Annotated in this window: 49 protein-coding genes, 1 tRNA gene and 3 pseudogenes (2 of these 53 cut by a window edge); 29 read left to right on the forward strand and 24 right to left on the reverse strand. The window is 62.0% G+C overall.

Going from position 1 to position 57671, the window contains the following annotated elements:
- Positions 1-585: the 3' portion of an acetamidase/formamidase family protein gene (locus AC0L16_RS19000; RefSeq protein WP_473622515.1), read on the forward strand. 867 nt of this gene lie to the left of the window's left edge; the window shows 585 of its 1452 coding nt (coding positions 868-1452); the start codon falls outside the window, past its left edge; the stop codon is at positions 583-585.
- Between the two features lie 291 nt (positions 586-876).
- On the opposite strand, the gene AC0L16_RS19005 is transcribed toward AC0L16_RS19000, so the two are convergent.
- Together AC0L16_RS19005 and AC0L16_RS19010 are read right to left on the reverse strand one after the other, a co-directional pair.
- Positions 877-953 (reverse strand) — tRNA-His (locus AC0L16_RS19005).
- A 442-nt stretch (positions 954-1395) separates the two neighbouring features.
- Positions 1396-1845 carry a phasin gene (locus AC0L16_RS19010; RefSeq protein ID WP_077379766.1) on the reverse strand — a complete coding sequence of 150 codons (450 nt, stop codon included), beginning with the start codon at positions 1843-1845 and terminating at the stop codon, positions 1396-1398.
- 249 nt (positions 1846-2094) lie between these two features.
- Between AC0L16_RS19010 and AC0L16_RS19015 the strand changes: the two genes are divergently transcribed.
- Positions 2095-5778 carry a PAS domain S-box protein gene (locus tag AC0L16_RS19015; protein WP_473622516.1) on the forward strand — a complete coding sequence of 1228 codons (3684 nt, stop codon included), beginning with the start codon at positions 2095-2097 and terminating at the stop codon, positions 5776-5778.
- 343 nt (positions 5779-6121) lie between these two features.
- Here AC0L16_RS19015 and AC0L16_RS19020 read toward each other — a convergent pair whose 3' ends face one another.
- Positions 6122-8116, reverse strand: coding sequence for an acetoacetate--CoA ligase (locus AC0L16_RS19020; RefSeq protein WP_473622517.1), 1995 nt, complete (start codon positions 8114-8116; stop codon positions 6122-6124).
- Between the two features lie 291 nt (positions 8117-8407).
- Here AC0L16_RS19020 and AC0L16_RS19025 point away from each other — a divergent pair, with 291 nt between their 5' ends.
- Positions 8408-10258 carry an AsmA family protein gene (locus tag AC0L16_RS19025; RefSeq protein ID WP_473622518.1) on the forward strand — a complete coding sequence of 617 codons (1851 nt, stop codon included), beginning with the start codon at positions 8408-8410 and terminating at the stop codon, positions 10256-10258.
- Between the two features lie 66 nt (positions 10259-10324).
- On the opposite strand, the gene AC0L16_RS19030 is transcribed toward AC0L16_RS19025, so the two are convergent.
- The 6 genes from AC0L16_RS19030 to AC0L16_RS19055 form a co-directional block, all read right to left on the reverse strand.
- A complete protein-coding gene (locus AC0L16_RS19030) occupies positions 10325-11143 on the reverse strand; it encodes an ABC transporter permease (protein ID WP_473622520.1) in 819 nt (272 codons plus the stop codon).
- 4 nt (positions 11144-11147) lie between these two features.
- A complete protein-coding gene (locus tag AC0L16_RS19035) occupies positions 11148-12122 on the reverse strand; it encodes an ABC transporter permease subunit (RefSeq protein ID WP_473622522.1) in 975 nt (324 codons plus the stop codon).
- A 9-nt stretch (positions 12123-12131) separates the two neighbouring features.
- Complete coding sequence (locus AC0L16_RS19040; RefSeq protein ID WP_473622523.1) at positions 12132-13271, reverse strand: ABC transporter ATP-binding protein; 1140 nt, start codon at positions 13269-13271, stop codon at positions 12132-12134.
- A 74-nt stretch (positions 13272-13345) separates the two neighbouring features.
- Complete coding sequence (locus tag AC0L16_RS19045) at positions 13346-14443, reverse strand: polyamine ABC transporter substrate-binding protein (protein WP_473622524.1); 1098 nt, start codon at positions 14441-14443, stop codon at positions 13346-13348.
- Positions 14444-14791: 348 nt separating this feature from the next.
- Positions 14792-15745 carry a DMT family transporter gene (locus AC0L16_RS19050; RefSeq protein WP_473622525.1) on the reverse strand — a complete coding sequence of 318 codons (954 nt, stop codon included), beginning with the start codon at positions 15743-15745 and terminating at the stop codon, positions 14792-14794.
- Positions 15746-15884: 139 nt separating this feature from the next.
- Entirely contained in the window at positions 15885-17339 is a 1455-nt protein-coding gene (locus AC0L16_RS19055) for a helix-turn-helix domain-containing protein (protein WP_473622526.1), read from the reverse strand.
- 246 nt (positions 17340-17585) lie between these two features.
- On the opposite strand from AC0L16_RS19055, the gene aceA reads away from it, so the two are divergent.
- The 4 genes from aceA to AC0L16_RS19075 all read left to right on the forward strand — a co-directional run bounded on the left by aceA (position 17586) and on the right by AC0L16_RS19075 (position 20508).
- Positions 17586-18875, forward strand: coding sequence for an isocitrate lyase (aceA, locus tag AC0L16_RS19060; RefSeq protein WP_473622528.1), 1290 nt, complete (start codon positions 17586-17588; stop codon positions 18873-18875).
- Between the two features lie 55 nt (positions 18876-18930).
- Positions 18931-19173 (forward strand): SMc00767 family acetate metabolism repressor, encoded by a 243-nt coding sequence (locus AC0L16_RS19065; protein WP_473622529.1) that lies wholly within the window; start codon positions 18931-18933, stop codon positions 19171-19173.
- Positions 19174-19453: 280 nt separating this feature from the next.
- Entirely contained in the window at positions 19454-19867 is a 414-nt protein-coding gene (locus AC0L16_RS19070) for a response regulator (protein ID WP_473622531.1), read from the forward strand.
- A gap of 197 nt (positions 19868-20064) precedes the next feature.
- Entirely contained in the window at positions 20065-20508 is a 444-nt protein-coding gene (locus AC0L16_RS19075; protein ID WP_202364333.1) for a Fur family transcriptional regulator, read from the forward strand.
- A 68-nt stretch (positions 20509-20576) separates the two neighbouring features.
- Here the strand turns inward: AC0L16_RS19075 and AC0L16_RS19080 are convergent, their stop codons facing one another.
- From AC0L16_RS19080 to AC0L16_RS19100, 5 genes are all read right to left on the reverse strand, one after another.
- Entirely contained in the window at positions 20577-21422 is an 846-nt protein-coding gene (locus tag AC0L16_RS19080) for a metal ABC transporter permease (protein ID WP_473622532.1), read from the reverse strand.
- Positions 21419-22276 carry an iron/manganese ABC transporter permease subunit SitC gene (gene sitC / locus AC0L16_RS19085; RefSeq protein WP_473622533.1) on the reverse strand — a complete coding sequence of 286 codons (858 nt, stop codon included), beginning with the start codon at positions 22274-22276 and terminating at the stop codon, positions 21419-21421. Before sitC ends, AC0L16_RS19080 begins: the two co-directional genes overlap by 4 nt.
- A complete protein-coding gene (locus AC0L16_RS19090; RefSeq protein WP_473622535.1) occupies positions 22273-23178 on the reverse strand; it encodes a manganese/iron ABC transporter ATP-binding protein in 906 nt (301 codons plus the stop codon). Before AC0L16_RS19090 ends, sitC begins: the two co-directional genes overlap by 4 nt.
- Positions 23175-24095, reverse strand: coding sequence for a metal ABC transporter substrate-binding protein (locus AC0L16_RS19095; RefSeq protein WP_473622536.1), 921 nt, complete (start codon positions 24093-24095; stop codon positions 23175-23177). Before AC0L16_RS19095 ends, AC0L16_RS19090 begins: the two co-directional genes overlap by 4 nt.
- Before the next feature lie 240 nt (positions 24096-24335).
- A complete protein-coding gene (locus AC0L16_RS19100; RefSeq protein WP_473622537.1) occupies positions 24336-25052 on the reverse strand; it encodes an HAD family hydrolase in 717 nt (238 codons plus the stop codon).
- A gap of 148 nt (positions 25053-25200) precedes the next feature.
- On the opposite strand from AC0L16_RS19100, the gene AC0L16_RS19105 reads away from it, so the two are divergent.
- From AC0L16_RS19105 to AC0L16_RS19120, 4 genes are all read left to right on the forward strand, one after another.
- Positions 25201-26637 (forward strand): glutamine synthetase family protein, encoded by a 1437-nt coding sequence (locus tag AC0L16_RS19105; protein ID WP_473622538.1) that lies wholly within the window; start codon positions 25201-25203, stop codon positions 26635-26637.
- A 45-nt stretch (positions 26638-26682) separates the two neighbouring features.
- Positions 26683-27051, forward strand: coding sequence for a four helix bundle protein (locus AC0L16_RS19110; protein WP_473622539.1), 369 nt, complete (start codon positions 26683-26685; stop codon positions 27049-27051).
- A 58-nt stretch (positions 27052-27109) separates the two neighbouring features.
- Positions 27110-28393, forward strand: a complete 1284-nt coding sequence (locus AC0L16_RS19115; RefSeq protein ID WP_473622540.1) for an NAD(P)/FAD-dependent oxidoreductase — start codon at positions 27110-27112, stop codon at positions 28391-28393.
- Between the two features lie 227 nt (positions 28394-28620).
- On the forward strand, positions 28621-29478 hold the full coding sequence (locus tag AC0L16_RS19120; protein ID WP_473622542.1) for an SH3 domain-containing protein: 858 nt from the start codon (positions 28621-28623) through the stop codon (positions 29476-29478).
- A gap of 117 nt (positions 29479-29595) precedes the next feature.
- Here AC0L16_RS19120 and AC0L16_RS19125 read toward each other — a convergent pair whose 3' ends face one another.
- On the reverse strand, positions 29596-30342 hold the full coding sequence (locus AC0L16_RS19125; protein ID WP_473622586.1) for an SDR family oxidoreductase: 747 nt from the start codon (positions 30340-30342) through the stop codon (positions 29596-29598).
- A gap of 302 nt (positions 30343-30644) precedes the next feature.
- On the opposite strand from AC0L16_RS19125, the gene zwf reads away from it, so the two are divergent.
- The 6 genes from zwf to AC0L16_RS19155 all read left to right on the forward strand — a co-directional run bounded on the left by zwf (position 30645) and on the right by AC0L16_RS19155 (position 38323).
- Positions 30645-32114 (forward strand): glucose-6-phosphate dehydrogenase, encoded by a 1470-nt coding sequence (zwf, locus tag AC0L16_RS19130; RefSeq protein ID WP_473622543.1) that lies wholly within the window; start codon positions 30645-30647, stop codon positions 32112-32114.
- Positions 32096-32812, forward strand: a complete 717-nt coding sequence (gene pgl, locus AC0L16_RS19135; RefSeq protein ID WP_473622545.1) for a 6-phosphogluconolactonase — start codon at positions 32096-32098, stop codon at positions 32810-32812. Before zwf ends, pgl begins: the two co-directional genes overlap by 19 nt.
- A 70-nt stretch (positions 32813-32882) precedes the next feature.
- Positions 32883-34727, forward strand: a complete 1845-nt coding sequence (gene edd, locus AC0L16_RS19140) for a phosphogluconate dehydratase (protein WP_473622546.1) — start codon at positions 32883-32885, stop codon at positions 34725-34727.
- A gap of 359 nt (positions 34728-35086) precedes the next feature.
- Complete coding sequence (locus AC0L16_RS19145; protein WP_473622547.1) at positions 35087-35470, forward strand: S-adenosylmethionine decarboxylase; 384 nt, start codon at positions 35087-35089, stop codon at positions 35468-35470.
- Between the two features lie 65 nt (positions 35471-35535).
- Positions 35536-36366 carry a TorF family putative porin gene (locus AC0L16_RS19150; protein ID WP_473622549.1) on the forward strand — a complete coding sequence of 277 codons (831 nt, stop codon included), beginning with the start codon at positions 35536-35538 and terminating at the stop codon, positions 36364-36366.
- A gap of 85 nt (positions 36367-36451) precedes the next feature.
- The gene (locus AC0L16_RS19155) at positions 36452-38323 is read left to right on the forward strand and encodes an adenylate/guanylate cyclase domain-containing protein (RefSeq protein WP_473622550.1); all 1872 of its coding nucleotides are present in this window, start codon (positions 36452-36454) and stop codon (positions 38321-38323) included.
- 9 nt (positions 38324-38332) lie between these two features.
- On the opposite strand, the gene AC0L16_RS19160 is transcribed toward AC0L16_RS19155, so the two are convergent.
- A complete protein-coding gene (locus tag AC0L16_RS19160) occupies positions 38333-38854 on the reverse strand; it encodes a hypothetical protein (protein ID WP_473622552.1) in 522 nt (173 codons plus the stop codon).
- Positions 38855-39070: 216 nt separating this feature from the next.
- Here AC0L16_RS19160 and AC0L16_RS19165 point away from each other — a divergent pair, with 216 nt between their 5' ends.
- Entirely contained in the window at positions 39071-40120 is a 1050-nt protein-coding gene (locus AC0L16_RS19165; protein ID WP_473622553.1) for a dimethylarginine dimethylaminohydrolase family protein, read from the forward strand.
- Positions 40121-40134: 14 nt separating this feature from the next.
- On the opposite strand, the gene AC0L16_RS19170 is transcribed toward AC0L16_RS19165, so the two are convergent.
- Positions 40135-40476 (reverse strand): hypothetical protein, encoded by a 342-nt coding sequence (locus AC0L16_RS19170; protein ID WP_473622554.1) that lies wholly within the window; start codon positions 40474-40476, stop codon positions 40135-40137.
- A gap of 505 nt (positions 40477-40981) precedes the next feature.
- Between AC0L16_RS19170 and AC0L16_RS19175 the strand changes: the two are divergent.
- Positions 40982-41158 (forward strand): annotated as a pseudogene (locus AC0L16_RS19175) (integrase core domain-containing protein); the annotation flags it as partial.
- Here AC0L16_RS19175 and AC0L16_RS19180 read toward each other — a convergent pair.
- Positions 41155-41349 (reverse strand): annotated as a pseudogene (locus AC0L16_RS19180) (transposase); the annotation flags it as partial. The pseudogenes AC0L16_RS19175 and AC0L16_RS19180 sit on opposite strands and share 4 nt — an antisense overlap.
- 67 nt (positions 41350-41416) lie before the next feature.
- Here AC0L16_RS19180 and AC0L16_RS19185 point away from each other — a divergent pair.
- Positions 41417-41758 carry a carboxymuconolactone decarboxylase family protein gene (locus AC0L16_RS19185; protein WP_473622555.1) on the forward strand — a complete coding sequence of 114 codons (342 nt, stop codon included), beginning with the start codon at positions 41417-41419 and terminating at the stop codon, positions 41756-41758.
- 390 nt (positions 41759-42148) lie between these two features.
- On the opposite strand, the gene AC0L16_RS19190 is transcribed toward AC0L16_RS19185, so the two are convergent.
- The 4 genes from AC0L16_RS19190 to AC0L16_RS19205 form a co-directional block, all read right to left on the reverse strand.
- The gene (locus AC0L16_RS19190) at positions 42149-43810 is read right to left on the reverse strand and encodes a vWA domain-containing protein (protein WP_473622556.1); all 1662 of its coding nucleotides are present in this window, start codon (positions 43808-43810) and stop codon (positions 42149-42151) included.
- A 142-nt stretch (positions 43811-43952) separates the two neighbouring features.
- Positions 43953-44951 carry a GlxA family transcriptional regulator gene (locus AC0L16_RS19195; RefSeq protein WP_473622558.1) on the reverse strand — a complete coding sequence of 333 codons (999 nt, stop codon included), beginning with the start codon at positions 44949-44951 and terminating at the stop codon, positions 43953-43955.
- A gap of 19 nt (positions 44952-44970) precedes the next feature.
- Positions 44971-45870, reverse strand: coding sequence for a bifunctional methylenetetrahydrofolate dehydrogenase/methenyltetrahydrofolate cyclohydrolase FolD (gene folD / locus AC0L16_RS19200; RefSeq protein ID WP_473622559.1), 900 nt, complete (start codon positions 45868-45870; stop codon positions 44971-44973).
- A 123-nt stretch (positions 45871-45993) separates the two neighbouring features.
- Positions 45994-48171 carry a GumC family protein gene (locus AC0L16_RS19205; protein WP_473622588.1) on the reverse strand — a complete coding sequence of 726 codons (2178 nt, stop codon included), beginning with the start codon at positions 48169-48171 and terminating at the stop codon, positions 45994-45996.
- Between the two features lie 435 nt (positions 48172-48606).
- Between AC0L16_RS19205 and AC0L16_RS19210 the strand changes: the two are divergent.
- Positions 48607-49155, forward strand: a pseudogene (locus AC0L16_RS19210) (O-antigen ligase family protein); the annotation flags it as partial.
- A gap of 114 nt (positions 49156-49269) precedes the next feature.
- Complete coding sequence (gene proC, locus AC0L16_RS19215; protein ID WP_473622560.1) at positions 49270-50085, forward strand: pyrroline-5-carboxylate reductase; 816 nt, start codon at positions 49270-49272, stop codon at positions 50083-50085.
- Between the two features lie 215 nt (positions 50086-50300).
- Here the strand turns inward: proC and AC0L16_RS19220 are convergent, their stop codons facing one another.
- On the reverse strand, positions 50301-51617 hold the full coding sequence (locus AC0L16_RS19220; protein ID WP_473622562.1) for an NAD(P)H-dependent oxidoreductase: 1317 nt from the start codon (positions 51615-51617) through the stop codon (positions 50301-50303).
- A 198-nt stretch (positions 51618-51815) separates the two neighbouring features.
- On the opposite strand from AC0L16_RS19220, the gene AC0L16_RS19225 reads away from it, so the two are divergent.
- The 7 genes from AC0L16_RS19225 (at position 51816) to AC0L16_RS19255 (ending at position 57580) form a co-directional block, all read left to right on the forward strand.
- A complete protein-coding gene (locus tag AC0L16_RS19225) occupies positions 51816-52589 on the forward strand; it encodes an SDR family NAD(P)-dependent oxidoreductase (RefSeq protein WP_473622563.1) in 774 nt (257 codons plus the stop codon).
- 235 nt (positions 52590-52824) lie between these two features.
- Positions 52825-53175, forward strand: coding sequence for a DUF2314 domain-containing protein (locus AC0L16_RS19230; RefSeq protein WP_473622564.1), 351 nt, complete (start codon positions 52825-52827; stop codon positions 53173-53175).
- A 187-nt stretch (positions 53176-53362) separates the two neighbouring features.
- Positions 53363-54598, forward strand: a complete 1236-nt coding sequence (locus tag AC0L16_RS19235; protein WP_473622565.1) for a TadE/TadG family type IV pilus assembly protein — start codon at positions 53363-53365, stop codon at positions 54596-54598.
- A 5-nt stretch (positions 54599-54603) separates the two neighbouring features.
- Positions 54604-55047 (forward strand): TadE/TadG family type IV pilus assembly protein, encoded by a 444-nt coding sequence (locus tag AC0L16_RS19240; protein ID WP_473622567.1) that lies wholly within the window; start codon positions 54604-54606, stop codon positions 55045-55047.
- A complete protein-coding gene (locus tag AC0L16_RS19245) occupies positions 55037-55447 on the forward strand; it encodes a TadE/TadG family type IV pilus assembly protein (protein ID WP_473622568.1) in 411 nt (136 codons plus the stop codon). Before AC0L16_RS19240 ends, AC0L16_RS19245 begins: the two co-directional genes overlap by 11 nt.
- A 307-nt stretch (positions 55448-55754) precedes the next feature.
- Positions 55755-56486 carry a hypothetical protein gene (locus AC0L16_RS19250; protein ID WP_473622570.1) on the forward strand — a complete coding sequence of 244 codons (732 nt, stop codon included), beginning with the start codon at positions 55755-55757 and terminating at the stop codon, positions 56484-56486.
- A gap of 173 nt (positions 56487-56659) precedes the next feature.
- Positions 56660-57580: a YihY/virulence factor BrkB family protein gene (locus AC0L16_RS19255; RefSeq protein ID WP_473622571.1), complete on the forward strand. Its 921-nt coding sequence runs from the start codon at positions 56660-56662 to the stop codon at positions 57578-57580.
- A 33-nt stretch (positions 57581-57613) separates the two neighbouring features.
- Here the strand turns inward: AC0L16_RS19255 and AC0L16_RS19260 are convergent, their stop codons facing one another.
- On the reverse strand, positions 57614-57671 hold the 3' portion of the coding sequence (locus tag AC0L16_RS19260) for a DUF3606 domain-containing protein (RefSeq protein ID WP_473622572.1). 227 nt of this gene lie beyond the right edge of the window; only the last 58 of its 285 coding nucleotides appear in the window; its start codon lies beyond the right edge, outside the window; the stop codon is at positions 57614-57616.

Raw genomic sequence — 57671 nt, forward strand, 5'->3', positions numbered from 1 at the left:
TTCGGTACGATCGGACTGGCACCGAAAGAGGCGGACGTCGTAGACACCATCCCGCCGAGCTACACCGGCGGCAACATCGATAACTGGCGCATCGGCAAGGGCGCCACGATGTATTATCCGGTCTCCGTCGACGGCGCGCTGCTCTCGGTCGGTGATCCCCATGCCAGCCAGGGCGATAGCGAATTATGCGGCACGGCGATTGAGTGCTCGCTCACCGGCACGTTCCAGCTCATCTTGCACAAGAATGCGGACCTTGCCGGCACACCACTCGAGGAGCTCAACTACCCCATGCTCGAGACGCAAACCGACTGGCTGGTGCATGGGTTTTCCTACGCCAACTATCTTGAGGAACTGGGACCGGGCGCTCAGAGCGACATCTATTCCAAGTCGTCTGTCGACAGAGCGCTGCGCGATGCGTTCCGCAAGATGCGCCACTTCCTCATGACAACCAAAGGACTAACAGAGGACGAGGCGATTTCCCTGATGTCGATCGGCGTGGACTTCGGCATCACCCAGGTCGTCGATGGCAACTGGGGGGTACATGCGGTGGTGAAGAAGGACATCTTCGCCGCACGTGTCGCGTGAGATGGTTGGTAACCAAATCTCGCATCACATTGCCGTTACTCAGAAGCTTGACTAAGGCTAAAGCGCGTCGCGTTTGAAGGATTCATCCGACGCGCTTTTTTGTTTATGCATGTCACTATCGCAAAACCGCTTTCGCACCCTCGGGTCAGGCCCGAGGCCAAGCTTTTGCGCGACATGCATCATGAGTCCGAACCAAGCGAGGCACCGACCGAGGTGCCTCCGAAAGAACGGAACCGTAGCCAAGAGAAGCGGCCGAAACCGAAGAAGGCAGCCCGCACCAGAAACCGCCAATGGTACCGTTGGCTGGGATCGAACCAGCGACCTCCGGATCCACAATCCGGCGCTCTAACCATCTGAGCTACAACGGCACGCTCGCCTGAGCGGGGTGGGAACGTTCATTCTCCGCGACCCGCTCTGTCGTTCGGCGATGCGTCCATACGGGCTATCGGAGTTTAATTCAAGGCTTTTGGCCGCGCATGACCGCGAAAATCAGAATCGATTTCGCTGGGAATCATGCGCAAAATCCCAGGCTCCACCGGGTCCTTTGCGCGCCAAGAAGGCGCGCGGCGCTGTAGGCAAAGAGCGCTCCGGCATCGACATTATATTTCGCCGGGCAAAGAAAAAGGCCGGCGGGAGGAGGTGCCGGCCTTTTCCTGTTCCGAGCCAGCGGGAGGAGGTGCTGGCTGGTCATCCCGGAGAGCAGAGGGAGGAGGTTCCACTCGCCGGGTATTCGCTTGGACCACTATATCTCACATAATCCTGTTCCAAGAAATGCGACCTTTTGTTGCATCTTCAAATTATGCGCAAATATTAGGCGGCCTTAACTTCCTTCATGGCCTTCTCGAAGGCGGTCTTGATCGGCTTGGAGACGTCCTCGGCCGCCTTGGAGGCGACGGTCTGGAAATCCTTTGCCTGCTCGACAGTCATCTCGACCTGCTTGCGCAGGAATGCGGTCTGCAGTTCGACGACTTCCGACAGCGACTTGGCGCCGATCAGAGCTTCGAAATGCGACAAGCCGGCTTCGGTGTTGGCGCGCAGAGCGGCAATGGTCTTGAGCGACAGGTCGCTGGAAACGGTCTTGGCGGTCTCAAACGTCGACTCAAGAGCCTTCTGGGTCTCTTCGGCGCCGGTCTTCAGCTTGGCATAGGCCTCTTTCGACTGCTCGACGCCCTTTTCGGCGAAAGCACGGATCTGGTCGGTGGCCTTGGAAGCGTCGAAGCTCGGGAATTCAATGGTATCAGCGGTCTTGGTCCTGGACAATTTTCCATCCTTTGCAGTGGCAGCGGCTTCGACAGGAAAGCCGTCTCGTTCATGTATGGTGGCAATATAAAGGCAAATCTTGTGCATTGCAATATCTTTGTTGCAGCGCACCATAAATTTCCCAGCGTTAACCACGAGCCCAGAGATTCCGGCGGTTGCACGCTATGGCTTGTGGACCTTCGCGCCGTCGGCTTTTATTAACAAAGTGTTAACTGCAAACTGCCCGCTTCGTAAGGGTTCCCAAAGCGCATGCCGTCTGAAAACTACTCCTTCCTCGACGTCGCCGTGCTCGACACGGTCCGCCAGCGCTTTGCCGCCGGCGACGCGATGGCCCTTCTGTCGGCAGACCTCGAACAGGTGATCTGGGCCAACGGACCAGGGGCAGCGGTGTTCGGCTATCCCGACATCGAGGCGATCATCGGCGCCTCTGCCGGCTTGCCGCTGATCGCCAGGCGCCAGATCATGGCGACAAGCGGTTTTCCACAGATCGGCCGCGACCGCGCCATCACGGTGCGGCTGGCAACCGGCCTGACCAGCCGCGCGGTTGGCTTTCTGGCCAGCGCGGTGACCATGCCTGATGGCGACAACGCCATCATGCTGGCGGTGCCGGCGACGCAGACCGACTCGCGCAGCGCCGCCGAGATCGCCGCTCGGGCCATCAGCGGCTTTACCGAAGACGGTCATTTCATCGCCTTCGTCGATGCCAACGGCAACATCGAGGCCGCTTCCGATGGTTTTTCGGCACTCGGCATCTTGCCCGAAACGCTGGCAGCGCTTGTCGCCGATGTTGCCAACGAAAGCGGTCGCATCGTCAAACGCCTTGTTCCAGGCGGCACCGCTTCCTACCCGGCCGGCCTCGCCCGGCTGACGGATGAGCGGCACCTGCTGGTGGTGATCGACGAGAACCAGCTGGACTCCGAAGCAGCCCCTGCTGGCGAGCCCAGCGCGGGGGCGGTGGCCGATGCCGCAGTCCAGCCAAAAGCAGAACAGGACAACGCGCCGGCAACAATCGCGAAAACGGATGCGGCAGCGCAGACAGTTGCGGCAGCCGACGAAGACACTTCGCTGTCGGCGGAGCATGACGTTCCCGATTCCACCGGGCCCGATTCCAATGGGCTCGATTCCACTGGGCTCGATTCGACCGGATCTGACTCAACTGCGCCTGATTCAACCGAGCAGGGTCCGAAAGCGGCCGGCGGAATACAGCATGACCAGTGGTATTTCAGTGCCAGCGAGGACGAGGCGCAAAAGCCGGGTCCGGAAGCGGCCGGTCCTGTCGAGGCTGATGCTTCGGCGGAAAGCTCCGCACAAGATGCCGTCAGGGCCGCCTCCCCGGTCACAAATGCCACCCCCTCGATCGATCGCGCGGCGGCGCCCCTGCGTTTCGTCTGGCGCACCGACGCCGAGGGCAGGTTCAGTGCGCTGTCGCCGGAATTCGCGGAACTCGTCGGCGAGCCTGCGGCCGATGTGATCGGCCGGCGCTTCAGGGACGTCGCGGCCACCTTCGACCTCGATGCGACCGGCGAGATCGCCGGCCTGCTCGAGCGACGCGATACCTGGTCCGGCCGCTCGGTGCTGTGGCCGGTTGCCGGCACCGATTTCAAGATACCCGTCGACCTGGCGGCGCTGCCCGTCTACGGCCGCAGCCGTGCCTTCGAAGGCTTTCGCGGTTTCGGCGTTGCCCGCACCGGCGATGCGGTGGTCGATCCGGAAGCGATCGGTATGGCGCTTGTCGCCAATGCCGACGTCCCCGTGGTCGTCGAGCCGGAAGTCGCCAAAACGCCTGACGAACCCGACCCGTTCCAGGGCGAGGTGCCGGCGCTGACCATCGTGCCGAAGCCGGAGCGGCGCTTTGCCGACAAGGTGATCCGGTTGGCGGAACACAGACAGCCGGCCAACGACAAAGGCCTGTCGACGCTGGAACGCAGTGCATTCCGTGAGATCGGCGAGCGGCTCAAGAAGGACAATCCCCCGACCGAACAGCCCGATGCCGCAATTGCGGCAGAGCCGGCTGCAGCGGAACCGACCGAAACCGATGTCGACGACGAGAAGGATGTCGCAAGGCTCGACGGTGAGCAGCCGCAAGCAACTGTGTCCGACATCTCAGGCTCGCTGCTCGACTACGCCGACCGGGACTACGTCGCCGACGATAGCGACGGTGCGCGGGTCTCCGAGCCGGACAAAACGGCGCAGGAGATCGCTGAGCCGACCGACGCCGCCAGTCGATCGATCGCCGAAGACTCCGACAGCATGACGGCCGCCGATTTCCGCGATGCAGAAGACAGCGAGGACTGGGCGCGGCCTGATGTCGACGAAACCCGTTCGTCAACCGATGACAACGGCGATCCCGGCGACGTCGAGCCGGCGACGGTCGAGCGGCCGCGCCTGCCGGTGCCGCCGCTCAAGCTCGAAGGGTTCGTGCCGTCGGCTTTCTCGACTGCAGACGACAACAAGGCTCCGGACATTTCGATCCTCGGCAAGCTGCCGGTGCCGCTGCTCATCCATTCCGGCGACGATCTTCACTATGCGAACGAGGAATTCCTCAGCCTGACCGGCTATGACACGCTCGACAAGCTGGAGGATGCCGGTGGCCTCGACGCGCTGTTTGCCGATCCTTACGACGGCAGCGCCTCGGATGGAACCGATCATGCGCTGCGGTTGAAGACGCGTGACGGTCAGGAGTTCCCGATCGAGGCCATTTTGCGCTCGGTTCCCTGGCGTGGCGGCAAGGCGCTGATGCTGGTCGTGCGCCGTTCCGGCGACGACGAGGCAGCAGGTGCCGCCGACGATCAGACGCAGCCGGACACTTCCGAGCTCAAGGTGCGCATCGCCGAGATGCGCACCATCATCGACACCGCGACCGACGGCGTCGTGCTGATCGGCCGAGACGGAACGATCCGCTCGATCAGCCGACCGGCGGAAGCGCTGTTCGGTTTCGACAGCGACGAGGTGACCGGCAAGCCCTTCGTCTCGCTGTTCGCGATCGAAAGCCAGCGCGCCGCGCGAGACTATCTCGACGGATTGTCCGAGCCCGGCGTGGCGAGCGTGCTCAACGACGGCCGCGAGGTGATCGGACGCGAGGCGCAGGGGCGCTTCATTCCGCTGTTCATGACCATCGGCAGGCTGCCCAACGACAGCGGCTTCTGTGCGGTGGTGCGCGATATCACCCAGTGGAAGCGGGCCGAAGAGGATCTGACCCAGGCGCGCGCCGTCGCCGAGCGCGCTTCCTCGCAGAAGACCGACTTCCTCGCCCGCATCAGCCACGAAATCCGCACGCCGCTCAACGCCATAATTGGCTTCTCCGAGTTGATGGTCGACGAGAAATTCGGACCGGTCGCCAATGACCGCTACCGCGACTATCTGCGCGACATCAACCGGTCGGGCAACCATGTGCTCGACCTGGTCAACGATCTGCTCGATATTTCGAAAATCGAGGCCGGCCAGCAGGAGATGGCCTATGAGGCAGTGTCACTCAACGACACGCTGGCCGAGACGGTGGCGATGATGCAGCCGCAAGCCAACCGCGAACGTGTCATCATCCGCTCCAGCTTCGCCTCCCGGCTGCCGGAAGTGGTGGCGGATCTGCGCAGCGTGCGCCAGATCGCGCTGAACATCCTGTCGAATGCCATACGCTACACGCAGGCCGGCGGCCAGGTGATCGTATCGACAGCCTACGAGAACTCCGGCGACGTCGTCATGCGCGTGCGCGACACCGGCATCGGCATGAGCCAGTCCGAGATCGAGCAGGCGCTCAAGCCGTTCAAGCAGCTCAACGCGCTGAAGCGCGGGCGCGGCGACGGCACCGGTCTCGGGCTGCCGCTGACCAAGGCCATGGTTGAGGCGAACCGGGCCCGGTTCACCATCAACTCGACGCCCGGCGAGGGCACTCTGGTCGAAGTCGCCTTCCCGTCGACCCGCGTGCTGGCGGATTAGGGCGGCTGACCGTCCGTATCGCCGCTCTATCTCGTTGTTTGAGCATCGGATTTTCCGATGCTCCAAAAAGAAAGGCGCCCAACAGGACGCCTTGAATGTGATTGCTGTACATCGGGGGCTTGAGCGAATTCAGATCCTCTGGGGATTTAGAGGAACGGGATTTCTCCCTCAAGTTACGCACGACTATCGATGTCGGCCCTTAACAAAACCTTACCGGCACCGCAAAAAATTTACCAATGTGTACCACTCATGAAATCTAGGTAAATTCGAGCGAGACATTTCGTTAACCATGCTCGGCTCCGTTTGAACGCGTGACGGCTCTCATGTCTTGGACCTCGAGAAACTAATCGGCCAGCTGCGGCAGGTCGCGGAACAGCTCGAGCGCTTCGGGGTTGGCCAGCGCCTCCTTGTTCTTGACGGCGCGGCCATGCACCACGTCGCGCACCGCAAGCTCGGTGATCTTGCCCGATTTGGTGCGTGGGATGTCGGCGACAGCGACGATTTTAGCCGGCACGTGGCGCGGGCTGGCGCCGCTGCGGATTTTCGCCCGGATGCGTTTTTCCAGCTCGGCGTCGAGTTCAACGCCGGCAGCCAGCCGCACGAACAGAACGACGCGCACGTCGTTGTCGAAATCCTGGCCGATGCACAGCGCTTCCAGGATTTCCGGCAACTGCTCGACCTGATTGTAGATCTCCGCCGTGCCGATCCGCACACCGCCCGGGTTGAGCGTCGCGTCGGAGCGGCCGTGGATGATCAAGCCGCCATGGGCGGTCCATTCGGCGAAGTCGCCGTGGCACCAGACATTGTCGAAGCGCTCGAAATAGGCGGCGTGGTATTTCTTGCCTTCGGGATCGTTCCAGAAGCCGATCGGCATCGCCGGAAACGCCTTGGTGCAGACGAGCTCACCCTTCCCCTGCCTGAGCGGCTGGCCGTCGTCGTCCCAGACATCGACGGCGAGGCCGAGGCCAGGTCCCTGGATCTCTCCGATCCATACCGGTTCGATCGGCACGCCGAGCACGAAGCAGGAGACGATGTCGGTGCCGCCCGAGATCGAGGCGAGATGCACGTCTTTCTTGATGCCATCATAGACGAAGCGGAAATCTTCAGGCGACAGTGGCGAGCCGGTGGAGGAGATCGTGCGCACGCTGGAAAGATCGTGCGTGTTGATCGGTCTGAGGCGGGCCTTGCGCACGGAATCGATGAATTTGGCCGAGGTGCCGAAATAGGTCATCTTCTCGGCGTCGGCGAAGTCGAACAGCACGTTGCCGTCGGGGTAGAAGGGCGAACCGTCATAAAGCAGAAGGGTTGCGCCCGACGCCAGGCCTGAGACCAGCCAATTCCACATCATCCAGCCGCAGGTGGTGAAATAAAAGAAGCGGTCGCCGTCGAGCAGTCCGGCGTGGAGCCGTTCTTCCTTGACATGCTGGATCAGCGTTCCGCCGCCCGAATGGACAATGCATTTGGGAATGCCGGTCGTTCCGGAAGAAAACAGGATGTAGAGCGGATGCGCGAACGGCAACCGTTCGAAGGTGACCGACTTGGCAGCGAAGGATGAGAGCGCCTCGTCCAGCGCAGTCGCTTTCTCGATGGTCGCCGCCACATCGGCCGACGTGCCGAGATAGTCGATGATCAGGATCTTGCGGACGGTGACGAGCTTTGCCGCAACGGCCGCGATCTTGTCGGCAACCTCGATCGCCTTGCCATTGTACCAGTAACCGTCGGGCGCGATGAAGACGACAGGCTCGATCTGCCCGAACCGGTCCAGAACGCCCTGCTCGCCGAAATCGGGAGAGCAGGACGACCAGACGGCGCCGATCGAGGCTGTCGCCAGCATTGCCGCGACCGTCTCCGGCATGTTGGGCATCATGGCGGCGATGCGGTCGCCCTTTTTCACCCCGAGCGACAGGAAAAGCTGCTGCAGCCGCGAGGTCAGCGCATGCAACTCGTTCCAGGAGAGACGGCGCTCGACCTTGTCCTCGCCGCGAAAGACGATGGCGTCACCGAGCCCGGTTTTCTTCAACAGGTTCTCGGCGAAGTTAAGCTTGGCGTCGGGAAAGAAGGCGGCGCCGGGCATCTTCTCGCCATCGACGAGCACGCGCTCGCCGCCACTGACCCCGCCACCGGCGCCCCCATTGGCGCCCTTGTCGCCGACTATGCCGCAAAAGTCCCAGACCAGGCTCCAGAACGCCTCGCGATCGTCGATCGACCAACGATGAAGATCGGCGTAGGAGGAAAAACCCTTGCCGGTTGCGGCCGCCGCGGCCTGCATGAAGGCGGTCATCGGCGCCGCGTCGATCTGGTCTTTGGTCGGTGTCCAGAGCGGTGCGTCGCCGGCCATGATCGTTCCTCCTTAAAGCACGTTACGTCTGAAGAGATTCACGCGACGCGCTTTAGTCTTTTGTTTTTATGTATGCGTTATCCCAAAACGACTTTGGCGACATGCATTGGCATCGCTTATGCATATCGCGGCGCAGCAGAGCAAGATTTTGTTCGGCCGGGCGACGCGGATGTGCGCAAATGCCATCGCTGGGCTATAAAGACTTGAAATGCGTCAGCCCGAAGTCGTAGTGACGACTGGGGTTACACCCGTCGGGCGATTTTTTGTCGGAACGGAAGCATACGGGGCGACATGCCATCACCTTTGATCCGGCGCGGAATATGGGCGATCGGCGTTGCCGTGCTCGTCATCGCGCTAGCCGTTGCCGCCCTGCCGCTCGTCGCCTCGACCCGTATCGTGCGCGACCGCATCGCCTGGGAAATGAGTGCGTGGAGCGGCTTCAGGGTCACCATCGACGGCGCGCCACGGATCGAGGTGTGGCCGAATTTCCGTGCCATCCTGAGCGACGTGACACTTTCGCAATGGACAGAGACCGACGCGCCGCCGGTGGTCGAGGCGGAACGGGTCGAGGTCAATCTCTCCGCCATGGCGGCGTTGCGTGGCAATGTGGTGTTCTCGACGGCGCGGCTGATCCGGCCGACGATCAGGGTTCAACGCGCAGCACATGGATTTTTCCTGCCCGCCCTGCCTTCAGGCGGGCGCATCACCCGGTCCATCGACATCGCTCGCGCCGTTGTCAGCGCCAATCCAGCCAAGCCGGACCTGAGCAAACTTCCGGCTGATTCGTTCGGCACCGTGGAGTTCCGGAACGGCCGCGTGGTGACCTCCGTCGATGGCAAGGACGCTGAGATGCTGAGCAGCCTGAGCGGCCAGGCGAACTGGGCCGCAATGAACAGCAATGCGACGCTGTCGGCGACCGGGATCTGGCGCGGCGAAAGCGTCGCCGTGGATGCCGCATCGTCAAACCCGCTAGTGCTGTTTGGCGGAGGTGCGGCGCCGATGACGCTTTCCTTCAAGGCGGCCCCTGCCAGTTTTTCGTTCGACGGCGTGGCCAGCATGTCCGAGAATGCCTATTTCGACGGCCAGGCAAAATTTGCCGCACCCTCGCTCAGGCGAGCGCTCGAATGGTCGCGGGCCGGCATCGCGCCGGGCGCAGCAATTGGCTCGGTTTCTGTTTCCAGCAAGCTCACGACGAGCTCCGGCCGCATTAAATTCGAAAACACCGAGATCGCCCTGGACGACAATCCGGGAATGGGTGCGCTGGACTTCTCCTTTGGCGAGGCGCGGCCGGTGATCGCCGGTACGCTCGCCTTCGAGACGCTCGACCTGCGGTCGTTTCTCTCGGCCTTCGCACCCCTGGCGCCTACGAGCGGCGCTGGCCCCGGCGAAATCGACATAAGCGTCGCCGACCGGATCGATCTCGATCTCAGACTGTCGGCAGCGCAGGCGACCGCAGGCGCCATCCAGCTTGCCGACGTCGCCGCCACCGCCCAGGTCAAGAACGGTCTTGCCGTCTTCGATATTTCCGATGCGTCGGCCTTTGGCGGCAACATCCAGAGCAGTCTTCGTTTCGACCGCAAGCCGGAGGGCACGCAGGTCGAGATCAGGCTGCTCGCCTCCGACATCGATGGCGGGGCTTTTGGCACCGCAGCCGGAATGACGCGACTGGTGCCGATCGGCACGGGAACCGTTTCGGTCATCCTCAAGGGGCCGGGCAGAACCTGGGATTCCATTTTCGAAAACGCCGACGGCTCGGTTTCGGCGAAATTCGGCCAGGGCGCATTGAGCCGGTTCAACCTGCCGGCGTTTCTCAAACACAATGAACAGGGCGGGTTCTTCGCGCTCGACGATGTCTCCGACGGAACGCTGCCGATCGACGGGGCCGAACTCAAGGCGAGCATTTCGAACGGTGTGGCGAAGATCGACAAGGCCGAAGCGAATTCGGCGAAGTACAAGATCTGGCTTTCCGGCATCGCCTCCTATGCCGGGCGCGGGCTGGCGCTGTCCGGCGGCATCATTCAGGCGGACCAGCCAGCCACGCAGACAAATAGCCAAGGTCCCAACCAGTCTTCGTTCTTCATCGGCGGAACGTGGAGCACGCCGTTCATTTCGCCAATAAGCCGCGGGGTATCCGGCGAGTAGGCAGACGAGGCTGCTGCGGTCGTCGTCGAGAGTGCTTCCTGCGGGCTTTTGCTGCTGCCGCTCTCGTCACCCCCGCTGCGCGGCCTGCTCATCTCGCTGGCGTTGTACCTCGCGCCGCTTGTTGGCGAGCGACGCGATGATGACCCCGACCGCCACAACCGCGATCAGGATGGTGCAGGCGGCGTTGATCTCCGGCGTCACACCGAGACGAACCTGGCTGTAGATCTTCATCGGCAGCGTGGTGGCGCCAGGCCCTGAAGTGAAGCTGGCGATGACCAGATCGTCGAGCGACAATGTGAACGCCAGCATCCAGCCGGATACGATCGCCGGCATGATGACCGGCAGCGTGATCTGGAAGAAGGTCTTCACCGGCGGCGCGCCAAGGTCCATCGCGGCTTCTTCCAGCGAGCGGTCGAACGTGATCAGGCGCGACTGCACGACGACGGCGACGAAGCACATGGTCAGGGTGATATGGGCAAGCGTGACGGTGAGGAAGCCGCGGTCGAGACCGACGGCGACGAAGAGCAGCAGCAGCGACAGGCCGGTAATGACTTCCGGCATGACCAGCGGCGCAAAGACCATGCCGGAAAACAGCGTCCGGCCCTTGAAGCGCGTGTAGCGCGTCAAGGTGAGAGCCGCCAGCGTGCCGAGCACGGTCGCCACGGTGGCCGAGATGACGGCGACGCGGGCCGTCACCCAGGTGGCGTCCATCAGGCCCTGGTTGTGGAACAGCGAGACGTACCATTTGATCGAGAAGCCGCCCCAGACGGTGACCAGTTTCGATTCGTTGAAAGAGAAGACGACGAGCAGGACGATCGGCAGGTAAAGAAAGGCAAAGCCGAGCACGATCGACGTGATGTTGAAGCGGCTCCAGGTGGTGTTCATGCGTCTACCGATCCTGTTCCTGGGCGCGGGCCTGGGCCCGCTGGAAGAGCATGATCGGCACGATCAGCAGCAACAGCAGGATGACGGCGACGGCCGAAGACACCGGCCAGTCGCGATTGGCGAAGAACTCGTTCCACAGCGTCTTGCCGATCATCAGCGTCTGTGAGCCGCCTAGCAGGTCGGGAATGACGAACTCGCCGACGGCGGGGATGAACACCAGCAGGCAACCGGCGATGACGCCGGGCAGCGACAGCGGAAAGGTGATCTTCCAGAAGGCGCTGGTCGGTGGGCAGCCAAGATCCTTGGCCGCCTCGATCAGCGAATAATCCATCTTTTCCAGCGACGAATAGAGCGGCAGCACCATGAACGGCAGGTAGGAATAGACGATGCCGATGAAGATCGCCGTATAGGTGTTGAGGATGATCAGCGGCTGGCTGATGATTCCGGTGGCGAGCAGCAGCTGGTTGAGCAGCCCCTCAGGCTTGAGGATGCCGATCCAGGCGTAGACCCGGATCAGGAACGAGGTCCAGAACGGCAGGATCACCAGCATCAGCAAAGTCGGGCGCAGCATCGCCGGGGCGCGGGCCATGCCGTAGGCGATCGGGTAGCCGACAAGCAATGTCAGCACCGTCGAGATGGCGGCGACGATGACGCTGGTCACATAGGCGTTGACGTAGAGCGCGTCCTGCGTCAGCCAGGTGTAGTTGTCGATGCTGAGCTCATTCAGCTGGGCGAAGAAACCGGCAAGGCCGTCGCCGAAGCCGAGCACCGGCGTGTAGGGCGGTATGGCGATCGCCGTCTGCGACAGCGAGATCTTGAAGACGATGACAAACGGAACAAGGAAGAAGAAGACCAGCCAGAGATAAGGGATGAGGATGACAAGACGGCCAACGAAGGCCTCTCCCAGTCTGGCCAGGGCGGATTTGCCGGCAGCGGTGGCTCGAGAGCTTGTTGCAGCGGTGACAGCGGCATTCGACATGGCCGCCCCCTATCGCGTCAGCACGACGCCGGCATCCGGCCGGAACGACACCCAGGCACGGTCGTTCCAACTCAGTGGATCCTCGATGATGCGGGCCGAGTTCATCGTGCTCGCCCGCACCACCTGGCCGTCATCCAGCCTGACGTGATAGACGGTCATGTCGCCGAGATAGGCGATATCGTAGACCTCGCCCTCGATTGCGTTGACAGCGCCGGCCGGCCTCGTCGACGATATTCTGATCTTCTCCGGCCTGATGGCGAAGGCGACGGCCGCGCCAGTTGCGGCATCGCCGGCATTCTCGGTGCGGATGCTGATGCCGTTGCCGGCATCTATGCTTGCCGCACCCGCCTCGCCATGCGCCATCTTGCCTTCGAACATGTTGACGTTGCCGACAAAGCCGGCGACAAAGCGGGAACCCGGCGCCTCGTAGACTTCGGCTGGCGTTGCCACCTGCATCACCTCGCCCTTGTCGATGATGGCGATGCGGTCGGCCATGGTCATCGCCTCTTCCTGGTCGTGGGTGACGACGACGAAGGTGAGGCCGAGTGACTGCTGCAGATCCATCAGCTCGAACTGCGTTTCCTCGCGGAGCTTCTTGTCCAGCGCGCCCAACGGCTCGTCGAGCAGCAGCACCTTCGGCCTTTTAGCGACCGAGCGGGCAAGCGCGACACGCTGGCGCTGGCCGCCGGACAATTGGTGCGGCTTGCGCTTGGCGAACTGCTCGAGCTTGACCAGCTTCAGCATCTCTCCAACGCGCGCCGCGATCTCGGGCTTCGGCATGCCGTCCTGCTTGAGGCCGAAGGCGATGTTGTTTTCGACCGTCATATGCGGGAACAGCGCATAGGACTGGAACATCATGTTGACCGGCCGCCGGTATGGCGGGATGCCGCGCAGATCCTGGCCGTCGAGCAGGATGCGGCCGGCGGTCGGCTCCTCGAAGCCGGCGAGCATCCGCAAAAGCGTCGATTTTCCGCAGCCCGACGCCCCGAGCAGGGCAAAGAACTCGCGCTCGAAAATCGTCAGCGACAAATTGTTGACGGCGGTGAAGTCACCGAACTTCTTGGTGACCTTGTCGAACTGTATGTACGGCTTGGCGTTCGGATCGTTCCATGGCGCGAAATCCCTGCGGATGCTGCCAAGCGATTTCATGTCCCACTCCGTCCTGCGTTCTATCCCCAGAAGACCTGACCCCGGCAGCACCTGCCGGGGTCGTTGATTGTCGCTTACTGTCCGGTGACGATCTTGGTCCAGGCGCGGGTGACGACACGCTGGGTCTTGGAATCGTAGGGGGCGATGGTGAACAGTTTCGCCAGCGTCGCCTCGTCCGGGTAGATCGCCGGATCCTCGAGTATCTCCTTGTCGATGAACTGCTGCGACGCCTTGTTGCCATTGGCGTAGAAGACGTAGTTGCTCGACTTGGCGATCACTTCCGGCTTCATCATGTAATTCAGGAATTCATGCGCCTCGGCGACATGCGGCGCGTCGGCCGGGATCGCCATCTGGTCGAACCACATTTCGGCACCTTCCTTCGGCACGGAATAGCTGATCTCGACGCCACGGTTGGCCTCCGTCGCACGGTCGCGCGCCTGGAACACGTCGCCCGACCAGCCGACGGCCAGGCAGATGTCGCCATTGGCCAGGGCGTTGATATATTCCGACGAGTGGAACTTGCGGATGTAAGGCCTGATCTTCAGCATCAGTTCTTCCGCCTTGGCGAAATCGTCCGGCGACGTGGTCTCGGGATCGATGCCCAGATATTTGAAGGCGTTCGGCAGGATGTCGCTCGGAGAATCGAGGACATAGACGCCGCAATCCTTCAGCTTGGCCAGCTTTTCCGGGTTGAAGAACACGTCCCAGCTATCGATCTTGTCGGTGCCGAGCGCTTCCTGCACTTTCTTGACGTTATAGCCGAGGCCGACCGTGCCCCACATGTAGTTGATCGAATATTCGTTGCCGGGATCGTACTTGGCTGTGCGCTCCGAAACGATGTCCCACATGTTGGAAATGTTGGGCAGCTTCGACTTGTCGAGCTTCTGGAACACACCTGCCTGGATCTGGCGTGCGAGGAAATTGGCGGTCGGCACGACGACGTCGTAGCCGCTGCCGCCGGCAAGCAGTTTCGTCTCCAGGAGCTCGTTGGAATCGAAGGTGTCGTAGGTGACCTTGATGCCCGTTTCCTTGGTGAAATCCTCGATGATCGCGCTGTCGATGTAATCCGACCAGTTATAGACATTGACGACGCGGTCCTGGGCATCAGCGCCGAGGGTGAAAAGCGTCAGAAATGCCGAGGTCGCCGAAAGCCAGAATGCTTTGCGGGTCATGGGTCTCTCCTTTGATGAGTGTTCCATCGCCAGCTCGTCGCGGGGCTGCGCGGCGGGGCGTTTGCTTCAGATTATTGGGCTTTCCGACAAGCCACAAGCGCGAACCGCCGTGGTTCGATGTGCAGCGGCCGAGTCCCCCGTTCCCATGTCGTGATCCAGGTGGCATTCCGGCGCCGTCAAAGGCTCTCGCCACGGCGCGGGCAGGGATACGACGATGTTGTCCGGTCTCGGTCGGGCCGGAGGGGAGACTTGGCAAGATGAGCCTGTCTTGTTGTTGCCGTATGTGCAGCCTGCCCGCGCGGCTGCGCCATTGTCAATGGCTCATCTCGCTTTGGCGCGTGCGCTGCATCAATTAGGCGACGGCATACCGGTGACACCCGGCCGCACCGGCCGCGCCTGACGCTTGAATTCGAGCCCGATATGGACGAGCAGCGCCGTGACCACGACCGTGCCGCCAAGGATGGTGCGTCCCGACGGCACCTCGGAATGGATGAGCCAGACCCAGATCGGGCCGAGGATCGGCTCGAAAGTGCCGAGCAGTGCTGCGACAGCAGCCGGGACGAGCCGGGCGCCGGTGGCGAAAAAGGCAAGGCCGAGACCGAGATTGACCACGCCGAATGCAAACAGGAAGCCCATGTCGCTGCTGGAAACGCCGAATTGCGATGCCTGGGACGCCGCGAATGCGGCGGCAATCATCGTGCCGAGGCAGGTCGCCGGCGTCATGCGCACATGGGCAAAGCGTCGCGTGATGACGGTGGCGATCGAAAACATCACGGCGATGAGCAGCGCCAGGCCGTCGCCGACGGGCGACACCGCGCCATCGAGCGATTCCGATACCATGATGGCAACGCCGGCAATGACGGCGGCAATCGCCACCCAGGTCGCCAACGCCACCCGTTCGCGAAACAGCACCCAGGCAAACAGCGCCGCCAGAAGCGGCACGCCGGCCTGCATCAAAAGGATGTTGGCGACGGTGGTGTAGGCAAGCGCCACGACGAATGAGGTCGATGCGGTGGCGAAGCAGAACGCCACGGCAAGGCCGGGCAGGCCCATGCCGCGGAACAACTTCACCATGCCGTGCCAGCCGTCGCGCCAGACCATGAAGCAGATCAGGAAGGCGGCGGCCCAGACCGAGCGCCAGAACACCACGGTCCAGCTGTCGCCGGCGTCGATGAAGCGGGCGATGGCGCCGCCGAAACTCCACATCAGCGCCGACAGGAAAATCAGCAGGAAGCCGACACGCTCGTCACGCGGCGAGACGGCAGGCGATACGGCTATCGGTGATGATGATGTATCGGTCATGATTGCGACTGTCGGCGATTTCGGGGCAATAGGATGCACAGCGGACGACAGACACGTGCCACATTCGCGTAGCGCAAAGGCAATGCCAGGGGGTGATCCACCGGGCAGCGACGGTTGTGGCAAGATGGCAGGTTGCCCGTCACTGGAAATCGAAGGCGCTCAGTCCGGTCACCATTTCGTCGAGGCCGAGCGGACGCGTCACCGGCGGCTCGGCGCGGGCGAGGCAGCCGATGCGTTCGCACAGCCGGCAGGCCGGGCCAACCGGCGTGGCCGGATTGGTGCCCTGTCCGGCTTTTCCGGCCGCCGCGGCAGCCGGCCCCGGCAGCGCCGCGCCATAGACGATCTCGTCACGAAAGCCGATGTCGCAGCCGAGCAGAAGCGCGGTACGGCGCGGGCGCTCCGCAAACGAGCCTTGCGGACCTTCGAGCGTGCGGGCGACGCAGAGGAACTCGGCGCCGTCGGGCATTTCCACCGCCTCGACGAAGATCTGGCCGGGCTGGGTAAAGGCGGCATGCACGGGAAGTTTTGGACAGCCGCCGCCGAAGCGGCTCTGCGGAAAACCCTGGCTGCCAGCCTTGCGGAAGCGGTTGCCGGCATTGTCGACCTCGAGCATGAAGAACGGCACGCCCGGCGTGCCCGGCCGCTGCAGCGTGGTCAACCGGTTCGCCACCTGCTCGAAGGAGACGCCGAAGCGCGAGCGCAGCACGTCGATGTCGTAACGCGCGCGCGTGGCGGCTGCGTGAAAGGATTGATAGGGCATCATCAGCGCGTGGGCGGCGTAGCGGCCAAGCTCGAAGCGGGCGAGCCGGCGGGCCTCATCCGTGGTCAGCTTCAGCGCCTGGATCTCACTTGCCACCGCGACCGTCATGCGGATCAGGCAGGCCTCCATCGCCACCTCGCGCAACTGGTCGAACGGCGACAGGCGCTCGGACAGGAACAGACGCTGCGAGTGGCGGTCGTAGCGGCGGCGCCAGTTCGGCATGGTGGCGACCGGCAACACCTTGACGACGATGCCGTATTCGCGCTTCAGCCAGGCCTTCAGCGCGCCGAGCAGATCGTCGCCGGGATCGAGCACCGACGTGAATGCCTCGGCCTCCTCTTCCAGCGCGGCAAAATGATTCGGACGGCGCTCGAAAATCTCGTGCACCTCGTCGATCGGCAAGCGGGCGCCGGACAGCGCCGTCGCTTTGCCCTCACGCGCCAGGAGCTCGTTGAGGTCGGAAAGGCGCTCGGCCTGCTCGCGATAAGCGCGAAACAGTTTTATCACCGCGGCGGAAGCGTTGGGCGCCGCCTCGGCAAGCTCGATCAGCTCCTGGTCGCCAGGCAATTCGCCAACCAGCAGCGGATCGGAAAACACTTCCTTCAAGGCGGTGACCGACCCCCTCGCCTCGCCCTGCAATTCATGCGGGTCGACCTTGTAGACAGATGCCAGCTTGAGGATCAGCTGAACCGTCAGCGGCCGCTGGTTGCGCTCGATGAGATTGAGGTAGGACGGCGAGATGCCGAGCCCTTCGGCCATCGCCGTCTGGGTCAGGCCCTTGGCGCTGCGGATGCGGCGGATGCGCGGCCCGGCGAAGATTTTTTGATCGGCCACTCGGCTGTCCTTGACAGAATTTACATGACTCCCGCGCGGCGCTGCCCATGCCGGCCTTTTACAATCATGACAGATTTACAGCGCCCGACTGTCAAACGCAACACAGGTTTTCCCTTATTTTCCAGCCAATCCTCTGGTTTTCCTCGCCTGGCTCCCGCCAAAATGTAAATGCTGTCACACCAAAACGGCGCAGAAATTTCCATCAGGCGGCGTTTCTATCCCAGCAACGATCTGTCGGAGCGACCAATGACTGATTTTTACAACCTCGTCCCCTCGGCGCCGGAAGGTCGCTTCGACGGCATCGAGCGGCCCTACTCGCCGGACGATGTGAAGCGGCTGCGCGGTTCGGTCCAGATCCGGCAGAGCCTCGCCGAAATGGGCGCCAACCGGCTCTGGAAGCTCATCCACGAAGAGGACTTCGTCAACGCGCTTGGCGCCATGTCGGGCAACCAGGCGATGCAGCAGGTCCGGGCCGGGCTGAAGGCGATCTACCTGTCTGGATGGCAGGTCGCGGCCGATGCCAACACCGCATCCGCCATGTATCCGGACCAGTCGCTTTATCCCGCCAATGCGGCGCCCGAACTGGTCAAGCGCATCAACCGCACCCTGCAGCGCGCCGACCAGATCGAGACCTCCGAAGGCAAGGGGCTTTCGGTCGACACCTGGTTCGCGCCTGTTGTCGCCGATGCGGAAGCCGGCTTCGGCGGACCGCTCAACGCCTTCGAGATCATGAAGGCCTTCATCGAGGCGGGTGCCGCCGGCGTCCACTACGAGGACCAGCTGGCGTCGGAGAAGAAGTGCGGCCATCTCGGCGGCAAGGTGCTGATCCCGACCGCCGCACACATCCGCAATCTCAACGCCGCGCGGCTTGCCGCCGATGTCATGGGCACGCCGACGCTGGTCGTCGCGCGCACCGACGCGGAAGCGGCAAAGCTGCTCACCTCCGACATCGACGAACGCGACCAGCCGTTCGTCGACTATGGCGCCGGCCGTACGGTGGAGGGCTTCTATCAAGTCAGGAACGGGATCGAGCCCTGCATCGCACGGGCCGTCGCCTACGCGCCCTACGCCGACCTGATCTGGTGCGAAACCTCCAAGCCCGATCTGGCGCAGGCCAGGAAGTTCGCCGAGGGCGTGCACAAGCACCATCCCGGCAAGCTTCTCGCCTATAATTGCTCGCCGTCGTTCAACTGGAAGAAGAACCTCGACGATGCCACGATCGCCCGGTTCCAGAAGGAACTCGGCGCCATGGGCTACAAGTTCCAGTTCATCACGCTGGCCGGTTTTCACCAGCTCAATTTCGGCATGTTCGAACTCGCCCGCGGCTACAAGGCGCGGCAGATGGCGGCTTATTCCGAGTTGCAGGAAGCTGAATTCGCGGCGGAAGCCCACGGCTATACCGCGACCAAGCACCAGCGCGAAGTCGGCACCGGCTATTTCGACGCCGTGTCGATGGCGATCAGCGGTGGCCGGTCTTCGACCACGGCCATGCATGAATCGACCGAGCACGCCCAGTTCAAACCGGCGGCGGAATAGCACAAACGCAACAAAATAGAGGAACGCCCCCAAAGGGGTATAAAGGAGAAGACCAATGGCATCGATAAGCCGCGTCAAGGAACGGGCCGAAGAACAGGCCACTACCATGACCGTCGACCAGCAGGCGACCATCCGCATGCTGGCCAACGACCTGCACAGGCTCAACCAGTCGGTGATGAAGGCGGTCGAGGCCGGTGTGTCGGTAGAACTCGTGCGCTCGGCACGACACCATGGCGGCGACGGCAACTGGGGCGATCTGCTGATCCCGGTGATCGTCACGCAACGGAGCCTCAGCTGACCGAAATCCGACCAACCCCTGCTGGCGGATCCGGCATCACCTGCGCAGTTCTCTGCGCAGGTGATTTGCACTTGCACAACCAGGTTGCATGCAGGGAGAAAGAGAACTTGTGATTTAAATTTTAACCTTTCTTCCGATGTTCTCGATGCCAGCCATTTCAGCTTGACATAGGCAGCGATCTCACGGCAATTGTTTTCAAGGTACAACCCTGCATTGAAACCAACGAGTGCCCGCCCTGCTCATGCGCCCCTTGAATCGCACTGTGAACCAGCTGAGTTTGATGAGCCGGAACGTCGACCCCGAAATGCTCACCGACTTCACCCGCGTGCTCGTCGTCGGAAAATCGCCGGTCAACCGGGTGGTGGTTTCGAAAATCGTCGAACGGTCCGGGCTCAAACCGATCTCGGAATCGCCCGAAACGGCAGCAACGACGCTGCGCTCGCTGATTCCCGGAGCTGTCGTCCTCGACGGCGGAGCCGACAACAAGGATTGCGACGCGCTGATGTCGGGTATCGATGCGCTGCGGCGCATCTCGGGCGGGTCGCGTCCCTCGGTGATCCTGCTCTCGACCAGAAGCGGCACACCGGAGAGCCTCGGCCTGTCGAGCGTCGTCGATGCAGTGGTCGTCAAACCGATCACGACCGAACGGCTGCAGCCGGTGATCGACCATTTGATCGGGCTCGGACGCAGCTAGCCGGCGTCTTAAATCCGGCTCCTTCCTCGCTTCTTGCGATCGGATCTGGATATCCTATGTCAGTATGTGACCGCCTGACAGCGAACCCAGTCCGATGTCCTTTTGCAATTGCGACGCATCTGGGATAGCACCTTCGAACAAATCCGCAGGCATGTTCCGACTTCGCGACATGGCTGTCGATATTGGCGGATCATGACATGTCCTCAGAACAGACCATCGCCGCGCTTTGCAGGGAACTCGGACTGCGCATCACCGGTCCGCGCCGCGTCATCATGCGCGTTCTATCCGAATCCAGCGACCATCCGGATGTGGTGGAGCTGCATCGCCGTGTTGTCGCCATCGAGCCGACGATCGCGCTCGCCACTGTCTATCGCACCGTCAGCCTTCTGCGCGAAAAGGGCATTCTGGAGCGGCACACCTTTGGCGATCGGCGCGCCAGATACGAAACCGTCCCGCGTGAGCATCACGATCATCTGATCAACATCGAGACCGGAGATGTCATCGAGTTCCAGTCGGCGGAGATCGAGCGGCTCCAGGAGGAAATCGCTCGACAGCACGGATTCACGATCATCAGCCACAGACTGGAGATCTACGTGAAGCCGATCCAGAAAGCGCGACGCTCTCGTCAAACCAGAGAATGACCGCTAGTTGTTCTTGTTCTATGCATGTCGTTATCCCAAAACCGCTGCGCACTTTTGGGCGACATGCATTAGCCCTCCTCGCCGAGTTCCATTCGGCCGGCTTTGAGTGTCGTGACGACGAAGGCTGCGATGAAGGCGGCAGACAGCATGAGAACGATGGTCGGAGCCGGTGCGCTGTCGATGAAGAAGGACAGATAGACGCCTAGAAACGATGCGGCGACCGCGATCGCCACCGACAGGATCAGCATGGCGCTGAACTTCCTTGTCAGCAGGAAGGCGATGGCGCCAGGCGCGATCAGCATGGCGATGGCCATGATGAGGCCGACCGCCTTCAGCGCGCCGACGATGGTGAGCGAGATCAGGCAAAGCAGGCCGTAATGGAGCAGGTTGACGCGAAGACCAAGCGCGCGAGCCTGAGCCGGGTCGAAGGCGTGCAGCAGGAAGTCGCGCCACTTGATGCCGATGATGCCGGCCGTGATCGCTGCAATGAGCCCCGTTTCGACGATGTCGCGCAGGCCGATGCCCAGAACGTCGCCGAACAATATGTGGTCGAGATGCACGTCGGACTGAATTTTTACGTAGAGCACCAGGCCGAGGCCGAACATGCCGGAGAAGACGATGCCCATTATCGTGTCCTGCTTGATGCGGCTGTTGTCCTTGAGGAAGCCGGTGGCGAGAGCGCAGACCATCCCGGCGGCGAAGGCGCCGATCGAATAGGGAAATCCGAGGATGTAAGCGATGACCACGCCGGGAAAGACGGCGTGGCTGATGGCGTCGCCCATCAGCGACCAGCCCTTGAGAACGAGAAAGCAGGAGAGCAGCGCCGTCGGCACAGCGACCAGAACCGAAGCAATCAGCGCATTGACCATGAAGCCGAACTGGAAGGGGGCAAGCAGTGTATCGAGGATGCTCATGGGCTGGCCTCCAAGGCCCGCGCCGAGCGGCGGCGGGCTGCCAGCATTCCATGCTTGGGAGCGAAGAAGAAGGCGGCGAGAAAGATCAGCGTCTGCAGCACGACGATGATGCCGCCGGTGGCGCCGTCGAGGAAATAGCTGACATAGGCGCCGGTGAAACTCGTCGCCGCGCCGATGACGACCGCGATGACGAGCAGGCGCGGAAAGCGGTCCGTCAGAAGATAGGCGGTTGCACCGGGGGTCACCACCATGCAGATGACCAGGAAGGCGCCGACGGTCTGAAGCGCGGCGACGGTGGAGGCCGATAGCAGCATGAAGAACATGATCTTGAGCGCGCTCGGGTTGAGGCCGATCGAGCGGGCATGGCTCTCGTCGAAGAAGACCACCATCAGATCCTTCCATTTCACCAGCAGGACGGCGAGCGAGACGAAGCCTATGATGGCGAGCTGAAGCGTATCTTCCGGAGTGATGGCCAGGATGTTGCCGAGCACGATCGTCTGGATATTCACCGAGGTCGGCGACAGCGACACCATGAACAAGCCGAGGCCGAAGAAGGAGGAAAAGATCAGGCCGATGATGGCGTCTTCCTTCAGCTTGGTGCGTTGGTTGAGGAAGAGCATCGCCGCGGCGGCGAGCCCGCCGGAGAAGAAAGCGCCGATCGAGAAGGGAAGCCCCAGCATATAGGCGCCGGCGACGCCCGGCACGATCGAATGCGAGAGCGCGTCACCGATCAGCGACCAGCCTTTCAGCATCAGATAGCAGGACAGGAAGGCGCAGACACCACCGACCAGGGCCGACACCCACATGGCATTGAGCATATATTCGTAGCCGAACGGCTCGAGCAGGACACTCATTCGTCCGGCTCCCGCATCTTTTGCTGCATGGCTCCGTTCTCTCCGTAGAAGACCAGTGGCCGCTCATCGTCGGTGATGACGGCAAGGCGGCGCCTGTCGTCGTCCTCATGCAGCCCGGCGCCGCCCAGCACGAAATGACGCAAGACGCCGCCGAACGCCTTTTCCAGGTTCGCCTGCGTGAAGGTCTGGCCGGTCGGCCCGTAGGCAAGGACCGTGTTCCGGAGCAGCACGGCACGGTCGCAGAACTCCGGCACGCTACCCAGATTATGCGTCGAGACCAGCATCACCCGGCCTTCGTCCCGGAGCGCGCGCAGCAGTTCGATGATGGCGTCCTCGGTCCTGACGTCGACGCCAGTGAAGGGCTCGTCGAGCAGGATGACGCGCCCGTCCTGCGCCAGCGCCCGAGCGAGAAAGACCCGCTTCCTCTGCCCGCCCGAAAGCTCGCCGATCTGGCGCTTGCGGAAATCGCTCATGCCGACACGCGCAAGCGCTGATGTAACCGCCTCGCGATCAGCCGCCTTCGGAAGGCGCATCATGCCCATATGGCCGTAACGACCCATCATGACGACGTCCTCGACCAGGACTGGAAAGTTCCAGTCGACCTCCTCGGCCTGCGGCACATAGGCGACGACGTTCTTCCTCAGCGCGGCCGCGGCCGGCTGTCCGAGAACAAGAATTTCTCCCTTTGCCAGCCGCACGAACCCCATGATGGCTTTGAACAGCGTCGACTTGCCCGAGCCGTTGACACCGACAAGTGCCGTGATCGTGCCTGTCGGAATTTCAAAGCTCGCATCGCGCAGCGCCGTGTGGCCGTTGCGGTAGGTGACGGTCGCGGCACGCACGGCAAGACCGCCCCCCGCATCCGCGGACGCGGCGGCAAGAGGCGGAACGGCCTCATTCATTGCGACAGCCCTGCGGCGAGGCCTTTCTGAATTGTGTCCGACGTCACACGCAGCAGGTCGATATAGGTCGGCACCGGGCCGTCAGCCTCGCTGAGGGAATCGACGTAGAGCACGCCACCGTATTGCACTCCCGTCTCGCGCGCGACCTGCCGGGCCGGCTTGTCCGACACCGTGCTTTCGCTGAAGACGGCGACGATCTTGTTTTCCCTGACGGCGTCGATCACCTTGCGAACCTGCTGCGGGGTGCCTTGCTGGTCAGCGTTGATCGGCCACAAATAAAGCTCCTTCAGCGCGAAATCGCGTGCGAGGTAGGAGAAAGCGCCCTCGCTCGACACCAGCCAGCGCCTGTCCTGCGGGATCGAGGCAAGCTTGTCGCGGATCGGCGCGACGGCCGCCTCTATCTTTGCCTTGTAGGCTTCCGCATTGGCCTTGTAGGTCTCGGCATGCGCCGGATCGTGCTCGACGAAGGCGTCGCGGATGTTGTCGACGTAGATCAGCGCGTTTGTCGGCGACATCCAGGCATGCGGATTCGGTTTACCGGTATAAGGTCCCTCGGCGATGCCCATCGGTTGGACGCCCTCGGAGACGATGGCGCCGGGCACGTCGCTGAGGTTCTGGAAGAATTTTTCGAACCAGAGTTCGAGGTTGAGCCCGTTCCACAGAATGAGCTGTGCGCCCTGCGCCCGCTGAATGTCGCCCGGCGTCGGCGCGTAATTGTGAATCTCCGCCCCCGGCTTGGTGATCGATTCCACGATCGCTGCGTCGCCCGCCACGTTCTTCGCCATGTCGGCGATGACGGTGAAGGTCGTCACGGCCTTGAATTTTTCCTGCGCTTTCGCTGGGCTTAAAGCCACTGCCGCAGCGAAAACCGCAGCCATCAACCCGGCGACAACCCATCGCCCGTATCTCTCGATCATCAAAATCTCCTGTCGCGATTTACTCGCATGTCGCGCGGGCGCTGTGACGCCGCGCTTGTCGCATATTCTGCAATTGCGACTGATTTGCAAGTAGAAAACGATTTTACAGCATCGATTGTACAAGCGCCGCGCGATGGAGAGTCAGCGACAGCGCGGCTCTTTGGCGGAGCGAACAACAAGGATTGCGACGCGCAATGTCCGGCCCTGCCGCGCACGTCCGGCTCGACGCCGAGACGGCGATCAGCCGGCTTTCCCGATGCTTTCGACCAGCCCGGGCAGTTCCGACAGATCGGCAATCTGGCGGAAGCGAGGCGCGGTGACCGGAGGCTCGACATGTTCCAGCACCCAGGTCAGTTCATGCGGCACGTGGACGCCCCAACCACCGGCCTCGATGGCCGGCACCACGTCCGACTTGAGCGAATTGCCGACCATCATGCTTTTTTCGGCGCCATCACCGTGGCGCCTGAAGATGCTGACATAAGTAGCGGGGCTCTTGTCGCTGACGATCTCGACGGCATCGAACAGGTCACCGAGGCCCGATTGCGCCAGCTTGCGTTCCTGATCGAAAAGGTCGCCCTTGGTGATCAGCACCAGGCGATACGCATCCGCCAGTTTTTCAACGGTTTCGCGCGCATGAGGCAGCGCCTCGATCGGATGGCCAAGCATCCCGCGGCCGGCGGCGAGAATTTCGGCGATGACCGAGGCCGGCGCGCGGCCCTCGGTAATCTCGATCGCCGTTTCGATCATCGACAGGGTAAACCCCTTGATGCCAAAACCGTAAACGGCGAGGTTGCGCTTCTCGGCCTCCAGCAATCTTGCCGAGATGTGCTGCTCCTCGGCATGATCGGCGAGCAGCGCGGCAAAGCGCTTTTCGGTGATGCGAAAGAACTGCTCGTTCTGCCAGAGCGTGTCGTCGGCATCGAAGCCGATCGTGGTCAATTCATGATTTTTCCGCATTCGACGTCTCAGCCGAGGTCATAGGACTTGCGTCGAACCTAAGCTGCTTGGGGCGGTTTTCAACTGGGCAGGCGAACGCAACCGCGCTCCCCTTCCCTTCCATCACCGGCCCCGGCTATACTCCCAAATCCGCAACCCCATCTGGTGAATGATGCCGCCTGCAAAAAAGGAAGTCCGTCCGTCGAGCCGCGGAGGACGTATCCGCACGCCTGCCTTCGTGAAAAATCAACGTGGTGTGAAAAACTGGAAGGAAGTCGGCGCCTGGCTGGCGTGGCGCGGCATCGAGGATATCGAATGCATCACGCCCGACCAGGCCGGTGTTGCGCGCGGCAAGATGATGCCGTCGAAGAAATTCACCTCCAACACTTCGCTGGCGCTGCCCTCGGCGGTGTTCATGACGACGATCTCCGGCGGCTACCCGGAGAACGGCAACGGCTTCCACTATCCGGAAGACGACGGCGACCTCAAGCTGATGCCGGACCTTTCGACACTGACCGTGGTGCCGTGGGAAGAGGATCCGACGGCGGCGGTCATCTGCGACCTCGTCCACCAGGACGGCCGCTCGGTCGAGTTCACGCCGCGCAACGTGCTGAAGCGTGTGCTTGCCGCTTACGACAAGCGCGGGCTGAAGCCGGTGGTGGCGCCCGAGATCGAGTTCTACCTGGTGCGCAAGAATCCGGATCCGGACTACCCGCTGACCCCGCCGGTCGGGCGTTCGGGACGGCCGATCGGTGGTGGCGCCGGCTATTCGATCGCCGGCGTCAACGAGTTCGACGAACTGATCGACGACATCTACCATTTCTCCGAAAGCCAGGGCCTGGAGATCGACACGCTGATCCACGAGGAAGGCGCGGGCCAGCTCGAGATCAATCTGCGCCACGGCGATCCGATCGAACTGGCCGACCAGGTGTTCATGTTCAAGCGCACCATCCGCGAGGCGGCGCTGAAGCATGAGATCTATGCCACCTTCATGGCCAAGCCGATCCAGGGGCAGCCCGGGTCGGCCATGCATATCCACCAGTCGATCATCGACAAGAAGACCGGCAGGAACGTCTTTTCCGCCGAGGACGGCTCGGAAACCGAAGCCTTCTTCCATTTCCTCGGCGGCATGCAGAAACATGTGCCGAACGCGCTGGTGATGTTTGCGCCCTACGTCAATTCCTATCGCCGGCTGACGCAGTCGGCTTCGGCGCCGGTCAACAACAAATGGGGCTACGACAACCGCACCACCGCCTTCCGCGTCCCGCGCTCCGACCCGGCAGCCAGGCGCGTCGAGAACCGCATCCCCTCCTCAGACGCCAATCCCTATCTGGCGATGGCCGCATCGCTCGCCTGCGGGCTGATCGGCATGACCAACAAGATCAAGGCCGAACCGCCGGTTCTCGCCACGGCCAACGAGGCCGAGATCGACCTGCCGCGCAGCCTGCTCGAGGCAGTCGACCTGTTCGAAGCCGACGAGGAACTCTGCGCGCTGCTCGGCAAGTCGTTCGCCGCCACCTATGCGGCGATCAAGCGGGCGGAATTCGAGACCTTCATGGAAGTGATCAGCCCGTGGGAGCGGGAGTATCTGCTGCTGAACGTGTAGTAGGGGAGTAGGGAGTAGGGAGTAGGGGAGTAGGGGAGTAGGGGAGTGACTGAGAAAACGGGTTCCTACAAGGATTTAATAGTTTGGCAGCAGGCAATGGACCTTGCGGTGGCGGTTTACGGCGCGACGAAATCGTGGCCGAAGGAGGAGCTTTACGGACTGACCAGCCAAGTGCGGCGCGCTGCAAGCTCGGTGCCGGCGAACATAGCGGAAGGCTATGGCAGGGAGGTCCGGGGTTCCTATCAGCAATTTCTTCGTATCGCTCAAGGGTCACTGAAGGAGTTGGAAACCCAGCTTCTGATCGCTGAGCGTACCGGCATCGCGCCGAACGGGACAGCGGCTTCATTATTGGCGAGCAGCGAAAGTGTCGGAAAGCTTCTTCGACTCCTAATCCGCAAACTTTCAGCCGACTAGCGTCTCCCCTACCCTATTCCCCTATTCCCCTATTCCCCTATTCCCCTATCCGAGCATCATGAATTACCAATCCCCAATCTCCCCCGGCCGCTCCTGGTATGAGGACACGGCCGGGCCGCGGCCCGAATACAAGGCGCTCGACGGCGACCTGAGATGCGACGTCGTCGTCGTTGGCGGCGGCTTTACCGGCCTGTCGGCGGCGGTGCACCTCGCCAAGGCCGGCAGCAATGTCGTGCTGATCGAAGCGCATCGTTTCGGCGACGGCGCTTCGGGCCGCAATGGCGGCCAGCTCGGCACCGGTCAGCGCGCCTGGGCCGAGGAGCTCGAAGCGGAATACGGCTTTTCCCGGTCCAAGGCGCTGTTCGACCTCGCCGAAGAGGCCAAGGCGCATCTCCTCGAATTCGCCGCTGTCAACAAGATCGAGATCGACTACATGCCCGGCCAGATGTCGGTGGCGCACAAGCAGCGCTACGTCGACGACTACAAGGCGCATGCCGAGATCATGGCGAACCGCTTCGGCTATCCGCACATCAGCTTCATGGACGCCAAGGAGACGGCGGAGCGATTGGGCTCGGCGCGCTATTTCGGCGGCACTCGCGACACCGGCACCGGGCACATCCATCCGCTGAAGCTGGTGATCGGCACGGCAAGAGTGGCGGCGCAGGCGGGCGCGCAGCTGTTCGAGCAGACGCCGGCGACCAGCATCGCGTCCGTTGGCGGCAAGGTCAGGGTCACGACGCCGAATGGCACGATATCAGCCGAGAAATGTCTGATCGGCATCAATGCCCATGGCGGCACGCTCGAGCCGATCAGTGCCGCGCATATCATGCCGATCGGCTCTTTCATCGGCGCGACGGTGCCGCTTGGGGATTCAAACGTGTTGCCGGGCGGTGAGGCGGTCGACGATTCCCGTTTCGTCGTACGCTATTTCCGCAAATCGACGGATGGGCGGCTGCTGTTCGGCGGGCGCGAGATCTACGCGGTCAACGATCCGAAAGACATCCATGTCCACATCCGCCGGCAGATCGCCGAGCTTTACCCTGACCTCAGGGATGTCGAGATCACTCATGGCTGGGGCGGCTATGTCGGCATCACGATGCCGAGAAAACCGTTCGTGCGCGAGGTGATGCCCAATGTGATCTCGGTCGGCGGCTATTCCGGCCACGGCGTCATGCTGTCGAACTTTTTCGGCAAGCTCTATGCCGAAACCGTCGCCGGCAACCGGGACCGGCTGAGGCTGATCGAGGACCTGAACATCCCGGCCTTTCCCGGTGGCCGGCGCTTGCGCGCGCCTCTGCTGTTTTTTGCACTCAACTGGTATGCCTTGAGGGACCGCATATAACCACAGGTTGCAAAATCCCTTGCAAGTTGCAGATTCGATGGTAAAGGTGCAGAATCCGCCCGGCAAGGGCGCAGTGATGCCACAATCGCCGGCAAAGGATGCCGGTTCTGGGCAGTCGAAGGGGGATTTTGCGGGCCTGCCCGCGTTGGATTGGGACCGATGCCGACCAGATGCCGGTTTCCGGCACAGGTCGTAAGAACGTTGGCCCGCAAATGGAGGTTGTAAGAGTGAGAGAGCCCTTCAGTTTCGGCGCGCCGGAACGACGGCGCTTTGCGATGCAGTTTGGCTACGACATGCAGCCCAGGTTCTGGCGGCAAATCCGGTCGAACCTGCATCTGGTCATCGCCGCGTTTGGCACAGCAGCGCTGCTTGGCGTGGCAGCGGTGGCGCTATGGCTGGCATTGCCGGCCACCGAGAGACAAGCGGTCGCGAGTCCCGAGCAGATCGTTTCCAGCATTCCGGTGAAAACGACAAGGATCGTGCCGGCCGCTGCCGCGGCCGCGAGGATAGAAGCGGCGCAGCAGGCTGCGAGCAAGACCGATGCGATTTCGTCGGCGGTGATTGCAGCGAAGGCCGAGATAGCGGCGCTGGCGCCCAATGATCCTCGCTGGACAGGATCGGGACCGAAGACCACATCCGGCCAGACGGGGGGCGGCCAGACGGCAGGCGGCCAGATGGCGGGCCAGGCTGAAAAAGCAGACAAGCCGTCCGCTGCGGCGGCATTCGCCGATCCGGCAGCGAAAACCAAAGTGGCAGCATTGATTGCCAAAGTCGCTGCTCCCGCCAAGGCGGCGACGGACGGCGCGCCAACCGCCGCCATCCCCAACCCGAAGCCGCTGCCGGCCGCGACACAGACGGATGGCACCCGGGCCAAAGTCGAGGCCAAGCAGCCGAGCGCGGCAGAGACCGGACGCATCCTCAGGGGCGTCACCATGCGCACCGGTCCGAAGAACAGTGCGGCCGCCATCGTCACCATTCCCGCCAAGACCTCTGTTCAGGTGATGGGCTGCAAGAAATGGTGCCAGATCGATTACAACGGCAAACGCGGCTGGATCTACAAGAGCTTCGTCAAGACCGGCGCGTAGGATTGGTCAGGCCATTCCTTGACGTGACGTTGCCCACGGCTCATTTGGCTGCCGCAATCAGCCGCCCGGGTGCGAGGGACGGTCAAGTCAAACTTGAAACCGACAGGGCCGGACGGATCAGATGCACCGTCCGCCGTCGACCTCCAGCGCCACGCCAGTGACGAAGGCCGCCTCGTCCGAAGCCAGCCAGAGCGCCGCGTTGGCTATGTCGAGCGGCGTCGAAAGCCGGCCAAGCGGGATCGACGCGCGGAATTTCTCCCGGATTTCGGGTGTGTCGGCGCCCATGAACTTTTCCAGCATGCCGGTCTCGCCAGCGACCGGGCACAGGCAGTTGACGCGGATGTTCTTCGGCGCGAGTTCCACCGCCATGGATTTGGTCGCGGTGATCGCCCAGCCCTTCGACGCATTGTACCAGGTAAGGCCGGGCCGCGGCCTGATGCCGGCGGTCGAAGCCGTGGTCAGGATGACGCCGCCGCCTTGCCTATCCATCACCGGCACAACCGCCAGAGCGGCGTGGTAGATCGCCTTCATGTTGACGGCCGTGATCAGATCGAAGGTCGTCTCGTCGACCTCGAGCATATCGCCGTTGCGATGGGTGTAGCCGGCATTGTTGACCATGATGTCGATGCGGCCAAAGGCGGTTGTTGCGGCATAGACCATCTCGTCGAACCCGGAACGGGTCGAGACGTCCGTCTGGGTCCAGATCGCCGCCCGGCCGATCTCGTTGGCGACGCGTTCGGCGCCCCTCGCGTTGAGGTCGGCGACAACGACCTTGGCGCCCTCCTCGGCAAAACGCTTGGCCATGCCCTCGCCGAAGCCTGACGCGGAACCGGTGATGATGGCAACTTTGTTTTCCAGGCGCATGGCTTTTTCACTCATGATGGGAGACGACCGCTCCGGCAGCCTGCGGCAATGGCCGCCGAAAGATCAATACACCGATTTCTCCTTTGGCTTTCACCTCGATCCCGCTCTATGCTGCATCTGCGAAGGCCTCCCGGAACCACCTCGCCGACAAGCGTCCGGGTTGCGCCAGTGTCAAGGGCACACATCACAACAATCGGCAATCACCCGATTGGCCTGAGGTGTGACGTCGTGGCACTGGAAAATCTAAATCGATTAGATTATATCGACCGCGTCACAGCGACCGGCGTCAAAGCGGACAGACCATGACCAGCCAGATCATTCCAGTCGACCCTTTCGACTTCATCATTTTCGGTGGCACCGGCGATCTGTCGGAACGCAAGCTTTTGCCGTCGCTGTATCACCGCCAGCGCGGCCATCAGTTTTCCGAACCGACGCGCATCATCGGCACGTCGCGCTCGAAAATGACTGACGAGGAATTCCAGGCTTTCGCCAGGCAGGCGATTTCCGACCATGTGAAACCGGCCGATATCGACGCCACGGAGTTGAAGACGTTTCTTGGCCGGCTTTCCTATGTCTCGGCCGACGCGACGACCGGCGCGGGCTTCGACAAATTGAAGAAGGCGATCGGCGACAGCGAATGCATCCGCGCCTTCTACCTGGCGGTGGCGCCGGCGCTGTTCGGCGACATCTCGCACAAGCTGAAAGAGAACGGGCTGATCACGCCGAACTCGCGCATCGTGCTGGAGAAGCCGATCGGGCGCGATCTCGCCTCGGCGCGCGAGCTCAACGATGTGGTCGGCGACGATTTCCATGAAAGCCAGATTTTCCGCATCGATCACTATCTCGGCAAGGAAACGGTGCAGAACCTGATGGCGCTGCGCTTTGCCAATGCACTCTACGAGCCGCTGTGGAATTCCGCCAATGTCGATCATGTGCAGATCACCGTGGCCGAAACCGTCGGCCTAGAGGACCGCGTCACCTATTACGACAAGGCGGGCGCGCTGCGCGACATGGTGCAGAACCACATGCTGCAGCTTCTCTGCCTCGTCGCCATGGAGGCGCCGTCGTCGATGGACGCCGACGCCGTGCGCGACGAAAAGCTGAAGGTGTTGCGCGCGCTGAAACGCATCAACGGCAACGATGCCCCCAAGCACACGGTACGCGGCCAGTACCGTGCCGGGGCCTCGGCCGGCGGGCCGGTGAAAGGCTATGTCGAGGAGCTTGGCAAGAACAGCAACACCGAGACCTTCGTCGCGCTCAAGGCCGAAATCGGCAACTGGCGCTGGGCGGGCGTGCCGTTCTATCTCAGGACGGGCAAGCGGCTGGCGACGCGCGTCTCGGAAATCGTCATCGAATTCAAACCGATCCCGCATTCGATCTTCGGCGACAGCGCCGGGCCGATCTCCGCCAACCAGCTGGTCATCCGGCTGCAGCCCGACGAAGGCGTCAAGCAGTTCATCATGATCAAGGATCCGGGGCCGGGCGGCATGCGGCTGCGCCAGATCCCGCTCGATATGAGCTTCGCGCAATCTTTTGACGGCCGCGCGCCCGACGCCTATGAGCGACTGATCATGGACGTCATCCGTGGCAACCAGACGCTGTTCATGCGCCGCGACGAGGTCGAGGCGGCGTGGAAATGGATCGACCCGATCCAGGACGCATGGGAAAGCGCCAGGCAGGAGGCGCAGGGCTATACCGCCGGCACATGGGGTCCCTCCGCCTCGATTGCGCTGATCGAACGCGACGGGCGGACATGGCACGAGAGCAATTGAGCAGCGCCGCCTATAGCTGGCACGCATTTGCCGAACGCCAGGACCTGGCGGCTGCACTTGCAGGCCACGTCGCAGGCCGCCTGACCAATGCCATCGCTGAGCGCGGCACGGCATTGCTCGCCGTTTCCGGCGGCACGACGCCGGCGAAGTTTTTCGCATCGCTTTCGAATATCCCGATCGCCTGGAACAAGGTCACGGTGACGCTGGTCGACGAGCGTTGCGTGCCGGTCTCCTCTGCGCGCTCCAACGCCGGGCTGGTCGCCGCCAATCTTTTGCAGAACGACGCCGCAGCCGCACGTTTCGTGCCGCTCTACCAAGAGGCGGAAAGCATCGAGAATATGTCGGAGGCCGACAGCAGGGTGTTGCGGTCGCTGCCCTGGCCGCTCGATGTGGTCGTGCTTGGCATGGGAACCGATGGCCATACCGCGTCGTTTTTTCCTGACGCCGACAATCTGGAAAGACTGCTCGACCCATCCTCGGAAACGGTCGTATTCCCGGTTCACGCGGCAAGCGCCGGCGAGCCGCGGCTGACGCTGTCGCTGGCGCGGATCGCCAGCGCCGGCTTCGTCGCGCTGCACATCGAGGGTGAGGACAAGTGCAAGGCATTCGAAAGCGCGATGGCATCGCAACCGCGAAAACCCATTCGCGCCGTGCTCGACACCGCCGAGAGACCCGTGGAAGTTTTCTGGGCACCCTGATTCAACTTGCCGAGGTCCCGGCAGATAGCCGGGAGGTGTTCCCGAGACCTCGTTCGAAAGGACCGACGCCATGACCGCGAGACGCGACATCGAAGCCATCACCGAGCGCATCCGCCAACGCTCCAGGCCGGGGCGCGAAGCCTATCTCGGCCGCATCGCCGAGGCATCGAGCCGCACTGCCAACCGGGCCGTGCTGTCGTGCGGCAATCTCGCCCATGGCTTTGCCGTGTGCAGCCCTTCGGAAAAGCTGGCATTGGGCGGCGACCGGGTGCCGAACCTCGGCATCATCACCTCCTATAACGACATGCTGTCGGCGCATCAGCCTTTCGAGACATTTCCAGCACTGATCAAGGACGCGGCGCGCGAGGCCGGCGGCATTGCCCAGGTCGCCGGCGGCGTGCCGGCGATGTGCGACGGCGTCACCCAGGGCCAGCCTGGCATGGAGCTGTCGCTGTTCTCGCGCGACGTGATCGCCATGGCGGCGGCGATCGGCCTGTCGCACAACATGTTCGACGCCGCCGTCTATCTCGGCGTCTGCGACAAGATCGTGCCGGGGCTGGTGATCGCGGCGCTGACTTTCGGCCATCTGCCGGCGGTGTTCATCCCGGCCGGGCCGATGACGACGGGCCTGCCCAATGACGAGAAGGCCAAGGTCCGCCAGCTCTATGCCGAAGGCAAGGCAGGACGGGCCGAGCTGCTCGAGGCCGAGTCCAAATCCTATCACGGGCCGGGAACCTGCACCTTCTACGGCACGGCGAACTCCAACCAGATGCTGATGGAGATCATGGGCCTGCACACGCCGGGCGCCTCCTTCGTCAACCCCGGCACGCCGCTGCGCGACGCGCTGACCCGCGAGGCGACGAAGCGGGCTCTGGCGATCACCGCGCTCGGCAACGCCTACACGCCGGCCGGCCGGATGATCGACGAGCGCTCGATCGTCAACGGCATCGTCGGCCTGCACGCCACCGGCGGATCGACCAATCACACCATCCACCTGATCGCCATGGCGGCCGCGGCCGGCATCGCCATTAGCTGGCAGGATATTTCGGATCTTTCGGAAGCCGTGCCGCTGCTGGCGCGGGTCTATCCGAACGGCCTTGCCGACGTGAACCATTTCCACGCAGCCGGCGGGCTCGGCTTCCTGATCCGCGAACTGCTCGACGAGGGCATCCTGCACGAGGACGTCCAGACGGTTTGGGGCGAAGGGCTGCGGCCTTATGCGGTCGAGGCCAGGCTCGGCGCCGATGGCAGCGTGGTGCGCGAGGCCTCGCCGCGCGAAAGCGGTGACGAGAAGGTGCTGGCGCCGTTCAAGAAGGCGTTCCAGCCGACGGGCGGGCTGAAAATGCTTTCCGGCAATCTCGGCCACGCCGTCATCAAGACCTCGGCGGTGAAACCGGAGCGGCGCATCATCGAGGCGCCGGCCAAGGTTTTCGACAGCCAGCAAGGGCTCAACGAGGCGTTCAAGGCCGGCACGTTGACCGGCGATTTCATCGCCGTCATCCGCTTCCAGGGCCCGAAAGCCAACGGCATGCCGGAGTTGCACAAGCTGACCACCGTGCTCGGCGTGCTGCAGGATCGCGGCCAGCATGTGGCGCTGGTCACCGACGGGCGCATGTCGGGCGCGAGCGGCAAGGTGCCGGCGGCGATCCATGTGACGCCGGAGGCGGTCGAGGACGGCCCGATCGCCAGGATCCATGACGGCGACATCATCAGGCTCGACGCCGACGCCGGAACGCTGGAAGTCTTGGTGCCGGCAGGCGATTTCGCGCTGCGCCGGGCAGCGGACAGCGATCTCGTCGGCAATGAATTCGGCTTCGGCCGCGAGCTTTTCGCCGGGTTGCGGCAAATGGTCGGCCGTGCCGACCACGGCGCCAGCGCATTCGGAAACAACGCGGCGGAATTCGCACTGCAGTGAATAAGGGCGCCGCGGCCGTCTGACGCTGTCCGTCGATTGCCGCGCAATTTGCCTTTTTGGCCACTAGGTTACCTCTAAGTCATTATTGGCCTATCTCGTGACCGGTCATTCGTAGCCGATGCAGCGGGGAGCGGGACCGAGGGCTTCCGCGTCTTCAGAAACGGCAAAGTCCGACTTTAGCGGAAGCTCGTTCGCGCCCGGCCGAGGCGGTTCGATCAGGATGCCGGAATTGTATTCAGGTCCAAAGGCTTGAACGCACAAGGCAAGCTAGCAAACTCCGTGAGTTATCGCTCTTTCACACCGCCCATGCTATTTGCAGAGGGATCGGCCATTCGGTTCACCGGGGGCGTGAGAGGACGATGGAACAACCATCCGGAAGCTACGGCAAGGAGCTGATACTCGATCTGTCCGATTGCGATCGAAAAACCTTCAATCGGCGGGTCATGACGCGCTTTTTCCGGGAGCTTTGCGATCTGATCGACATGAAGCGGTGCAAACTCGCCTGGTGGGACGACCATGGTGTTCCGCCAGCCGAGCGGTGGACGGATCCCAAGGTGACGGGAACGTCGGCGGTCCAGTTCATCTCGACAAGCAGCATTACGGTTCATGCGCTTGACATGCTCGGGCGCGTCTACGTGAACATCTTCTCCTGCAAGGACTTCGACGAGGGTGTGGCCCAAGAGTTTTGCAGTACTTTCTTCCGCGGTCGTGTTGTGAAATCGACACTGTTGACCCGAAATTAGCACACACCCTATTGCGTTGTAATTGACAGCCAACTGCCAGCTTGGAATTACAGAGTTGGGGCGCTATGGTTGTTCCGATGGGTGATTTGGCTTGTCTGTGGAGCGGTGTCCGACTGTTGTTGGCCGGAACTGCCGCGACATGCCTACCGCTAGCCGCAGCGGCGGCGGGTCCGGAGAAGAGCGCGGCCGAGGAAGCCGGGTCCAAGGCTGCCTTCGACATTCTGTTCGGCATCACCGTCACGAATGATTACGTTTCGCGCGGCATCAGCAATTCCGACTCGAGGCCGGCCATCCAAGGTTATGTCGAGCCGAGTTTCGGGTCGGCTTATCTGAACGTCTGGGGTTCGAACGTTGATTTCGGAGCTGGCCTTCGTGGCGCGGAGATCGACCTATCCGGCGGGCTGAAGCGATGGTACACGGACGATCCCCTCTGGTTCGATGTCGGCTACATCCACTACTTCTATTCTCCCGAAGAGATCAGCCCCGATTACGGCGAGATATTCGGAAAGCTTAGATACAGGTTCGACAATTTTTCGATGGGTGCTGAAGCGTACTTCGCTCCCGACATCTATCAAAGCGGCACAACCGCCACCTATCTTGAAAGTGTTGGTGAAATCCACCTGTCGGACGAGTTCGCGCTGACAGGTGCGGTCGGCTATCAGTTCTTCCAGGATTTGAACATGTCCGGCTACCTAACCTGGAAGGCCGGCTTCTCCTATACCTGGGAGGAGACCGCTACGCTGGCGGCCTACTACTCCGACACGGATCTCTCGGAAAAAGGATGCGTGTCCACCAGCGGCTTGGCGGACGCCTGCGATGCCAGGTTCGTCGTGGAAATTTCGTTCGACGCGAGTCGGTCCGCACTGGCGAACAGCGGCACGCGGGAGAACCAGTGACAGCACAGGCGTGAGCGGTCCAGTCTGGCTTATATGCGGAATTTCTTATATAACCGGGTTCTCAACTTTTCGGAGTACAACGCCGATGGAACGTCGGCTCGCCGCAATTCTCGCCGCAGACGTGGTGGGCTACACCCATCTCACCGAGCGGAACGACGAGACGTCCATGGTGACCCTGCAGTCATATTGCAGGGTCGTGGAAGAAAAGATCACAGCCCATCGTGGTCGTGTGTTCAGCCGCGCAGGCGACTGCGTGATAGCCGAGTTTCCCAGTATCGTCGAAGCCATCCGCTCCGCGGTCGAGATTCAGCATGAAATTGCCGAACTGAACCGGGGATTGAAGGACGAAGAGCGGATGGAGTTCCGCATCGGTGTCAGTCTCGGCGACATCATCGCCGAGGACGGCGGCATGTACGGCACGGGCGTGAACCTTGCCGCCCGCCTCCAGCAATTGGCCAAACCGGGCGGCGTGTGCGTCTCGCAATCCGTGTACGACCACGTCCGCAAGATCGTCGAGATGGCGTTCGAGGATATCGGAGAGGTCAAACTGAAGAATATTGCCGACCCGGTCCGGGTTTACCGGATTGTGGGGACACCTGCCCCGCCCGCAAAGATCGCTTCGAAGCGCCCCCTGACCTTTGGTGTCGCCGCCGCGGGAATCCTGCTCGGGGGTGCCGCATTGCTGGGCGTCTTATGGTTGCCGGAGCCGGTGACCGCGTTGATCGGCGTGCCGGAGAAGAGGGAAATCGCCAGGCATCCTTCGATCGCGGTCATGCCCTTCGACGACATGAGCGCCAACAACGAGCAGCAGTACCTGGCTGACGGCGTCACGGAAGAGCTGATCACCGGTCTCGCCAAGTTTCCCGATCTGGATGTCGTGGCGCGGAACTCGACCTTTGCCTACAAGGGCAGACCGACCGACATCAGGGAGGTGGGCAAGGAGCTCGGCGTTCATTATGTCGTCGAGGGTTCGCTCCAACGCTCCGATCAGGATGTCAGGGTCACCTCGCAGCTCATCGATGCGGTTACGGGCCGCCACCTGTGGGCGGAACGTTATGACCGCCGTGTCGGCAGCATCTTCGACATTCGCGACGACATAACGCGTTCCGTTGCCGCAACGGTTATGGGAACGTTCGGAAAGCTTGCCGACGCTGAGACGGCCCGGCTGGCAACAAAGAACCCGAAAAGCTTCTCTGCTTATGACAACCTGATGAGAGGCTGGTTCGAATGGCACAAATTCACCCAAACCAGCAACAATCTTGCGAGGGACCATTTCCAGAAGGCCATCGGGGCGGACAGCAACTACGCGTATGCCTATACCGGACTCGCGTGGACGCATTCTTCCGACTACGACTTCGGCTGGACCAAGGATTATGAGGGAACCTTGAACCTCATGATGGAGGCAGCAGCGAAAGCCGTCCGCCTGGACCATACAGACTACAAGGGGCACTGGGCGCTCGGCTGGGCCTATCTGTACAGCAGGCAGCACGACAAGGCGCTTGCAAGCTACCGAAGGGCCAGGGACCTAAACTCCTACGATGCGGAACTGCTGGCGGAGATGGCGAACGTCCTTATCTACACCAACCAGGCCGCAAAGGCCGTAGAGCAGGTCGAGCAAGCAATCCGCCTCAATCCCTTCCACGAGACCTGGTATCTCGAATATCTCGGCTGGGCTTACGAAGAGGCCGGCATGCCCGAGAAGGCTATCGCAACGCTCGAACCCGCCTTGAAATCCGAAGGTTCGGAAGAACAGCTTTGGGTAATGCCGTCGCTGGCTGCGGCATACGCCCACCCGAAAGTCGGCAATCTCGAGGAGGCCCACAAGGTCGTCCAGAAAATTCTCGCGCTCGACCCTGCCTTCTCGATCAAGGACGTGCTGGAGCGGTCACCGTACCAGGCCAAGGAAGCTGCGGACCGGTACGCCAGCGCTCTTCGGTCGTCAGGACTGCCGGAGTAGCGTTCCGATTCAGTCGGGAGCAACGGGGACGAGATTCCGGAAGTTTTCCTCCGACCATCGGTCATAATAGGCCGATTTCTCGAGGCTTTTGTAGGCTCTCTCGGCCACGTCGCCGCGGAGAATCTGGATGTTTGGGTACGGTTCTCTCCTCGTGTGGAGTCCGTCTATGTTGAACGGGTCGGCCGGATGGCCCGCTAGGGCAAGGAGCTTCCGGGCGGGGAGAAACCGGTTCAGCTCTTGCGCAATTCCGTAGACCTCAGGGCAAGACAGTGTGTCCCTGCCCGGGTGGACAAGGATCAGCAGGTCCAGGCGGGGTTCATCGTCGAAGCATTGGAGCCGAGATGCGATCCCTTCCGTACCCAGTTCCGAAACCTCGATCCTCATCCGCCCTTCAAGTCGCGCCCTCCTGGCGAAAGGGCAGATCGGCAAGTTGCCGAATTCAGGCCTCGCCTCTTCGACGAAGGTGACGATGTAGTCGTAGAACTCCCGAATGATTGCGTCGTGATCGGCGCGTTGCGACGGCACCTGCATTGGCATCATCCCAAGATGTGAGAAGGAGGCCGCTAGAAATACCGGAGCATATCCTAGTTGTGCGTATTCACCAATCCCAGTATTTGTTCTGTCATGCCTGTCGCCGACTTCGCTTCTTCGGCAGACACGGGCATATACGTCGGGTGACACTGCGCGTGCGTTCGTGAGCGAAAACAGGGGGAGGGACAAAGTGGCCCACACGAAGCTGTCTGCCCGATGACTGGCGATATCGTAGCGCCCTGGACGGCCGGCTTGGCTGCCAGCGGAGAGATGCCGTCCCTTTCAGCCCCGGGCTGCTTCTTTTCGGAAGGGCTGAGGCGCGCAAAAACCGCGGTCCCGGTCTATCTCATGAACCTTCCGCTCTCGCTCTCGGCACAGGTTTCCAACAACGCCTGGATGGACGAGATGAGCGCCGTCGAGCGGGAAATCGGGCCAGCCTCTGCCATGAGCCAGTTCCTTGAACTTTACAGGCACATTTCTCGCCACGCGATAGTTTACCTCTTGCCAAGCCGTCCGGGGCTTCAGGATCAACCCTATGTAGCAAATTTGGCAGCGGTGCTACCCCATTGCGCCGGGGATACCGTGCTCATCTCGCGCTTCCGGGCCAATGCCCGGGCGAGGGAGAGCGCGGTCGGAACGGAATTCTTCCGGCTCATGGAATTCTCCGTGCAGGAGATGCCGGAGGCGGTCGGAGGAAGCGAGGCGTTCTTCGAGGGAGAGGCCGATCTCAAGCACGTTCACAGCAACGTCTATGTGGGAGGATACGGTCTCCGCACCTCTCTGAATGCCCTGGAATGGGCGGCCGAACGGTTCGGGATGACGGTCATCCCGTACCGCATGACCGATCCCTACCTATACCACCTTGACTGCTGCGTATTGCGCCTAACGGAGGACACCATGCTTGTCTGTACTTCGGTTGCCGAACCGGGATGCCTGCGCGAACTCGAGAAGCACTGCGAAATTGTCGACGTCACACTCGAAGAGGCACGCGCGGGCATCACCAACAGCCTTGTACTGGCAGACGGGATCCTTTGCGATACCGACATCGGACTGCATGATGAAGGGAACAGGCAGTACGCCGTCGAAAAGGCCAAAATCCGTCTTTTGGAAAGGATTTGCGACCGCCTCGGGCGCAGTCTGCACCTGTTCTGCTTGTCCGAATTCTACAAGTCTGGAGCGTTGCTTTCCTGTCTCGTGCTTCCCGTTAAACATGCGTCAGCCCACGGGACTTGCAAGACATGCGAAACCGGGCGAGACACCCCCTGAGGCTAGGCCATAGGCTAGACCATCGCCGTAAGGACCTCGCGGTCATCCTGGAAATGCAGACGGAAGCCTTGCTCTATGACGTTGGCTGTCGGGTCGAGGCCGTCTATAAACCGGGAAAGGACATCAAGTTCCTGCTTCGCCATCGCGTCGAAATCGTTGGCCCGGCCGCTCTCTGCGTGGTCGATCAATTGTTGGTTGATCTCCCGGTGTCTCAAAAGGTCTGGTTCCCACGCACCCAAGGCCAATTTGTCCAATGGTGTGACGGCGCGCTGTGCCGCGAAGACTTTCGCGACTGCTGCAAGCAGTTCGACCAGTTCGTTTTCTTTTTTAAGCGTGTCCGAAGCATTGACGTTCATGTTCTCCATCCCCTTTGACAAAGACAAAGGCCAGCCATTCGCGACGGCTCATGATATGAGCGATTGTTAATATAACACACCGGACGGTCACGCATATGGAAAGCATGACCTATTTCGGAAAAAACTTTTCCGGAAAAGACCGTCCTGCGGTTCTGAATAGGCATTTGCTTTGCAATGACAATCAGCAGCCGTATTCTTCGCTTCGGTTTCATGCCGGCCGCGCAAGGAGGATTCCGGTTTTGTTGCTCGCATGCAGTGCCGGCGTCCTTGGGTTCGAACCCGGAGCACCGACATGAGACCAGATCCGCGCACTGGAACTCCGCTCAGGACCCGTAGAATTCGTTCGTGGAGGCCTTGCCGTCGCCGCAATGGACGCCGTCACCCGTCTGGACCAGCGCCATGACGTCCGTACGCCGGATTTCTTCTTCAAGATTAGGCACGCCATCGGCAAAGGTGTCCGATCCCGAAGCGCAAGATCGGCTAGCCGGCCAAGGCATGGAGCACCCGCGGTGCACCCTGTCATCCTCAGACCCAGGGCAAGATCGAGCGTTGGCACCAGACGCTGAAGAAACGCATCCTGCTCGAAGACTACTTCCTGCCGGGCGATCTCGAGCGGCAGATCGCGGCCGTTGTCGACCATTACAACCACCGCCGCTACCACGAAAGCCTCGGCAGTCTCAGCCGCTCCATCAGGAGCCGCTCCGAGCGGATCGAGTAGAACGCCTGAAGGAGCATCGCCCGCAGCAGTTTCTCCGGCGGGATCGACGGCCGTCCGATCGGCGAATAGAGCGCCATGAACTCACGCTCCGGCGCGCCGAGCGCCTCGCTCACAATCGTCCGGATCACCCGCAGCGGATGATCGCCCTGAAGCCGTTCGGACCGACTGGAGCGGGGGAACGCTCTGCTCGCGAAAAGCTCAGCGGCTTCAGGCGACGCCGTGGTGCGTAGCTTCGACGACATCGCGCCGGACCTCGGGCGTATGATCGTCGAGCATTCCTATGGCGAGGTGTTCTCGCGCAGTGGCATCGATCTGAAGACCCGTGAACTCAGCGCCTGCGCGGCTTTGGCTGCCATCGGTTCCGCGACGACGGAAACCCCTTTGCGGGTCCACATCAACGCCGCCTCGAACGTTGGTGCGAGCCGGGAAGAGATCATAGAAACGCTGGTCAATCTCGCGCCCTATAGCGGCTACCCAGCGACACAGCAGGCGATCCGCATCGCCGCGGAAGAATTCGCCAAGAGCAACCCGTCCTCACGACAGCGCAAGGAAGAAAGTGAATAATCGCCGACGTTCACGGATCGCATCCTCGTCGAAGCCGCTGATCTCGATGCTGCCATAGAGTGCCGAGGTTGCGCGAAGGGCAGCTTTTGAGAAGGGCCATGAATGTCGCAAAATGACGCTACCTGCTCGTTCCGATCGACGAGACGAGTGGAAACATTCTACCATTTCGGACGTTCAGCCGACCAGTCGCGCCGACGCTGCCTGCGAGGTAGAAATGCGAATGCCAGTCCGATCTGTAGGAACAGCGCCGGCCGCAATCCATAGGCCAGGCTCGGCAATTGTGGGGCGTAGGCCTGTCCAACAATCAGTCGATCGCCTCGACACCTTGCGCCTTCAAGGCCGGGCGGGTTCCCGTCGCGAGCAAATCGACACTGGCGCCGAATTACGTCCCTACTGCACCGTCAGTTCCGCTCGTTCGCCTGCCTTGATGGTTACCGTGCTTTCCCTTGAGCTGTTGTCCAACATCTGCGAGACGACGGCGTAGTCGCCGGCCGGCAGCGCCGCCTGATATTTCTCGTCATAGGCGTAGCCGAGCGACTTGCGGTTGCCGTTGATGTCCTTCTTCGCATCGAAAATCTCGATCTTCGAAGCTCCTGGCGCGGTGATCGCCAGCACGCCGGCATTGATGGCGATCTTAACATCCTGATGCTCACCAGCCCTGACGCTGAACGGCTGCTCGACGACGGCAAGGTCGACCGTCGCCGTCAGCACATAGTCGTCAGGCGGCAGATCGAACTTGCTGTCGGGGCCATAGGCATAAGCCACATCTTGCCTCGTTCCGTCGATCTTCTTTTTTGCCTTGAACACCTTGAAGCCGATGCCCGAACCGTCCGCCTTGTCGCCGCCGGCAGTATAGTAGGCGTTGGCAACGACATGGCCAACGCCGACGACGATATCCTTGTCGACGACCTTGCCGGCAGTGAGCGGGATGGTTTCGGTAACCTCGCCCTGCCCGATCCTGACCGTCACTTTCTGATCGCCGGCCGGCAACACCACCTTGGTGTCGCCATAATAGGTCGCCGGCATATCGACGCCCGGATAGGCGATCACGACAGCAGCGCCATCGGCGACATCCGCTCCCTCACTTGGCCGCGGATGAATGATGAGCGTGCCGGCATCGAGCACGAAGAGGGGTTTGTAGACCTGGCCCGCCTCGACCGTGATCTTCTGTTCGGTCCCGGCCTCGCCATGGCGCGCCACGACTGTGTAATCGCCCGGCTCCAACTTGCCTTTATAGTCTCCGTATTCGGTGGCGACGTAGTCGCCGCGCGTGCCGTCGGACTTTGCCTTGTAGATCTCCCAGGAATTGCCGTCGGTGACGGGATCGCCGCCCTCGGCGAGCACCACTGCGGGCATGAAGTTGAACTCCGGTTTTTCCGGCGCGGCAGCCGGCTGCGGCGCAGGCGCTGGTTCGGGCGCCGGTGCAGGTGCGGCGGCGATGGTCTCGACCAGCGCGTCCTGCAGCGCCTTCTCATCCGACGCCTGGATGTATTTGCCGCCGGTGTTGTCGGCGAGGCAAGCAACCTGCTTGCCCTCGTCCGCGGTCAGGCCGAAGCCGACGACGTTTACGGTGAAATCGACACCGGCAGCCCTCAGTTCCTTGCCGAGCGCGCAGGGGTCGCCTTTGCAGGTCTCGAGGCCGTCGGTGATCAGGATGACGGTGGCCTTGTCCTCGGTGTATTTCAGCGCCTCGGCCGCCTGCCTGACGGCTGACGTCAGCGGCGTCTTGCCGATGAATTTCAGGCTGTCGGCGGCAGTGGAAACAGCAGCTGCCGAGCCGGCCTGCGGCGGCACGATGAGCTCGATGTCCTCGCAACTGCCCTTCTCGCGATGGCCATAGGCCATGAAGCCGATTTCCTTGTCGGCGGGGACCGACTGCAGCACCGTTCGCAGCGATTGGCGGGCGATTTCGAGCTTGGGCTTGCCGTCGATCTGCGCCCACATCGAACCGGAAGCGTCGAGAATAAGGATGACTCGCTCAGCGGCAAGGCCGAGCGTCGTCATCCACAACAGTAAAACCGCCGCAGCGATGCTCCGTGCAAGTCCCGCCATGAAAATTTCCCCCAGTCAGTGGCCGCCAGCCAGTCTCTGCCAGTCAGTCTCTGCAAATCAGGGGGCGAAGCTATTTGACGCCGCGTCAGGATACAAGCCCGGGGCACGTGAGGGGCTGGCGGCGCTGGCTGCGCCAAACCACTCAATAGGTCGTGCGCCGCTCTTCGGAAGGCGGCCGGCCAAACTGCAGCCGGTAGCTCTGGGCAAAATAGGAGTGCGAGGTGAAGCCGGTGGCGATCGCCACATCGAGGATCGGCATGTTGGTCTGGCGCAGCAATTCGCGCGCCCGCTCGAGCCTGAGCCGCATGTAATAGCGGCCGGGCGTCACACTGAGGTGGCGCAGGAACAGCCGCTCGACCTGGCGCACCGACAGGCCCGCCGACTTGGCGAGCTGCACCGCCGACAGCGGCTCGTCGAGATGATCGGCCATCAGCTCGACGATGCGGCGCAGCTTTTCCGATTTGCCGGTCAGGTCGCGCTCAGGACCGACGCGCTGGCGGTCTCCAGCGGAGCGGATGCGTTCGTGCTGGAACTGGTTGGCGACGCCGTTGGCGAGGCTTGAGCCGAAATCACCGCGCACGATCTCCAGCATCAGGTCGATCGAGGTGGTGCCGCCGGCGCAGGTGTAGCGCTTGCGATCGATCTCGAAGACGTTGCCAGTGCAGTTGATGTCGGGAAACCGTTCGACGAAGCCGGCGCGGTTTTCCCAGTGGATGGTGCAGCGATAGCCTTCGAGCTGGCCTGCCTCGGCGAGCAGATAGGAGCCGACCGACAGTGCGCCGAGCGCGTTGCCGCGCCGGCCCCAGCTGCGCAGCGCCGCCAGCACCTTGCTCTTGCCGGGAAACTCGGTCGTCAGCCCGACCGAGACGAAAAGAATATCGACCGGCGGCAGATCGGCGACAGCGTAGTCGATCTTGAGCGGCAGGCCGTTGGAGGCCATGACGGCATCGCCGTCGGCCGACACCGTCGTCCAGCCATAAAAATCGTGGCCGAGCAGCCGGTTGGCCGACCGGAACGTGTCGATTGCGGCGGCCAGCGAGAACATGGAAAACTTGTCGACCAGCAGGAACCCGAACTGCCGGCCGCCGTGAATGGGATCATTGGTGACCGGCCGCTCTGAGGAAACAGTGAGGTTCGGCAAAGCTTTGGGCTTTCCAGGTTCAGAAAGACGGCCGTTTCAATCCGGCCGCGAGATAGGCGGAAGCTAGCGTGTTGGCCATCAGCATGGCAATGGTCATCGGCCCGACGCCGCCAGGCACCGGGGTGATGGCGCCGGCGGTCTTGGCCGCTTCCGCATAGGCGACGTCACCGACGAGGCGGGTCTTGCCTTCGCCCTTTTCTGGCGCCGCGATGCGATTGATGCCGACGTCGATGACGGTGGCGCCTGGTTTGACCCAGTCGCCCCTGATCATTTCAGGTCTGCCGACAGCGGCAACGAGAATGTCGGCAGTGCGCGCCAGTGCGGCCAGGTCCTTGGTGCGGCTGTGCGCGATGGTGACGGTGCAGTTGGCGGCAAGCAGAAGATTGGCCATCGGTTTGCCGACAATATTGGAGCGGCCGACGACCACCGCATTGAGCCCGGAAAGATCCTTGCCGCGCACGCGCTCGATGAGCAGCATCGAGCCGGCCGGCGTGCAAGGCACGAACGCCGTCTCCAGTTCGCCGGTGCCGAGCTTGCCGACATTGATGAAGTGGAAGCCGTCGACATCCTTTTGCGGCGCAATTGCCTGGATGACCTTGCCCGCATCGATGCGGCCAGGCAGCGGAAGCTGCACCAGGATGCCGTTGATGCCGGGGTCGGCGTTGAGTTCGCCGATGATAGCAAGCAGTTCCTGTTCGGATATTTCGACCGACAGCGTGTGCTGGACCGAATGAAATCCGCATTCCTTGGCGGTGCGGGATTTGGAGGCGACGTAAACCTGGCTCGCCGGATCCTCGCCGACGATGACCACGGCGAGACCGGGCTTGTGCGCGCCCTTTTCCATCAGTTCGATCGTCAGGGCCTTGACGCGCCGCACTACGCCTTCAGCAACGCTTTTTCCGTCAATCAACTCGGCCATCAACCACCCTCGATATCGTTCTGCTTCGGGCGGCATTCTCACGAAAATCCGGCCGGGCAATCCCGTCAAAGCGCCGTCTTATGCCGCTAACTCGAAACCGATGGCTTTTATTCCATTCGGCGCTCAGAAATAGCGCCGCGATCGGCTTTCGGTGAGTTCGCGAACCGCTTCGCGGAATTCGCGCAAGCTGGCTCGGATTTCCTCGATGGCGGCTTGCTGTTCAGCGGCTTTCGAAGCCTGATTTGCCTCGTCCGACGAGGCTTGGGCATACTGCTGCTGCGGATGAGGCACCTGTCCGGCGTGGGGCGGCGGCGACGCCTGGTATGCCTTGTCTTCCATGGGTGTCCGGCGCGCTCCCGCCCGGCGGCGCGGCCGCGAATCGGCGGTTTCGCGCAGGCTCGCATAAGCGCCACGCATGGCGCCGAGGCCGACACCGGAAGCAAGCCCCGCCAGCAGGCCGGCAAGCACCGTCATGGCGCGCGACGGTCTGCTCGGCTCGAGCGGGGCGAAGGCCTTGGAGATCACGTTGATGTTGGCGGTGTTGATGTCCTTCTGCTCGCCGGTCTCCCTGGCGCGCAGAAGGTATTGTTCATAGACGGAGCGTTTGGCGGCGGCCTCGCGCTCCAGTTCGCGCAGCGTGACGAGGTCGCTGTTGACGTCGCCGCTGTGGACCTTCAACTGCGCCAGCCGGGAGGCCAGATCCTGTTCGAGCTGCACGGCGCGCCTGAGATCGACCTGCAGCGACGAGGCGATGCGGCGCAGTTCCCCGGCGATACGCTCGCGCGATCCGGCAAGCTGGGCATTCAGCGCGTGGAGCTCGGGATGGCGCGGCCCGAGCCGGATCGCGGCGCGGTCGGCCTCCTGCTTGAGCGTCGCATATTGCGAGCGCAACTCGCTCATGGCGTTGGAGTTGATCTCCTCCGGCAAGGTGCCGCTCAGAACCGAATTCACGTCGATCGAGCGCGCCGACGCCGCGCGGGCGTTGAGTTCCAGCGTGCGCGCGCGGGCGATGGCAAGCTGCTGGTTGAGCTTGAGCATCCCGTCGTCGCTGATCAAATGGCCTTGCGCGTCGACGAGATCGTGCGCGGCCCTGAAATCCTCGACCTTGCGCTCGGCCACTTCCACGCTCTTGCGCAGCTCGTCGAGCCTGCCCGTCAGCTCGTTGGTCGCGCGGCCAGCGGTGTCGGACTGGATCTGACCGAAGGTCTGCAGAAAAACATCCGTCATCGTGTTGGCGATGAGCGCCGACTTCTCGCCATTTTGCGTGGTGGCGCTTACGGAGATGACAAAGGTCTTGCCGCCGCGCTCGACCGAAAGGCTCTCGGCCAGATTGGCGACGGCCAGCGCACGGCGGCGACCTTCACCGGCAGCCGGCCCGTCATTGCGCGACAGCATCGACCGGATCAGCGTCATCACCCCCAGGCCACCGGAACCTTGCCCGTTGAACTCCGGATCGTTGACCAGATTGAGCTTGTCGACGACCTTGTTGAGAACGGTGCCGGAGGTGAGCACGCGAACCTGATTTTCGACAATGGCCAGCGTGGCGTCGGACGCAACCACCGATTGGGTGAGGTCGCGGTCGGTGAGCTTGAGGTCGCGCGGGTCGACGATCAGTTCTGCGGTGGCTTCGTATTTCTTCGGCGTCGACAGCGCGTTGGCGACGCCAAGCGTGGCACCCAGTATCGTGATGGCGACGATCAGCAGCTTCGAGCGGGCAATGCCGCGGACGACCTGAATCGGATCGATCAACGGCTTCCATCTGTCGTCCTCATCGCGCGAGGACCGCTGCTCGTCACCGGCATATCGAGGGTCTTCGCCGGCGGACCGAGGATCGAACGCAGCGTATCGAGGCTCGAACGCGGCGTATCGGGGGTCGGCATCGGAGCGGCGGTCCTCGGAAACAGCGGCAGCAACCGGCTCCTCCCGCTGCCTGGCGTATCGAGGATCGAACGCGGCGTCTGCGTAGTCCGCTTCAACGGCGTCGTCGATCTCAGGCGGCATCCGGGCGGCCGAAGCCGATGCATCCTCGACTTGAAACCGAGTTTCATCGTTTGCCGATAACTCCGGGGTCACCCAGCGTTCCGGGGGCGCCGAGGGCTCCGGGGTTGCCGAGAATTCCGGATGCGCTCGCCCCTCGCGGCGTGAGCGCGCGCGACGATGGCGCGTTACGGCATTCTCGCGCCATGACGCCCGGTCGCCGATCGCAACCAGCGATGGTTCTTCTTCGCCGCGCAACGCCTGACCGAGCGCCAGCAAGGACCGCTCGCGCTTCCAATCTTCACGGTTTTGCCTGTCGACCATTGTCGTGGAGCTTGCCCTTTGCGGCCTGGACGCGCGGTCAGCCATTCGTTAAGCCACGCTAAACAAGCATAGGAAACAAAAGGTTAATTTCCCTGCCTTGAAGACAAGGTTTCGCTCCTGGGTTGTGCCCTTCTTGAAAGCATCGAAAGCGCCCAGAACCGCGCGTTAAACTTTCCGGCCTATGCTGTCTCGACACATGACTCAGGCTGGCAACATCCCGGAAAACGGCCTCTCGCCCGGATCGGCGCCTTCGTGGCCGAGCGACGGCGGCTGGTTCGCGACTATCTTTCGGCGATCAGCGGCGCGGGCGGGCGGTTGGTGTTTTCGCTCGCCTATTTCATCGCGCTGGCCAACACGCTGTCGATCGCCGAGTTCGGCATGTTCGCCACCGCTTCAGCGGCCGGCGTGATGCTGTCGCGCATCCTGGCCTTCGGCTTCGCGCTGGCCATCATCGCCGCAGCGATCGGCACGCTGGGCATAGTCTTCCTGCCGCCGGTGAAGCATCTGGCTGCACTCTATTTTCCCGACCTGACCTATACCGGGCGCACGACGCTGTGGGAGTTCGCCGGCGAGATGCTGGCGGAGCGGCCGTGGACCGGCTACGGCTTCGAGAGCTTCTGGGGCACGCCGCTGCTGTTGAACCAGGACCAGCCCTTCGACCGGGCCTGGGACATCAGAACCATCGTGCACGGCCATAACGGCTACCTCGACATCGCAGTGCCGATGGGCATCCCGGCGCTTTGCGTGGCGGTCTACACGTTCCTTGTCGCGCCGCTGCGCGATTACATGCGCATCCCCTTGCGCAAGGAGAACATCTTTCTCGGCGACTTCTTCATGATGGTGGTGCTGTTCGCAGCGCTGAACGCCTTCCTCGAAAGCTTCTTTTTCCATCGCGCCGATCCGGCCTGGCTGTTCTTCGTGTTCGGCATGTTCGGCCTGAGGCAAGTGTCGCTGAGGCCGATGGCGGTTCGTGGTCCGTCCTGATCCTCGTCCCAACAGGGCTTTCCCGCCTGGTCGCGAGGGTCTATGGGAAGCCATCTTTTGGTTTGAGCATCGGATATTCCCAAAACGGGCCCAATGCTCTAGCGGAGGTTTTCCATGACGATCAGGCTTGTTCTCGCCGGCTGCGGCAATATGGGCTACGCCATGCTCTCCGGCTGGCTGAAATCGGGCAAGCTCCCCCCGGCGGCGGTCTTCATTGTCGAGCCCAATGCCGATCTGCGCAAGCGCGCCGAAGCGCTGGGCTGCAGTGCTGCCGCGGATGCCGGCGCCATTCCAGCGGACGCGGTGCCGGCCCTCGTCGTCATTGCGGTGAAGCCGCAAGTGATCCGCGACGTGACTGCCGCCTACAAGCGCTTCAATGACGGCCGCACCACCTTCCTCAGCATCGCCGCCGGAACGCCGGTCGCGACTTTCGAGGCCATTCTGGGCGATCGCGCGCCGATCGTGCGCTGCATGCCCAACACGCCGGCGGCGATCGGCAAGGGCATGATGGTGGTGTTTTCCAACCGGCTGGTCAGCATCGATACGAAACGTTTCGTTGCCGACCTGCTTTCGGCGAGCGGCGAAGTGACCGATATCGACGACGAGGGCCTGATGGACGCGGTGACGGCGGTGTCCGGGTCCGGCCCGGCCTATGTCTTCCATTTCATCGAAGCACTGACCGTGGCTGCCGAGAAGGCCGGATTGCCAGCCAAAACCGCCAGGCTGCTGGCCGTGCAGACGGTCTATGGCGCCGCCTCGCTCGCCGCCGAAAGCGGCGAAGATGCGGGCGTGCTGCGCCAGCAGGTGACCAGCCCCAATGGCACAACGGCCGCCGCACTTGCCGTGCTGATGGGCGAAGACCGGCTGATCTACCTGCTCACTGAAGCGGTGGAGGCAGCACGGCTGCGGTCGATCGAGTTGGGCAAGTAGTGGCTTGTCCGACGTCGCAGCCAAGATGCCCCCCTCTGTCCTGCCGGACATCTCCCCCACTTAGGGGGAGATTGACTGTCACAGCCGCCTTCGCCAATCGCCAGCGTCCAAGGTTCGAGCGGAGCCGCTCAAGCTGCCGATCTCCCCCCAAGTCGGGGAGATGTCCGGCAGGACAGAGGGGGCGCTGTCCCGCCGGCATCAAATTCTGCACCGCACTACCCCGCCCCATACAGCATCTCGTCCTGCAGCCGGCGCAAGGCGAACAGCCTGGTTGTCGGATCGGGCGCGGCATTGGCTGATGTCAGCAGTTCGCCCTTGCTGACCGGTCTCAGCACCTTGCCGCCTTCGAGCAGGCCGACCGGCACGGCGCGGTTGGTGCGGGCCTCTTCGACAGTCATGGTCCAGGAGCGGTAGCAGGTCTCGCCGATCGCGTCGAATGTCTCTCCCGCCGCCAGATCGCGCTTGGCCACGGCGCAGACCTCGGCAACCGGCCTCGGCAACGGCACCATGTCCGGCTTGCCATAGAGCGCGATACGCGCGGCGGTGAGCGGCACTTCCAGCGAGGTCAGATGATAGGGCCGGAAGAAGCTGTAATAGGGTCCATGGCCGATATGCAGATCGTCCATGCGCTCGATGATGCGCGGATGCGTGGCCTCGACGATCACGAACACGCCGGGCGCCACGCCTTTGCCGATGGTGTAGTCGACGACGCCCTTCCTCGACAGGATTCCGCCATCGGCGCGCGGGATGAGCACCTTGGCCAATTCATCGCGGTTGGCCTTGGGCCCGTGCATGCCGGCGATGTCGGGCACCAGCCCGGTGGCGTTGGCGATGGCGCACATCTCGACCATGGTCTTCGAGCCGTCGACGAACTCGACCAGTATGCGCGGGTTCATGTTGCGGCGCAACGCTTCCGCGCGATAGTCATCGGGCACGGCGTCGTGGTTGAGCGGGTTGTTCTTGCCCTTGCCGGCCGAGACGATGGTGTAGCCGAGCGCGGAGGCGAACTCGATCAGCTCCATGCAGCTCGACGGCTCGTCGCCGGCGCCGACCGAATAAACGACGCCGAGCCGGTCGGCCTGCTGCTTCAGATAGCAGCCGATGGTGACGTCGGCCTCGACATTCATCATCACCAGATGCTTGCCGTGCTCCATCGCCATCAGGTCGAAATCGGCGGCGACGCCGGGCTTGCCGGTGGCGTCGATGACCACATCGATCAGCGGATTGGTGACCAGCATCTCGTTCGAGGTGATGGCAATTTTTCCGCTCTCGATCGCCTCGCTGACCTTCGCCGGCGTATCGGCCTCCCGTGCCATCGCCTCGTCGCCATAGGCGATGCGGACGGCATCACGCGCGGTGTGCGGGCGGCGGGTCGAGACGGCGCACACCGCAATGCCCGGCATCAGCATGCCTTGCGTCACCAGGTCGGTGCCCATTTCGCCGGAGCCGATGACGCCGATGCGCACCGGACGGCCTTCCGCGGCGCGCTTGGCGAGATCGCGGGCAAGCCCGGTCAAGGCGACATTGGTCATGCGCAAATCCACTGCTTTTGATTTGAAGGGGAATAGCAGGGAACGGCAATCTTTTGCCAACGAAACCGGCCGCTGTCGATAATTTCTTGTCGCTGGCTTTCGCACCGCGAGCGGATAGTCTTGCGCCCGGTTACTGTTCAGAGATGAGGAGTGTGCCTGTCCGGGCGACGCCCGACAGGATTTTTCAGGGAGGTTGAGGTGACAAACGAGTTCACGCCGAAATTCGATCTGGCTGACAAGGTGGCGCTGGTCACCGGCGCCTCGCGCGGCATCGGGCGCGCTTGCGCGCTCGCCTGCGCCGGCTCCGGCGCCGACGTCATCATCGGCGTGCGCAGCGCGGCCGACGGCGCGGATCTCACCGCCGAGATCGAGCGCACAGGCAGGCGCGCACTGGCGGTACAGATGGATGTCACCGATCTGGCGACCGTGCGAAAGTCTGTCGCCGACGCCTACGCAGCCTTCGGCCGCATCGACGTACTGGTCAACAATGTCGGGCTTGGACCTGAAAACCTGGCGGAGAACGTGACCGAAGCGGATTTCGACCTCACCGTGAACGTCAACCTCAAGGGGACGTTCTTCACCACCCAGGCGGTCGGACGGCTGATGATCGAGCAGAAATCCGGGCGCATCATCAACATCAGTTCGCAGGCCGGCACGGTGACGCTGAAAGGCGAAGCGATCTACTGCATGACTAAGGCGGCGATAAACCACCTCACCCGCTGCCTCGCAGCCGAATGGGCGCAGCACAAGATCACCGTCAACAGCGTCGCACCGACCTTCATCTGGACCGACGGAACGCGGCCCTCGCTCGCCGATCCGGAGTTCCATAGGAATGTGCTCGGCCACATCCCGCTCGGCCGCATCGGTGATCCGATCGATGTCGCGGGCACCGTGGTGTTCCTGGCCTCGCCGGCAGCGTCGCTAATCACCGGCGCGAACATACTGGTGGATGGCGGCTGGTCGGTGGCGTGAGGGGCTCTCTGGCTGGTGCTGCAACACCGCCTCACGAGTGCTGAGGTTTCGTTGAGCGTTCAAGGTTAGTCCAAGAGGTCTTTTATGAGCGAAAAATCTCAATCGAACGGTAAATTCGACGAGCCGCGGGATGAGCCACTCTTTCTGGCTATCTCGAAAACAGACCCCGCCACCCTAGCTGCTTACGACCGAGCGCTTGCGAGCGTGCCGATAGTTATCGAACACATAGAGAGGAATGCAGACGCCCTGTGTTCTGCGAAGCTTCGGTCGCGATCCTGACGAGTCCGAACGTCTTGGCGAGGACAGCTTTCTTTTCCTTTGGGTTACCGCCGTACATTATCATGCTGAGGAGCGGCTATTTTCGGGTACGTTTTTCGAGGTGCCACCCGCGCTTCAGAAATGGCATCAGGCCGCCCAGAAACTTGCATTTGTAGGCGACGATATTTTCGATTGGATGGTTCTCGCCAAGGGGCACTTGCATGGGGGATTCACATTGCGCGTAACCCGAGACAAGCTTCCTGAGAAAGATCGTGGCTCATACGATCGATACGTCGGGGTTTCAGTTTATGAGCCACTGCCGTCCTGACTCAACGCACGCTTAACGAAGATCTTTTTGGGGCCAACGTCCGCGCTCTATCCAGCGCCAACAGAACTTGTGACGCCGCTGCGCGCGCCTGGTTTGGGTTCAGCGTCGGCGGATGGCGAGGAGCGCAGCTAACAAATCGAGTGAAAATCTTAGTCATTCCTTTATGCATCGCTGCTTGAATAGGCAAATGGGATGGGGTGGCGATACCTTCAGGCGTTTTTTCAGTTGTCCGCGACGAATCAGCGAGGCCGGCAACGTTGCTATTATTTTTGCCCTGTCTTTGCCGATTGTTGTCGGCGGAGCGGGGCTCGGTGTCGAGACTTCCTATTGGTATTACAGCAGCCTCAAATTACAGGCGGTGGCGGATGCGGCAGCCTATGCTGGCGCTTTGGAAAAAGTTTCGGGATCCGACAAGCCAACGATTGTCTCGGCCGCGACACTGTCAGCGATCACGAACGGCTGGGGACCATCGACAGGCACAATCGAGGTCTTCACGCCTCCATCGTCCGGACCGAATGTCGCAAAAAAGGCGGTTGAAGTAGTCGTCCATCAGACGCTCGATCGATTTTTCACATCGATCTTCAGTCAAAGCGCGGTCGGCGCACAGGCAAGGGCCGTGGCTCTTATCACGGACGCGTCAAAAGCCTGCGTTCTGGCGCTCAATCCTTCCGCTTCGAGAGCGGCGCTCTTTTCCGGCAGTTCGAACCTCAAGCTGACCGGCTGCTCCGTCATGTCGGATTCAATCGCCGCGGACGCCCTCAAGCTTCAAGGGTCGGCATCTCTGGAGGCCGATTGCCTGATATCGGCAGGCGGTATTTCATTGAGCAACGTTGTAAAAACCGTTTGCGCGAACCCGCTTACCCAGGCGCTGCCCGTTGCGGATCCTTTTGCCGACTTGCCGGCGCCGCCAGCCACGAACCCCTGTCAAAACGACAATCGGTCGACCTTGCAACCTGGAACATATTGCAAGGGGCTCAGCTTGAGCGGCGATGTAACGCTCTCGCCTGGGGTATATGTCGTTGAGGGGGGCGATTTCAAAGCAAGCGCGAACGCAAATATTTCCGGCGACGGAGTCATCATCTATCTGGCCGGCAGCTCCGGCGTCAGCATGAACGGCACGGCCACCGTCAAGCTTAGCGCACCAACGTCAGGCACCTATTCGGGTGTGCTGTTTTACGGCGACAGAGCAAATCTGGCGGGATCGAACTCGTTTAATGGCACGGCGGATTCGCTTTTGACCGGTGCTCTGTATTTTCCAACGCAGGAGGTTAAATATCTCGGCAATTTCTCTGGCCAAGGTGGTTGCACACAGGTCGTCGCCGATACGGTAGAGTGGTCCGGCGCTACAAGCATCAAGCAGGATTGCACGAGCCTCGGAATGCGCGAGATTCCGGCCGCGCAATCCGTTCAGCTTGTCGAGTAACCGTCATGGAACGGCGGTCAGGTCGGATTTTCCGGAACGATTCGGGTGTTGCTGCTGTGGAGTTTGCCCTGATTGTGCCGATCCTTTGCCTGGTGGTTTTCGGCATCATTGACGGCTGGTCTTTCGTATCAAGCTCGATGTCGATGCGCGCAAGCGTCAAGACGGCGGCGAATCTTGTGATGGAGGGAGCAACCGACGACGCGGCCACCCAAGCCGTCGCCCTCTCGAGTTGGGAAAACCATCCCGAAGGCGCACAGGTTACACTGGGCCGGAAATACATGTGCGGAAGCACCGTGGTCGATGCATCGAGCCTGTGCAACGGGGGGACGAAAGCTCCCTCGGTCTTCGTGGAAATAAAAGCGACGGCGACCTGGTCCCCGACCTTCATTTTTGGCGCGTTTTCTCTTTCTCGCGAGATCGGCCATCAAGAGGTGATCCGTGTCCGCTAAACGGATCGCGAGAGCGTTCAGCCGTGATGCATCAGGCGGGACTGGGCTGGAATTCGCGCTGATCGCACCTTTTCTGATAATGCTTTTGTTCGGTATCTTCGCATTCGGCTGGGCTCTGAATGCCATGGCCAGCGTTCGCTACACGCTGGAAACGTCCTCACGTGCGCTGCAGTTGAAGAACTCGCTGACCGAGGCCGAAATAGAGGCCATAGCCACAGAAAAATTGCTGGGTCTGGGATTGAAAGATGTCGATGTGACGATAGCAATCGACCCTCCCAGCGGCGGCTTCCGCATGGCGCATCTCACGGCCAGCTATGCTTTCGTGATCGAGTTCCCGTACTTCGACCAATATCCGATCAATTATGCGACAACTGTCACAGTTCCGTTGGTTGCATCATAAGCGCGTCCAATAGCGCCTTTACGCAACAGGCGGTAGGGCGCCGATTGATTAACACCGACGCAGGGTGGATGGCGGCGATCAGATGGCATGAGCGAACGGGTCGTCGTCGCTACAAAGACACGTTTCTGGACAGGACAGCCATCACCGCGCTAGGCCGGATCAGGCTCGTCACGCTTGCGCAGTCATACCGTCAGAGCGCCGGCAAGCGGCCGGGCATCGGGCGCGGCATACGGAGCGGCAACTTGACAAAGGCCCAATCTTTCAAATTGAGTGAAATCACGATCAATAGAGAGTCGGTGCGACAGACATGGGCGAGACAGATATGGCGTGGAGCGAAAGAAAGACCGGTTACGGCAAAGGCCACTATTTCAATCAAATGGGCCTCGCGCTGCTGGTGCTTGTCTTTCTCATCGCCCTGCCGCTCGCCTTTCTTCCCGAAGACATCAGGAAGTTTTATCTCAGCGAGGGCGGTCCCATCGAAGTCTTCTCGGCCGCCGGTTACCTGATCGTCGTGGCGACGCTTGTGCGGGAAATGTCCTATCGGGAGTTGCTCAAGCGCTGGTATCTCGTCGCCATCGCAATCGCGATGTGCCTGCGCGAGCTGGACTTCCATGCACATTTCACCACCTACAACATCACCAAGACCACCCTCTACATTTCGCCTGACGTTCCGCTGTTGGAAAAGCTGATCGGCGCGACGGTCGTTATCGCCCTCGCCGTTGCCTTCTATTTTCTCATCAAAGACGGCCTCCGTAGCTTTGCGCACGGGCTTCGCCATGGCGAGGCGACTGCCGTTGCCATTGCCGCCGCTATCGGTTGCGCCGTCCTTTCGAAGGTCATCGACGGGGCGCCGTCAAATCTCACATTTCTCGGCATCCATCTCGCCCGGATCGATACCTCGACAGTGTTCGAGGAGATCCTCGAACTGGGGATTCCGATCTTTCTGGCCATCGCGGCGTTCTCGGCCTTCCCGACTCAGGATGGTCTCACAAGGAGAGCCGCGGGACAGGTCGCGCCAAAGCCAAGATCCGTCACCTGATTGCTCTGCACAGAGGATTTGGCTCTTAGACTGAACCTGAAAGGGACTGAGGACGTTCGCTGCCGACCGGCCTCCGCCGCCAATCCTGGCCCGGGCTAGATGGTTTGCGGCCTGCCACGCTCTGGTCCGCCGCGGTACTGCCTCTATTTGCTTGAGAAGCAGGCGAGGCAAACATGTGGCATGTGGCGAAAGAGGGCTGGACACTCCTTAAGGAGAGCATCGTCGGCTTCATCAATGACAATGCCTTGAGCCACGGGGCAGCGATGGCGTTCTATGCCACGACCTCGCTTCCGCCGATCCTGCTCATCGTGGTCGCCATCGCAGGCATGGCCTTCGGAAACGATGCGGCACAGCTGGCGCTTTCGGCCCAGATGGCGGGCCTGATGGGTCCGCAGAGCGCCGAGCTCCTGCAAGCGACAATCGAGAACGCCGCACACAAGGAGGCCGGAACTCTGGCGAGCATTTTGGGGCTCGTCACGCTGCTGGTTACCGCATCCGGCGTGTTCGGCGAAATGCAGGTCGCCCTGAACGAGATCTGGAAAGTCAAACCGGGCGGCACATCGATTTCACGTCTCGTGCGGGCACGAGCTGCCAGCCTGGGTCTGGTCGCGGCGCTTGGCTTTCTGCTGCTGGTGTCCCTGGTCGTAAGCGCGGCAATATCGGCGCTTGCAGATATCATCAACGCTTATCTACCCTTTGGCACCCTCATCCTCAGCGCGATCAGCGGCATCGTTTCGTTTGCACTTATCGCGCTGTTGTTTGCGGCAATCTACAAGGTGCTGCCCGACCGCGCGCTGCAATGGCGCGACGTCGGCGTCGGCGCCGTAGCAACGGCGTTTCTCTTCACGATCGGCAAGTCGCTGATCGGCTGGTACATCGGGACCAGCGCCGTCGCATCGTCATACGGGGCAGCCGGCGCACTGCTCGTCGTGCTGCTGTGGGTCTTTTATTCGTCCGAGATCTTTCTGTTGGGCGCCGAATTTACCCGAGCTTACTCGGTTCGATACGGCAGCCGGTCCGATCTGGAGGCGACCATTGAAGCAAGCAAACCGCGAGCAGAAGCCGGCCACAGCGACGAGGATCGAAAGGTCTGAAAACGAAGTCTGGAATTTTTTTCAGCCGGCGGCTCACTGCCTCCCCAAGCCACTTCCTCCATCAACACCGGCGCTAAAACGCCCGGCGCGG

It is taken from the genome of Mesorhizobium sp. WSM4848 (genome assembly GCF_055811375.1).

Coding starts and splice junctions, on each gene's coding strand:
- AC0L16_RS19015 (WP_473622516.1), top strand. CDS start 2,095: ATGCCGTCTGAAAACTACTCCTTCCTCGACGTCGCCGTGCTCGACACG.
- AC0L16_RS19020 (WP_473622517.1), bottom strand. CDS start 8,116: ATGGCCGGCGACGCACCGCTCTGGACACCGACCAAAGACCAGATCGAC.
- AC0L16_RS19025 (WP_473622518.1), top strand. CDS start 8,408: ATGCCATCACCTTTGATCCGGCGCGGAATATGGGCGATCGGCGTTGCC.
- AC0L16_RS19030 (WP_473622520.1), bottom strand. CDS start 11,143: ATGAACACCACCTGGAGCCGCTTCAACATCACGTCGATCGTGCTCGGC.
- AC0L16_RS19035 (WP_473622522.1), bottom strand. CDS start 12,122: ATGTCGAATGCCGCTGTCACCGCTGCAACAAGCTCTCGAGCCACCGCT.
- AC0L16_RS19040 (WP_473622523.1), bottom strand. CDS start 13,271: ATGAAATCGCTTGGCAGCATCCGCAGGGATTTCGCGCCATGGAACGAT.
- AC0L16_RS19045 (WP_473622524.1), bottom strand. CDS start 14,443: ATGACCCGCAAAGCATTCTGGCTTTCGGCGACCTCGGCATTTCTGACG.
- AC0L16_RS19050 (WP_473622525.1), bottom strand. CDS start 15,745: ATGACCGATACATCATCATCACCGATAGCCGTATCGCCTGCCGTCTCG.
- aceA (WP_473622528.1), top strand. CDS start 17,586: ATGACTGATTTTTACAACCTCGTCCCCTCGGCGCCGGAAGGTCGCTTC.
- AC0L16_RS19065 (WP_473622529.1), top strand. CDS start 18,931: ATGGCATCGATAAGCCGCGTCAAGGAACGGGCCGAAGAACAGGCCACT.
- AC0L16_RS19070 (WP_473622531.1), top strand. CDS start 19,454: ATGAGCCGGAACGTCGACCCCGAAATGCTCACCGACTTCACCCGCGTG.
- AC0L16_RS19075 (WP_202364333.1), top strand. CDS start 20,065: ATGTCCTCAGAACAGACCATCGCCGCGCTTTGCAGGGAACTCGGACTG.
- AC0L16_RS19080 (WP_473622532.1), bottom strand. CDS start 21,422: ATGAGCATCCTCGATACACTGCTTGCCCCCTTCCAGTTCGGCTTCATG.
- sitC (WP_473622533.1), bottom strand. CDS start 22,276: ATGAGTGTCCTGCTCGAGCCGTTCGGCTACGAATATATGCTCAATGCC.
- AC0L16_RS19090 (WP_473622535.1), bottom strand. CDS start 23,178: ATGAATGAGGCCGTTCCGCCTCTTGCCGCCGCGTCCGCGGATGCGGGG.
- AC0L16_RS19095 (WP_473622536.1), bottom strand. CDS start 24,095: ATGATCGAGAGATACGGGCGATGGGTTGTCGCCGGGTTGATGGCTGCG.
- AC0L16_RS19100 (WP_473622537.1), bottom strand. CDS start 25,052: ATGCGGAAAAATCATGAATTGACCACGATCGGCTTCGATGCCGACGAC.
- AC0L16_RS19105 (WP_473622538.1), top strand. CDS start 25,201: ATGATGCCGCCTGCAAAAAAGGAAGTCCGTCCGTCGAGCCGCGGAGGA.
- AC0L16_RS19115 (WP_473622540.1), top strand. CDS start 27,110: ATGAATTACCAATCCCCAATCTCCCCCGGCCGCTCCTGGTATGAGGAC.
- AC0L16_RS19125 (WP_473622586.1), bottom strand. CDS start 30,342: ATGCGCCTGGAAAACAAAGTTGCCATCATCACCGGTTCCGCGTCAGGC.
- zwf (WP_473622543.1), top strand. CDS start 30,645: ATGACCAGCCAGATCATTCCAGTCGACCCTTTCGACTTCATCATTTTC.
- pgl (WP_473622545.1), top strand. CDS start 32,096: ATGGCACGAGAGCAATTGAGCAGCGCCGCCTATAGCTGGCACGCATTT.
- edd (WP_473622546.1), top strand. CDS start 32,883: ATGACCGCGAGACGCGACATCGAAGCCATCACCGAGCGCATCCGCCAA.
- AC0L16_RS19145 (WP_473622547.1), top strand. CDS start 35,087: ATGGAACAACCATCCGGAAGCTACGGCAAGGAGCTGATACTCGATCTG.
- AC0L16_RS19150 (WP_473622549.1), top strand. CDS start 35,536: ATGGTTGTTCCGATGGGTGATTTGGCTTGTCTGTGGAGCGGTGTCCGA.
- AC0L16_RS19155 (WP_473622550.1), top strand. CDS start 36,452: ATGGAACGTCGGCTCGCCGCAATTCTCGCCGCAGACGTGGTGGGCTAC.
- AC0L16_RS19160 (WP_473622552.1), bottom strand. CDS start 38,854: ATGCAGGTGCCGTCGCAACGCGCCGATCACGACGCAATCATTCGGGAG.
- AC0L16_RS19165 (WP_473622553.1), top strand. CDS start 39,071: ATGACTGGCGATATCGTAGCGCCCTGGACGGCCGGCTTGGCTGCCAGC.
- AC0L16_RS19170 (WP_473622554.1), bottom strand. CDS start 40,476: ATGAACGTCAATGCTTCGGACACGCTTAAAAAAGAAAACGAACTGGTC.
- AC0L16_RS19190 (WP_473622556.1), bottom strand. CDS start 43,810: ATGGCGGGACTTGCACGGAGCATCGCTGCGGCGGTTTTACTGTTGTGG.
- folD (WP_473622559.1), bottom strand. CDS start 45,870: ATGGCCGAGTTGATTGACGGAAAAAGCGTTGCTGAAGGCGTAGTGCGG.
- AC0L16_RS19205 (WP_473622588.1), bottom strand. CDS start 48,171: ATGGTCGACAGGCAAAACCGTGAAGATTGGAAGCGCGAGCGGTCCTTG.
- proC (WP_473622560.1), top strand. CDS start 49,270: ATGACGATCAGGCTTGTTCTCGCCGGCTGCGGCAATATGGGCTACGCC.
- AC0L16_RS19220 (WP_473622562.1), bottom strand. CDS start 51,617: ATGACCAATGTCGCCTTGACCGGGCTTGCCCGCGATCTCGCCAAGCGC.
- AC0L16_RS19230 (WP_473622564.1), top strand. CDS start 52,825: ATGCAGACGCCCTGTGTTCTGCGAAGCTTCGGTCGCGATCCTGACGAG.
- AC0L16_RS19235 (WP_473622565.1), top strand. CDS start 53,363: ATGGGATGGGGTGGCGATACCTTCAGGCGTTTTTTCAGTTGTCCGCGA.
- AC0L16_RS19240 (WP_473622567.1), top strand. CDS start 54,604: ATGGAACGGCGGTCAGGTCGGATTTTCCGGAACGATTCGGGTGTTGCT.
- AC0L16_RS19250 (WP_473622570.1), top strand. CDS start 55,755: ATGGGCGAGACAGATATGGCGTGGAGCGAAAGAAAGACCGGTTACGGC.
- AC0L16_RS19255 (WP_473622571.1), top strand. CDS start 56,660: ATGTGGCATGTGGCGAAAGAGGGCTGGACACTCCTTAAGGAGAGCATC.